56 protein-coding genes and 2 tRNA genes (1 of these 58 running past the window's edge) are annotated in these 56,632 nt (G+C 58.6%); 25 read left to right on the forward strand and 33 right to left on the reverse strand.

The window, feature by feature from the left end; all coding sequences use genetic code 11:
* Positions 1 to 2 precede the first annotated feature (2 nt).
* The 15 genes from BMZ32_RS17605 to BMZ32_RS17675 all read right to left on the reverse strand — a co-directional run bounded on the left by BMZ32_RS17605 (position 3) and on the right by BMZ32_RS17675 (position 16,250).
* A tRNA-Arg gene (locus BMZ32_RS17605) sits at positions 3 to 79 on the reverse strand.
* Positions 80 to 132: 53 nt separating this feature from the next.
* A tRNA-Ser gene (locus BMZ32_RS17610) sits at positions 133 to 223 on the reverse strand.
* A gap of 62 nt (positions 224 to 285) precedes the next feature.
* The gene (gene csrA, locus BMZ32_RS17615) at positions 286 to 471 is read right to left on the reverse strand and encodes a carbon storage regulator CsrA (RefSeq protein ID WP_025165378.1); all 186 of its coding nucleotides are present in this window, start codon (positions 469 to 471) and stop codon (positions 286 to 288) included.
* 186 nt (positions 472 to 657) lie between these two features.
* A complete protein-coding gene (locus BMZ32_RS17620) occupies positions 658 to 1,896 on the reverse strand; it encodes an aspartate kinase (protein ID WP_090244419.1) in 1,239 nt (412 codons plus the stop codon).
* A 112-nt stretch (positions 1,897 to 2,008) separates the two neighbouring features.
* Entirely contained in the window at positions 2,009 to 4,633 is a 2,625-nt protein-coding gene (gene alaS, locus BMZ32_RS17625; protein ID WP_090244421.1) for an alanine--tRNA ligase, read from the reverse strand.
* Positions 4,634 to 4,754: 121 nt separating this feature from the next.
* Positions 4,755 to 5,759, reverse strand: a complete 1,005-nt coding sequence (gene ltaE, locus BMZ32_RS17630) for a low-specificity L-threonine aldolase (RefSeq protein ID WP_090244424.1) — start codon at positions 5,757 to 5,759, stop codon at positions 4,755 to 4,757.
* Positions 5,760 to 5,941: 182 nt separating this feature from the next.
* Positions 5,942 to 6,952, reverse strand: coding sequence for a succinylglutamate desuccinylase (astE, locus tag BMZ32_RS17635; RefSeq protein WP_090244426.1), 1,011 nt, complete (start codon positions 6,950 to 6,952; stop codon positions 5,942 to 5,944).
* 10 nt (positions 6,953 to 6,962) lie between these two features.
* Positions 6,963 to 7,250, reverse strand: coding sequence for a topoisomerase II (locus tag BMZ32_RS17640; protein ID WP_090244428.1), 288 nt, complete (start codon positions 7,248 to 7,250; stop codon positions 6,963 to 6,965).
* Positions 7,251 to 7,327: 77 nt separating this feature from the next.
* Complete coding sequence (gene astB, locus BMZ32_RS17645) at positions 7,328 to 8,695, reverse strand: N-succinylarginine dihydrolase (protein WP_090244430.1); 1,368 nt, start codon at positions 8,693 to 8,695, stop codon at positions 7,328 to 7,330.
* The gene (gene astD, locus BMZ32_RS17650; RefSeq protein ID WP_090244432.1) at positions 8,692 to 10,155 is read right to left on the reverse strand and encodes a succinylglutamate-semialdehyde dehydrogenase; all 1,464 of its coding nucleotides are present in this window, start codon (positions 10,153 to 10,155) and stop codon (positions 8,692 to 8,694) included. Before astD ends, astB begins: the two co-directional genes overlap by 4 nt.
* A 130-nt stretch (positions 10,156 to 10,285) precedes the next feature.
* Positions 10,286 to 11,302 carry an arginine N-succinyltransferase gene (astA, locus tag BMZ32_RS17655; protein WP_090244434.1) on the reverse strand — a complete coding sequence of 339 codons (1,017 nt, stop codon included), beginning with the start codon at positions 11,300 to 11,302 and terminating at the stop codon, positions 10,286 to 10,288.
* Between the two features lie 11 nt (positions 11,303 to 11,313).
* On the reverse strand, positions 11,314 to 12,345 hold the full coding sequence (gene aruF / locus BMZ32_RS17660; RefSeq protein ID WP_090244436.1) for an arginine/ornithine succinyltransferase subunit alpha: 1,032 nt from the start codon (positions 12,343 to 12,345) through the stop codon (positions 11,314 to 11,316).
* Positions 12,346 to 12,518: 173 nt separating this feature from the next.
* On the reverse strand, positions 12,519 to 13,754 hold the full coding sequence (locus BMZ32_RS17665; protein WP_090244438.1) for an aspartate aminotransferase family protein: 1,236 nt from the start codon (positions 13,752 to 13,754) through the stop codon (positions 12,519 to 12,521).
* A 254-nt stretch (positions 13,755 to 14,008) separates the two neighbouring features.
* Positions 14,009 to 15,211, reverse strand: coding sequence for a patatin-like phospholipase family protein (locus BMZ32_RS17670; protein ID WP_090244440.1), 1,203 nt, complete (start codon positions 15,209 to 15,211; stop codon positions 14,009 to 14,011).
* 112 nt (positions 15,212 to 15,323) lie between these two features.
* Positions 15,324 to 16,250 carry a lipid A biosynthesis lauroyl acyltransferase gene (locus BMZ32_RS17675; protein WP_090244442.1) on the reverse strand — a complete coding sequence of 309 codons (927 nt, stop codon included), beginning with the start codon at positions 16,248 to 16,250 and terminating at the stop codon, positions 15,324 to 15,326.
* Between the two features lie 143 nt (positions 16,251 to 16,393).
* On the opposite strand from BMZ32_RS17675, the gene minC reads away from it, so the two are divergent.
* From minC to BMZ32_RS17695, 4 genes are all read left to right on the forward strand, one after another.
* Positions 16,394 to 17,119, forward strand: a complete 726-nt coding sequence (gene minC, locus BMZ32_RS17680; RefSeq protein ID WP_090244444.1) for a septum site-determining protein MinC — start codon at positions 16,394 to 16,396, stop codon at positions 17,117 to 17,119.
* A 91-nt stretch (positions 17,120 to 17,210) separates the two neighbouring features.
* Positions 17,211 to 18,026: a septum site-determining protein MinD gene (gene minD / locus BMZ32_RS17685; protein WP_090244446.1), complete on the forward strand. Its 816-nt coding sequence runs from the start codon at positions 17,211 to 17,213 to the stop codon at positions 18,024 to 18,026.
* Positions 18,023 to 18,277, forward strand: a complete 255-nt coding sequence (gene minE, locus BMZ32_RS17690; RefSeq protein ID WP_025165363.1) for a cell division topological specificity factor MinE — start codon at positions 18,023 to 18,025, stop codon at positions 18,275 to 18,277. Before minD ends, minE begins: the two co-directional genes overlap by 4 nt.
* Positions 18,278 to 18,333: 56 nt before the next feature.
* A complete protein-coding gene (locus tag BMZ32_RS17695) occupies positions 18,334 to 18,969 on the forward strand; it encodes an RluA family pseudouridine synthase (RefSeq protein ID WP_090244448.1) in 636 nt (211 codons plus the stop codon).
* A 137-nt stretch (positions 18,970 to 19,106) separates the two neighbouring features.
* On the opposite strand, the gene BMZ32_RS17700 is transcribed toward BMZ32_RS17695, so the two are convergent.
* Positions 19,107 to 20,708: an ATP-binding protein gene (locus BMZ32_RS17700; protein ID WP_090244450.1), complete on the reverse strand. Its 1,602-nt coding sequence runs from the start codon at positions 20,706 to 20,708 to the stop codon at positions 19,107 to 19,109.
* Positions 20,709 to 20,727: 19 nt separating this feature from the next.
* Complete coding sequence (locus BMZ32_RS17705; RefSeq protein WP_090244452.1) at positions 20,728 to 21,450, reverse strand: response regulator; 723 nt, start codon at positions 21,448 to 21,450, stop codon at positions 20,728 to 20,730.
* 717 nt (positions 21,451 to 22,167) lie between these two features.
* On the opposite strand from BMZ32_RS17705, the gene BMZ32_RS17710 reads away from it, so the two are divergent.
* The 4 genes from BMZ32_RS17710 (at position 22,168) to BMZ32_RS17725 (ending at position 29,276) form a co-directional block, all read left to right on the forward strand.
* Positions 22,168 to 25,077 (forward strand): ribonucleoside-diphosphate reductase subunit alpha, encoded by a 2,910-nt coding sequence (locus tag BMZ32_RS17710; RefSeq protein WP_090244454.1) that lies wholly within the window; start codon positions 22,168 to 22,170, stop codon positions 25,075 to 25,077.
* Positions 25,078 to 25,449: 372 nt separating this feature from the next.
* Positions 25,450 to 26,700, forward strand: a complete 1,251-nt coding sequence (locus BMZ32_RS17715) for a ribonucleotide-diphosphate reductase subunit beta (protein WP_090244456.1) — start codon at positions 25,450 to 25,452, stop codon at positions 26,698 to 26,700.
* A 115-nt stretch (positions 26,701 to 26,815) separates the two neighbouring features.
* Positions 26,816 to 28,441 carry a tetratricopeptide repeat protein gene (locus BMZ32_RS17720; protein WP_139213973.1) on the forward strand — a complete coding sequence of 542 codons (1,626 nt, stop codon included), beginning with the start codon at positions 26,816 to 26,818 and terminating at the stop codon, positions 28,439 to 28,441.
* 304 nt (positions 28,442 to 28,745) lie between these two features.
* Positions 28,746 to 29,276: an REP-associated tyrosine transposase gene (locus BMZ32_RS17725; protein ID WP_090244460.1), complete on the forward strand. Its 531-nt coding sequence runs from the start codon at positions 28,746 to 28,748 to the stop codon at positions 29,274 to 29,276.
* Between the two features lie 532 nt (positions 29,277 to 29,808).
* Here BMZ32_RS17725 and BMZ32_RS17730 read toward each other — a convergent pair.
* Positions 29,809 to 30,030, reverse strand: a complete 222-nt coding sequence (locus tag BMZ32_RS17730) for a glycine zipper 2TM domain-containing protein (RefSeq protein WP_090244462.1) — start codon at positions 30,028 to 30,030, stop codon at positions 29,809 to 29,811.
* 282 nt (positions 30,031 to 30,312) lie between these two features.
* Here BMZ32_RS17730 and BMZ32_RS17735 point away from each other — a divergent pair, with 282 nt between their 5' ends.
* From BMZ32_RS17735 to BMZ32_RS17745, 3 genes are all read left to right on the forward strand, one after another.
* On the forward strand, positions 30,313 to 31,170 hold the full coding sequence (locus BMZ32_RS17735; protein WP_090244464.1) for a hypothetical protein: 858 nt from the start codon (positions 30,313 to 30,315) through the stop codon (positions 31,168 to 31,170).
* 111 nt (positions 31,171 to 31,281) lie between these two features.
* A complete protein-coding gene (locus BMZ32_RS17740) occupies positions 31,282 to 31,977 on the forward strand; it encodes a GNAT family N-acetyltransferase (protein WP_090244467.1) in 696 nt (231 codons plus the stop codon).
* 28 nt (positions 31,978 to 32,005) lie between these two features.
* Positions 32,006 to 32,407, forward strand: a complete 402-nt coding sequence (locus tag BMZ32_RS17745; RefSeq protein WP_090244469.1) for an NUDIX hydrolase — start codon at positions 32,006 to 32,008, stop codon at positions 32,405 to 32,407.
* Positions 32,408 to 32,483: 76 nt separating this feature from the next.
* On the opposite strand, the gene BMZ32_RS17750 is transcribed toward BMZ32_RS17745, so the two are convergent.
* The gene (locus BMZ32_RS17750) at positions 32,484 to 33,392 is read right to left on the reverse strand and encodes a haloalkane dehalogenase (protein WP_090244471.1); all 909 of its coding nucleotides are present in this window, start codon (positions 33,390 to 33,392) and stop codon (positions 32,484 to 32,486) included.
* Between the two features lie 227 nt (positions 33,393 to 33,619).
* On the opposite strand from BMZ32_RS17750, the gene BMZ32_RS17755 reads away from it, so the two are divergent.
* Entirely contained in the window at positions 33,620 to 34,948 is a 1,329-nt protein-coding gene (locus BMZ32_RS17755; protein ID WP_090244473.1) for a diguanylate cyclase domain-containing protein, read from the forward strand.
* A gap of 36 nt (positions 34,949 to 34,984) precedes the next feature.
* On the opposite strand, the gene BMZ32_RS17760 is transcribed toward BMZ32_RS17755, so the two are convergent.
* The 4 genes from BMZ32_RS17760 to BMZ32_RS17775 form a co-directional block, all read right to left on the reverse strand.
* On the reverse strand, positions 34,985 to 35,836 hold the full coding sequence (locus tag BMZ32_RS17760) for a CAP domain-containing protein (RefSeq protein WP_090244475.1): 852 nt from the start codon (positions 35,834 to 35,836) through the stop codon (positions 34,985 to 34,987).
* 269 nt (positions 35,837 to 36,105) lie between these two features.
* A complete protein-coding gene (locus tag BMZ32_RS17765; protein WP_090244478.1) occupies positions 36,106 to 36,522 on the reverse strand; it encodes an HPF/RaiA family ribosome-associated protein in 417 nt (138 codons plus the stop codon).
* A 245-nt stretch (positions 36,523 to 36,767) separates the two neighbouring features.
* Positions 36,768 to 37,529 (reverse strand): ABC transporter permease, encoded by a 762-nt coding sequence (locus BMZ32_RS17770; RefSeq protein ID WP_090244480.1) that lies wholly within the window; start codon positions 37,527 to 37,529, stop codon positions 36,768 to 36,770.
* Positions 37,526 to 38,455 (reverse strand): ABC transporter ATP-binding protein, encoded by a 930-nt coding sequence (locus BMZ32_RS17775; RefSeq protein WP_090244482.1) that lies wholly within the window; start codon positions 38,453 to 38,455, stop codon positions 37,526 to 37,528. Before BMZ32_RS17775 ends, BMZ32_RS17770 begins: the two co-directional genes overlap by 4 nt.
* A 172-nt stretch (positions 38,456 to 38,627) precedes the next feature.
* On the opposite strand from BMZ32_RS17775, the gene BMZ32_RS17780 reads away from it, so the two are divergent.
* A complete protein-coding gene (locus BMZ32_RS17780) occupies positions 38,628 to 38,927 on the forward strand; it encodes an I78 family peptidase inhibitor (protein WP_167376778.1) in 300 nt (99 codons plus the stop codon).
* Between the two features lie 70 nt (positions 38,928 to 38,997).
* Positions 38,998 to 40,536 (forward strand): sigma-54-dependent transcriptional regulator, encoded by a 1,539-nt coding sequence (locus BMZ32_RS17785; protein WP_090244486.1) that lies wholly within the window; start codon positions 38,998 to 39,000, stop codon positions 40,534 to 40,536.
* A gap of 165 nt (positions 40,537 to 40,701) precedes the next feature.
* Here the strand turns inward: BMZ32_RS17785 and BMZ32_RS17790 are convergent, their stop codons facing one another.
* The 5 genes from BMZ32_RS17790 to BMZ32_RS17810 form a co-directional block, all read right to left on the reverse strand.
* Entirely contained in the window at positions 40,702 to 41,613 is a 912-nt protein-coding gene (locus BMZ32_RS17790) for an SDR family oxidoreductase (protein WP_090244488.1), read from the reverse strand.
* A 135-nt stretch (positions 41,614 to 41,748) separates the two neighbouring features.
* Positions 41,749 to 42,639, reverse strand: coding sequence for an alpha/beta fold hydrolase (locus BMZ32_RS17795; protein WP_090244490.1), 891 nt, complete (start codon positions 42,637 to 42,639; stop codon positions 41,749 to 41,751).
* A complete protein-coding gene (locus BMZ32_RS17800) occupies positions 42,636 to 43,418 on the reverse strand; it encodes a class II aldolase/adducin family protein (RefSeq protein WP_090244492.1) in 783 nt (260 codons plus the stop codon). Before BMZ32_RS17800 ends, BMZ32_RS17795 begins: the two co-directional genes overlap by 4 nt.
* A gap of 113 nt (positions 43,419 to 43,531) precedes the next feature.
* A complete protein-coding gene (locus tag BMZ32_RS17805; protein ID WP_090244494.1) occupies positions 43,532 to 43,999 on the reverse strand; it encodes a cupin domain-containing protein in 468 nt (155 codons plus the stop codon).
* Positions 43,999 to 44,451: a flavodoxin gene (locus BMZ32_RS17810; RefSeq protein WP_090244496.1), complete on the reverse strand. Its 453-nt coding sequence runs from the start codon at positions 44,449 to 44,451 to the stop codon at positions 43,999 to 44,001. Before BMZ32_RS17810 ends, BMZ32_RS17805 begins: the two co-directional genes overlap by 1 nt.
* A gap of 112 nt (positions 44,452 to 44,563) precedes the next feature.
* On the opposite strand from BMZ32_RS17810, the gene BMZ32_RS17815 reads away from it, so the two are divergent.
* Positions 44,564 to 45,025 carry a PAS domain-containing protein gene (locus BMZ32_RS17815; RefSeq protein ID WP_090244498.1) on the forward strand — a complete coding sequence of 154 codons (462 nt, stop codon included), beginning with the start codon at positions 44,564 to 44,566 and terminating at the stop codon, positions 45,023 to 45,025.
* A gap of 52 nt (positions 45,026 to 45,077) precedes the next feature.
* Complete coding sequence (locus tag BMZ32_RS17820; RefSeq protein WP_090244500.1) at positions 45,078 to 45,689, forward strand: hypothetical protein; 612 nt, start codon at positions 45,078 to 45,080, stop codon at positions 45,687 to 45,689.
* Positions 45,690 to 45,838: 149 nt separating this feature from the next.
* Here the strand turns inward: BMZ32_RS17820 and BMZ32_RS17825 are convergent, their stop codons facing one another.
* Entirely contained in the window at positions 45,839 to 47,617 is a 1,779-nt protein-coding gene (locus BMZ32_RS17825) for an acyl-CoA dehydrogenase C-terminal domain-containing protein (RefSeq protein WP_090244502.1), read from the reverse strand.
* A gap of 206 nt (positions 47,618 to 47,823) precedes the next feature.
* Positions 47,824 to 48,777 carry a MerR family transcriptional regulator gene (locus BMZ32_RS17830; RefSeq protein ID WP_090244504.1) on the reverse strand — a complete coding sequence of 318 codons (954 nt, stop codon included), beginning with the start codon at positions 48,775 to 48,777 and terminating at the stop codon, positions 47,824 to 47,826.
* A gap of 88 nt (positions 48,778 to 48,865) precedes the next feature.
* Between BMZ32_RS17830 and BMZ32_RS17835 the strand changes: the two genes are divergently transcribed.
* Complete coding sequence (locus BMZ32_RS17835; protein ID WP_090244505.1) at positions 48,866 to 49,288, forward strand: thiol-disulfide oxidoreductase DCC family protein; 423 nt, start codon at positions 48,866 to 48,868, stop codon at positions 49,286 to 49,288.
* Positions 49,289 to 49,293: 5 nt separating this feature from the next.
* Here BMZ32_RS17835 and BMZ32_RS17840 read toward each other — a convergent pair whose 3' ends face one another.
* Positions 49,294 to 49,590 (reverse strand): DUF6482 family protein, encoded by a 297-nt coding sequence (locus tag BMZ32_RS17840; protein WP_090244506.1) that lies wholly within the window; start codon positions 49,588 to 49,590, stop codon positions 49,294 to 49,296.
* A gap of 263 nt (positions 49,591 to 49,853) precedes the next feature.
* Between BMZ32_RS17840 and folM the strand changes: the two genes are divergently transcribed.
* The 6 genes from folM to BMZ32_RS17870 all read left to right on the forward strand — a co-directional run bounded on the left by folM (position 49,854) and on the right by BMZ32_RS17870 (position 53,112).
* Positions 49,854 to 50,564 (forward strand): dihydromonapterin reductase, encoded by a 711-nt coding sequence (gene folM, locus BMZ32_RS17845; protein ID WP_090244508.1) that lies wholly within the window; start codon positions 49,854 to 49,856, stop codon positions 50,562 to 50,564.
* Between the two features lie 23 nt (positions 50,565 to 50,587).
* Complete coding sequence (gene folE / locus BMZ32_RS17850; RefSeq protein WP_090244511.1) at positions 50,588 to 51,148, forward strand: GTP cyclohydrolase I FolE; 561 nt, start codon at positions 50,588 to 50,590, stop codon at positions 51,146 to 51,148.
* A complete protein-coding gene (gene folX, locus BMZ32_RS17855) occupies positions 51,148 to 51,519 on the forward strand; it encodes a dihydroneopterin triphosphate 2'-epimerase (RefSeq protein WP_090244513.1) in 372 nt (123 codons plus the stop codon). Before folE ends, folX begins: the two co-directional genes overlap by 1 nt.
* A gap of 125 nt (positions 51,520 to 51,644) precedes the next feature.
* A complete protein-coding gene (locus BMZ32_RS17860; RefSeq protein ID WP_090244515.1) occupies positions 51,645 to 51,938 on the forward strand; it encodes a DUF1244 domain-containing protein in 294 nt (97 codons plus the stop codon).
* Complete coding sequence (locus tag BMZ32_RS17865) at positions 51,935 to 52,279, forward strand: HopJ type III effector protein (protein ID WP_090244517.1); 345 nt, start codon at positions 51,935 to 51,937, stop codon at positions 52,277 to 52,279. The genes BMZ32_RS17860 and BMZ32_RS17865 overlap by 4 nt, the downstream gene beginning before the upstream one ends.
* A gap of 245 nt (positions 52,280 to 52,524) precedes the next feature.
* Entirely contained in the window at positions 52,525 to 53,112 is a 588-nt protein-coding gene (locus tag BMZ32_RS17870) for a putative glycolipid-binding domain-containing protein (RefSeq protein ID WP_090244519.1), read from the forward strand.
* Between the two features lie 57 nt (positions 53,113 to 53,169).
* Here the strand turns inward: BMZ32_RS17870 and trxB are convergent, their stop codons facing one another.
* On the reverse strand, positions 53,170 to 54,117 hold the full coding sequence (gene trxB, locus BMZ32_RS17875) for a thioredoxin-disulfide reductase (protein WP_090244521.1): 948 nt from the start codon (positions 54,115 to 54,117) through the stop codon (positions 53,170 to 53,172).
* A 266-nt stretch (positions 54,118 to 54,383) separates the two neighbouring features.
* Here trxB and cysZ point away from each other — a divergent pair, with 266 nt between their 5' ends.
* Entirely contained in the window at positions 54,384 to 55,136 is a 753-nt protein-coding gene (gene cysZ / locus BMZ32_RS17880) for a sulfate transporter CysZ (RefSeq protein WP_090244523.1), read from the forward strand.
* A 3-nt stretch (positions 55,137 to 55,139) separates the two neighbouring features.
* On the opposite strand, the gene BMZ32_RS17885 is transcribed toward cysZ, so the two are convergent.
* Positions 55,140 to 56,261: an SRPBCC family protein gene (locus BMZ32_RS17885; protein ID WP_090244525.1), complete on the reverse strand. Its 1,122-nt coding sequence runs from the start codon at positions 56,259 to 56,261 to the stop codon at positions 55,140 to 55,142.
* Positions 56,262 to 56,343: 82 nt separating this feature from the next.
* On the opposite strand from BMZ32_RS17885, the gene bsrA reads away from it, so the two are divergent.
* Positions 56,344 to 56,632: the 5' portion of a LysR family transcriptional regulator BsrA gene (bsrA, locus tag BMZ32_RS17890; protein ID WP_090244527.1), read on the forward strand. It continues 614 nt past the right edge of the window; only the first 289 of its 903 coding nucleotides appear in the window; its start codon is at positions 56,344 to 56,346; the stop codon falls past the right edge of the window.

Consider the following 56,632-nt stretch of genomic DNA (forward strand, 5'->3'; position numbering starts at 1 on the left):
TTTGGTGCACTCAGGAGGATTCGAACCTCCGACCGCTCGGTTCGTAGCCGAGTACTCTATCCAGCTGAGCTATGAGTGCATGTAACGCCGCACTGTAGACATCTAAACCGCAATACCTACAACACTAAATAATGGCGGAGAAGGGGGGATTCGAACCCCCGACACCCTTTTGAGATGTACTCCCTTAGCAGGGGAGCGCCTTCGGCCACTCGGCCACCTCTCCGCAACACGGGGCGCATGATAACCATGTTTTCCCCGTTTGCAAAGCCAAAATTTCGATAAAAATTAGTGGCTTGGTTCTTCGCCTTTCTCTTTCTGGATGCGCTGGTAGATTTCTTCGCGGTGCACAGCAACTTCTTTCGGCGCGTTAACGCCAATGCGCACCTGATTACCTTTAACACCCAGCACAGTGACAGTGACTTCGTCACCCACCATCAAGGTCTCTCCAACCCGACGAGTCAGAATCAGCATTCCTTTCTCCTTAGGGATATCAGTTCAGGACAACAGCAGTCTGCAAAATAAAATGGTGGCAGCCCCGAACATCTTAAGCAGAGCCTTCACCCAAGTATTGACCAGTGTGAGCAGAAAGAAAGCCCTGCTCATGCCAACCAAAAAAGGCGAAAGGCGCGGGATAAACCGCGCCTTTCGGATAATGCCCTACTCGCCCTTGCGGGCCGGGGCATCCAGTTCAAAAGCAGTGTGCAGGGCACGCACTGCCAACTCCAGATATTTCTCCTCGATTACCACGGAGACCTTGATTTCCGAAGTGGAGATCATCTGGATATTGATATTTTCTAGGGCCAACGACTCGAACATACGGCTGGCAACACCCGCATGGGAGCGCATACCGACACCCACGATGGAGACCTTGGCAATATCGGTATTGCCCACCACTTCACGCGCGCCTAGCTCTTGGGCGGTTTTCTCCAGCACCTGCATGGCGTTGCTGTAATCATTGCGATGCACGGTGAAGGTGAAGTCGGTGGTGTTATCGTGCGCAACGTTCTGCACGATCATGTCGACTTCTACATTGGCGGCACTGACCGGCCCGAGGATCTTGAACGCTACGCCCGGAATATCCGGTACGCCACGGATAGTCAGCTTGGCCTCATCGCGATTAAAGGCGATGCCAGAGATGATCGGCTGTTCCATGGATTCCTCTTCATCAATAGTAATGAGGGTGCCCGGACCCTCTTGAAAGCTGTGCAACACGCGCAGCGGGACGTTGTATTTGCCGGCGAACTCCACGGCGCGAATTTGCAACACCTTAGAGCCCAGGCTGGCCATCTCCAGCATTTCTTCAAAGGTAATCTTGCTCAAGCGCTGAGCCTTTGGCACAACCCGCGGGTCGGTGGTGTAAACACCATCGACATCGGTATAGATCTGGCATTCATCGGCCTTTAACGCCGCAGCCAGTGCCACACCGGTGGTGTCGGAGCCACCACGCCCAAGGGTGGTGATATTGCCGTGCTCGTCAACGCCTTGGAAACCGGCGACCACCACCACACGCCCGGCCTTGAGGTCGGTACGCAACTTCTGGTCATCGATCTGCAGGATGCGCGCTTTGTTGTGCGTACTGTCTGTCAGGATGCGCACCTGACTGCCGGTGTAGGACACAGCGGGTACGCCAATCTTGATCAGCGCCATGGCCAACAGGGCAATAGTCACCTGCTCGCCCGTCGAGACCATCACATCGAATTCACGCGGTACCGGCTGACCATCACTAACCTGTTTGGCTAGATCGACCAGGCGATTGGTTTCACCGCTCATGGCGGAAACCACAACCACAATGTCATCACCGTTTTCACGGAACTTCTTCACCTTCGCGGCTACCTGCTGAATACGCTCAACAGTGCCGACGGACGTGCCGCCAAATTTCTGTACGATCAAAGCCATTTCAAAGCCGCCTCAGCCCGTGAAGGGCGCCCATTAAACATTCAACTCAATAACCTGCCAAGGCCCGCCGGGCGTATACCGAGCCTTGGGCTGCGCGCCTAAAATCAGGCACTTATAAACCTTGTTCGACAAACGTAACAGCCAAGCCCAACGCGGCATCCAGCGCAGCCGCATCAACGCCGCCACCTTGCGCCATGTCCGGTCGACCACCACCCTTACCGCCTACTGCGGCAGCAGCTTGCTTCATCAGCTCGCCAGCTTTCAGCTTGGCGGTCAGGTCTTGCGTCACACCCGCCACAAGCACGACCTTCTCGTCCTGCACGCCGCCGAGCAGAATCACTGCGCTGCCGAGCTTATTCTTCAACTGATCGACCATGGCCAGCAGCGCTTTGCCATCCAAACCATCGAGACGCGCAGTCAGTACCTTGATGCCTTTAACCTCGATAGCCGAGCCCGCTAAGTCATTACCGGCAGCGCTCGCGGCCTTGGCCTTAAGCTGCTCTAACTCCTTCTCCAACTGACGGTTGCGCTCTAGCACACCGGCCAGCTTGTCCAACAGATTTTCGCGACTGCCTTTAACCAGCGCAGCGGCTTCTTTCAGCTGTTCTTCTGCACCATTGAGGTAGGCAAACGCCGCAGCGCCGGTGACCGCTTCGATACGCCGCACACCTGCGGCCACACCGCTTTCGCTGATGATTTTGAACAGGCCTATATCACCGGTGCGTTTCGCATGAATGCCGCCACACAGCTCAACGGAGAAGTCACCGCCCATACTCAGTACGCGCACCTGATCACCGTACTTCTCACCGAACAGCGCCATGGCACCTTTGGCCTTGGCGGTTTCGATGTCGGTTTCCAGGGTTTCAACGTCGCTATTGCCGCGTATTTCACGGTTGACGATGGTTTCCAGCTCTTTCAGTTGCGCTGGACTAATGGCCTCGAAGTGACTGAAGTCAAAACGCAGGCGCTGACTGTCGACCAACGAGCCCTTCTGGGTCACGTGATCACCGAGTACCTGACGCAGCGCGGCATGCAGCAAGTGGGTGGCCGAGTGATTGAGCGAGGTGGCCTGGCGCACGCTGGCATCCACCTCCGCCTTGACTGAAGTACCGACGCTTAAACCACCTTTAACCGCCACGCCATGGTGCAGATAGGCGCCGCCTGCTTTATTGGTGTCGCGCACATCGAAGCGCACGCCGGTGCCCTCGAGGAAGCCGCAATCACCAATCTGACCACCAGATTCGGCGTAGAACGGCGTTTGATCGAGGACTACCACGCCCTCTTCGCCTTCATTCAGACTGTCGACCGCCTGACCGGCCTTAAACAGTGCGATGATTTTACCGCTACCGCTGGTGCCCTGATAACCGAGGAATGTGGTGTCGCTGTCGACCTTGACCAGCGCGTTGTAATCCATGCCGAAGGAGCTGGCGGACCTGGCACGCTCACGCTGCGCCTGCATTTCGCGCTCGAAGCCTTCCTCATCCAAGGTCAGCTCGCGCTCACGGGCGATATCACCAGTGAGATCCATCGGGAAGCCGAAGGTGTCGTACAGCTTGAAGATCACATCGCCGGGGATCACGGTACCTTTCAGCTCAGACAGATCCTGCTCAAGAATCTTCAGACCCTGCTCAAGAGTCTTGGCGAACTGCTCTTCTTCGGTTTTCAGCACGCGCTCAATATGCGCTTGCTGCTGCTTAAGCTCCGGAAAGGCATCGCCCATCTCGGCCACCAGCGCAGCCACGATCTGGTAGAAGAAGCTGCCCTTGGCGCCCAGCTTGTTACCGTGACGGCAGGCGCGACGAATGATGCGGCGCAACACATAGCCACGGCCTTCATTGGACGGCGTCACGCCGTCAGCGATCAGGAAGCCGCACGAACGGATATGGTCAGCCACCACTTTCAGCGAAGCCTGAGCTTCGTTGGCACAGCCAATAGCCTTGGCCGCGGCATTCAGCAGGCTCTGGAACAGGTCGATCTCGTAGTTCGAGTTGACGTGTTGTAGCACCGCACTCACGCGCTCCAGGCCCATGCCGGTGTCCACACTCGGCGCCGGCAGCGGATGCATCACGCCATCAGCGGTGCGGTTGAACTGCATGAAGACGTTGTTCCAGATTTCGATGTAGCGATCACCGTCCTCTTCTGGCGAGCCGGGCGGACCGCCCCAGATGTGCTCGCCGTGGTCGAAGAAGATTTCGGTGCACGGGCCGCACGGGCCGGTATCGCCCATGGCCCAGAAGTTGTCCGAGGCGTACGGCGCGCCTTTGTTATCGCCGATGCGGATCATCCGCTCAGCCGGCACGCCGATTTCTTTGTTCCAAATGTCGTAGGCCTCATCGTCGCTGGCATAGACGGTGACCCAGAGTTTTTCTTTCGGCAGGTTCAGCCACTTGTCGCCAGTGAGAAACTCCCAGGCGTAGTGGATGGCATCGCGCTTGAAATAGTCGCCAAAGCTGAAATTACCCAGCATTTCGAAGAAGGTGTGGTGACGCGCGGTATAACCGACGTTCTCCAGGTCATTGTGCTTGCCGCCGGCGCGTACGCACTTCTGGCTGCTGGTAGCGCGAGTATAGGCGCGCTTTTCCAGGCCGAGGAAGCAATCCTTGAACTGGTTCATCCCCGCGTTGGTGAACAACAGGGTCGGGTCATTGCCCGGAATCAGGGAGCTGGAGGCGACACGGGTGTGTCCCTTCTGTTCGAAGAAGCTGAGGAAGGCTTCACGGATTTCTGCGCTTTTCATAGGAATCTTCCAAAAACCAGCGGCCACAACGAAGCCGGCAAAGGGCCGCATTATATCGGGCCTGCGCCATGGGGCTAGTGACTTTATTGATAGATAACGGCTATTAAAAGCCCTGGGCTATTCAGCCCGTGCGGAAACCGGCAAAGGCGGCAATAACCTTGTCGATATCCACCGAGGCGATATCCAGGTGCGTCACCATGCGCAATCGCGGCGCAGCTGAGAGCTTGATGCCACGCGCAGCGCAGAAAGCCTGCAGCGCTCCGGCCTGCTCACCCACCTCGACGTAGACCATATTGCTCTGCACCGGCTCTACCGCGTAACCCTGCTCACGCAAGCCAGCGGCCAAGCGCTCGGCATTGGCATGATCGTCAGCCAGCCGCTGCACCTGATGCTCAAGCGCATACAACCCCGCAGCTGCGAGCATACCGGCCTGACGCATGCCGCCGCCGACCATCTTGCGCAAACGCCGCGCCCTGCCAATCAGCTCGGCTGAGCCGCACAGTACCGAACCAACTGGCGCGCCGAGGCCCTTGGACAAGCACACCGACACCGAATCAAAGTACTGAGTAATCTCCCTTGCCGGCACGCCCAGCTTGACCGCGGCGTTGTACAGGCGCGCACCGTCTAGGTGCAGTGCCAGTCCACGGCGCGTGGTCAGTTCGCGCGCCGCTTGCAGGTAAGACTGCGGCAGCACTTTGCCCTGCATGGTGTTTTCCAGCGCCAACAGACGAGTACGGGCGAAGTGAAAGTCATCCTGTTTGATGGCCGCTTCAACCTTGGCCAGATCGAGCGAGCCATCAGCCTCGCCCTCGATGGGCTGCGGCTGAATCGAGCCAAGCACTGCCGCGCCGCCGCCTTCGTATTTATAGGTGTGCGCCTGCTGACCGACGATGTACTCATCGCCGCGCGCGCAGTGGGCCATCAGGCCGAGCAGGTTGCTCATGGTGCCGGTGGGCACAAACAGCGCAGCCTCAAAGCCCAACTCAGCGGCCAGATAGTGCTCCAGCCGGTTAACCGTGGGGTCCTCGCCATAGACGTCATCGCCAAGTTCAGCGGCCTGCATGGCTTCGCGCATGCCGCGTGTCGGCTGGGTGACGGTATCGCTGCGCAGGTCAATGATGGGCATAACGAAGAATCCTTAGCATGACGGAAACCCGATGCTAAGGCGCCTTAGGCGGGCGAACAAGGTACAGATAGGGGGAACAATGGCGGGACAGATAGATCCGTGTGGATAGGCTGATGCACATTCGGGCTAAAGACTAACCCCGCTAGTATCCCGGATGAAATCCGGAAACCACCACACGCCGCTTAGATCAGCTGCACGTCTTCAGCGGGAACAATCAGAATGCCGGCACGTAGGCCGTTTTTGACCTTGGGATTGGGAAAGATGATCCGCGTACCCGGCTCATCGATCACCCAGCGGGTATCACTGAGATCTTCTGCCAGCAGGTAGCCAACGGGCAATTCGCTGAAGTTCTCGACATCCGCTGGCAGGTGCAACTGAAACGCATCGCTGTGCTTGATCACTTCACGGGCTACGGCAAACAGTTTCAGCTCGCCTAGATCATCCGTGGCGCCTTCAAGCTCGCGCCCTTCAATCAGGGCCTGCAGGTGCAGCTCAAGACGATCAAGGTTGACCCGTTCGTTCTGCCCAAACGGCCGCGCCTTACCCAGCTCAAGCGTCAGGGCTTCAGCCCCTAACTGGCTATAGGTGAAAGCACTGAAGGTGACAGAGCTTTTGTTGTGCAGCAGGACTGCCTCAATTCCGGCAGCATTCAGGCGCGACAGCTCACGCTGGCTGCGCGGGCGACCGTCTTGAAAGGGGTAGAGGGCAAACTGCTCGATCTTCGACGCTCGAATAGCGGTGTGCAGGTCGTAATGCAGGCGCGTACGCTCGGGCTTACTGAAAAAGGCAGCCGCTAGATGCTCCAACTCACAGGCTCGCAGCGCCTCAGCGCCACTGTGCTGGTCGTGGCGACCGTTGAACAGGCGATTGATATCTTGCTCGATATAGCGCTCGCCGCGGCGCATGGCGGCAGTATTACCAAACAGAAAAAGAATCCGCGCCTGCGGCTGCAGTTGATTACGGGCAATGCCCTGCAGCAGGCGGTCAAGCAGTTCGATGGGCGCGGTTTCATTGCCATGGATGCCGGCTGAGAACAGCAGGTCCTGGCCGTTGTCGCGGGCCGCAGGCGGCGTCACTTCCAACGCCCCCTCGGCCAGCCAACGCAGGCGCGTGCCCTCCGGAGTCAGTTGAATCTTCGCTGCCGGCTCATGGCCGGCCAAGGTCAGTTCAAGCAGTTTGCCGAGGGCAAGCATGGGGGTTTCCTCAGTCGTGATTACAGTCAGGGCCGTGCACGTGATCGTCGTCATCGCCTACATCGGCGGCTTCCATTTCCACTTCCAAGCTAACCAGGTTAGTGGCCAGCGGGCGCAGCAGCAGGTTGGCGTATTCAGCTGCGCCTTCCTCGACCTCGACACCGATCATCAACTGGTTATTGCCCACTTGCTGGAACCAGATTTCCTGGCCCTGCCAGATCACGGCAAAGCGTGTGCAGGAGGTTTCCAGCTGGGTGCCGTCAGTGTCTTCGAGGATCAGTTGCAGGGCATCGCTCATAAAATCTCCACAGTATTGGACGTAGGGTGGATGTCGCTTTTTACATACACCGGTGGATCGATAAAACGTGATCCACCCTACTCAGCTAATTGAAAGGGATAAACCGCGCCCAGTTTAAGGATCTGCGTCAGTTCATCCAAGGCCGTACGGCACTCGTTCAGCAATTGTGGATCAGCCAGATCGTTTTCGCTCAGGCGATCGCGGTAGTGTTTGTCGACCCAGACGTTGAGTGTGTCGTAAAGCGACGGCGTCATGATCACGCCCTGATTGACCGCCGCCAACTCGTCTTCCTTAAGTGCCACGCGCAGGCGCAGGCACGCGGGGCCGCCGCCGTTTTGCATGCTCTGCTTGAGATCAAACACCTGCACCTCGCGGATCGGCCCGTTACCACTAGTCAGTTGCTGCAAGTAGTTCCAAACATTGCTGTTGTTGCGGCACTCTTCCGGCACGATCAACAGCATGCCGCCATCGGCGCGACTCAGCAGTTGGCTATTGAACAGGTAAGACTTGACCGCATCCGCCACCGGCACCGCGTCACGTGGCACACACACCGGCTGGAAGTTGCCGCCACGGCGAGCGAGCTTTTCACTTAACGCTGCCAGCACCTTATCGCTGTCGAGGAAGGCGTCTTGGTGATAGAACAGCACCTCGCCGTTACCCACGGCGATTACATCATTGTGGAACACGCCTTGATCGATCACCGCCGGCGTTTGCTGGGCGTAAACCACACCGTCATCGCTCAAGCCATGCAGGCGCGCCACGGCCTGCGAAGCCTCCAGGGTTTGCCGCGCTGGGTAGCGCTGCGGCGCCGGGAACCGACTATCAAAAGCACTGCGGCCGAATACAAAGAACTCCACACCGGCATCGCCGTAGCCTTTGCAGAAGCGCGTGTGATTCGCCGCACCTTCATCGCCGAACTGAGCAACTGCAGGCAGCGCGGCGTGGTGGGCGAAGTGCTGCTCGTTGGCGAACATCGCGCCGAGCACACGGCTGGTGGTCGGGTGTTCAATGGAGCGGTGGAATTTGCAGTTGAGGTTGGCGGCGGTGAAATGCACGCGACCATCGGCCGTATCGGCACTGGGGCTGACGGTGCAGGCGTTGGCCGTCCACATGCTGGAGGCCGAGCAGCTTGCAACCAGCAACGGCATGGCGTCTTTCGCGGCCTTCTGGATTACTTGTGCATCGGTGCCGGTAAACCCCAAGCTGCGCAGCACAGCCACATTCGGGCGCTCTTGCGGGGCCAGCACGCCCTGCTTGAAGCCCATCTCCATCAAGGCCTTCATCTTAGCCAGGCCCTGCTTGGCGGCCTCTTTCGGGTTCGACCCTACCTGGCTGTTGCTCTGTGAGGCCACGTTGCCGTAGGACAAGCCGCCATAGTTATGGGTCGGCCCGACCAAACCGTCAAAATTGACTTCATATGCGCTCGTGCTGGCTACTGGGCTCATAGGCTGACTCCCGGCGTTAGGGTGGCAGGCAGGCTCAGGCTATCAGCCTCCAGCGAAGCCACTGGGTAGGCGCAATAATCAGCCGCGTAATAGGCACTGGCGCGGTGGTTACCGGACGCCCCAACACCGCCAAACGGCGCGGTGCTAGCGGCACCGGTCAGCTGCTTGTTCCAGTTAACGATACCCGCGCGACTGTGCAGCCAGAACTGCTCATAGCGCGCCTTGGAGTCGGACAGCAGCCCAGCAGCCAGGCCATATTGCGTGTTGTTGGCCTCAGCAATCGCGGCATCAAAATCGGTGTAGCGAATCACCTGCAGCAGCGGGCCGAAGAGCTCCTCATCCGCCCGTTCGGCCAGGTCCGTAACATCAATAATGCCAGGCGTGAGCAAAGCCGCGCCTTGCAACGGCTGGGACATTTTCAGCAGCGGCTTGGCGCCCTGGGTCAGCAGGTGCTGCTGCGCCTTGAGCAAGTGCTGAGCAGCATCCAGGGAAATCACCGAGCCCATAAACGGCGCGGGCTGAGCATCGAAACTACCCACTTTGATACTCGCCGCCACTTCCACCAGGCGCTCCAGCAAGCTGTCACCCCACGCGCCTTGCGGCACCAGCAGGCGCCGCGCACAAGTGCAGCGCTGGCCGGCGGAAATAAACGCCGACTGGATGATGGTGTACACGGCGGCATTGATGTCGCTGACCTGATCAACCACCAGCGGGTTGTTGCCACCCATTTCCAGCGCAAGAATTTTGTTCGGACGACCGGAAAACTGCTTATGCAGCAGGTTGCCCGTGCGGCTGGAACCGGTGAAGAACAGCCCGTCGATGCCCGCATGGGCCGCCAGCGCCATGCCGGTATCACGGGCGCCCTGCACCAGGTTAAGTACGCCCGTCGGCAGGCCGGCTTCAATCCAGCACTTGACCGTTAACTCGGCGACTTTCGGCGTCAGTTCGCTGGGCTTGAACACCACGCAGTTGCCTGCCAGCAGCGCCGGCACAATGTGGCCGTTGGGCAAGTGGCCAGGGAAGTTATAAGGCCCGAACACTGCGACTACGCCATGCGGTTTGTGCCGTAATACCGCGGTGGCATCGGCCAGCGGACCGCTCTTCTCGCCGGTGCGCTCGCGATAACTTTGTACCGAAATGGCGACTTTGTTGGCCATGCTGGTGACTTCGGTGGCGGTTTCCCACAACGGCTTGCCAGTTTCCTCGCCAATGCAGTGGCCCAGCGCGTCAGCCTGCTGCTTGAGGGTGGCGGCAAACTGCTCGAGCACGGCAATGCGCTGATCCAGCGAGCGCGAGGCCCAGGCTGGGAATGCGGCGCGGGCCGCCTGCACCGCCGCATCAACCTGGGCAGCGCTGGCTGCCTGACCGTGCCAGATGGCTTCCTGGCTAACCGGATTGAGCGATTCCAGGGCTTCACCCTGACCTGCGTGCCAGGCACCGGCGATGTAATGAGTGCTCATCTTGTTTTATCACTCCCAGCAAGGTGGAGACCCGGCTAGCCGCCGAATCAGCAATTTGAGATAGCCGCGCCATAATCGACGCGAAGGCGCAACGTTTAGCCGCGCCATAATCGACGCGAAGGCGCAACGTTTAGCCGCGCGCGGAAACCGCGACCGCGCGAACCTGATCACCCGCTGACAGCTGCAGACGTTTGGCGGTTTGCGCATCAACCACCAACGTACCGGCCGCCAGACGCGCCGCCGCAACCGTAATGCGGCAGTCTTCACGCTTACGGTTATGAATCAGGTAGTGCGTGGCGTCATCGCCTGGCGTGCCGATGGCCAGCACCAGCACCTGACTGTCGTGTATCGCACGGATTTTCGCGGTTTGCGCCTCGATGGCCGGGCCGGCGTCGAAGATGTCGACATAGCCCTGATAACTGAAACCTTCGCCCTTAAGCATGGCCAGCGCCGGCTCGGTGTCCGGATGGACGCGACCGATGGTGTTGCGCGCATCCTCGGAAAGGAAGCAGGTGTAGAGCGGAAACTTAGGCATCAGCTCGGCGATAAAGGCCTTGTTGCCGACGCCCGTGAGGTAGTCGGCCTGACTGAATTCCATTCTAAAAAAGTGCCGACCCAGGCATTCCCAGAACGGCGAGCGGCCCTGCTCATCGGACATACCGCGCATCTCGGCGATAACCTTGTCACCGAATAGCTCACGGAATTCGGCGATAAACAGAAAGCGCGCCTTCGACAACAAACGACCGTTGAGCCCGCTGCGTTGGTCGCTGCGCAAGAACAGCGAGCACAGCTCGGAGTTACCGGTCAGGTCGTTGGCCAAGAACAGGGTGGGAATCTGCCGATGGATATTCAGTTCCTGCGAGGCGCTGACGGTCAAACCAACCCGGTAGTTGTACCAAGGCTCGCGCAGGCCAACAGCACCGGCGACAGCCGAAATACCGACCACCTCGCCATTGTCGTCTTCAAGCACGAACAGGTAGTCGGCATCGCCGCGGGCGGCCTCACCGCGAAAGGTTTTTTCAGCCCAGCCGACGCGGTGCGCCAAGCGCTCCTCATTGGCGGGCAACGTGGTCAGACCAGCGCCGGTACTGCGTGCCAGTTGAAACAGAGCTGGCAGATCGGTGCTGCGAACGGGACGAACGATCATGCGCTAACTCCTTAAACCGCAACCAGGCGTACGCTGACGCCCTCGCCGACGCCTAGGGCTTCGGCGGCCGCAACACTTAGGGTGACCGGCTTACCCGGTGCCCAATCCAGCTCCGCGACAATCGCGCGAAAATCCTGTAGCTGACCATTGCTGATCAAGTACGGCCGCCCGCCTTTGATCGGCTCGCGCGGCTCAGCAGAAGAGACATGCACTGGCACCACGCGGCTCTGGGCAATCGAGCGAATGCCCGAGGTGCGCGCATGTAGAGTCGGGCCGCCATCGAAGATGTCGATGTAATGGTCGGTCTCAAAGCCTTCACGCATGAGAATGTCAAAGCTGATCTGCGCCCGTGGATGCACCTGCCTCATGGCTTCCTGGGCTTCATCCGGCAGCAACGGCACATAAATCGGGTAGTGCGGCATCAACTCAGCGAGGAAGGTGCGGCTCTTAAGACCACACAGGCGCTCGGCTTCGGTGTAGTTCATATCGAAGAAGTTACGCCCCACGGCATCCCAGAACGGCGAATCGCCAGCGTCATCGCTGTAACCAACGATCTCCACCACAACAGCATCAGCAAAGCGCTCCGGGTGGCTGGCCAAAAACAGCAGACGCGCCCGCGAGTTGAGGTCGGACCAGGCGGTATTCACCAGCGGTTGCTCGACGTAGAAGCTTGTCAGCAAGCTGTTACCGGTGAGGTCGTGGCACAGCGAAAGTACGTGGATCTTGTTATGGATCTTCAGCTCGCGCGAGTTATGCACGAAGGTTTCGTTGCGGAAGCTGTAAAACGGCTCCGAGTAACCGGCCGAGGCGACGATGCCGGAGCAACCAACCAAACGGCCGCTGGCGCTGTCTTCGAGGACGAAAAAGTAGCTCTCTTCACCGTTAAAGCTGACTTCGGCGGAGAACGAGGCTTCCGAGGCAGCAATCTTTTCGCGCAGACGGCCACTGTCGTCCGGCAGTGAAGTCACACCAACCGGGCTGTCCACGGCGAGACGCTGCACTTCAGTGAGGTCGGCCATTTGCGCGGGGCGCATCACCAGCATGGTGTCACTCCTTTGAATAAAAGTTCCAAGAAGCCCTCGCGAGCCACTCAGAGAAAACCGCAGGCCAAGGCCGCGGCACACACAGAGACGGGCTTCCTTGCTGTTAGCTCAACCCGTCCTGGGTCGAGCGGGCACAGCCTGAACCGCCGCAATAACGACGGATCAGACCGCAATCAGGCTTGGCTGAGCTTGGCCACGGCACGCTCTAAGCACGCTAGGCCTTCATCGATATCAGCGTCTTCAACCACGAGGCTCGGGGCAAAGCGCACCACGTCCGGGCTGGCTTGCAGGACCATCACGCCCTCCACCGCCGCCGCATCAAGAATCGCCTTGGCCTTGCCTTTCCACGCATCGGAGAGCACTGCACCGATCAACAAGCCCAGGCCGCGCACTTCGCTGAACACGCCGTATTGCTGACCGATCTGCTCCAGCTTGGTTTTAAAACGCTGATGCTTGGCCTTTACCCCAGCCAGCACTTCAGGGGTGTTGATGGTGTCGATTACCGCCTCGCCCACCGCGCAGGCCAGCGGGTTACCGCCGTAGGTGGTGCCATGAGTGCCGACCGCCAGGTGCTTGGCCAGCTCAGTGGTGGTGAGCATTGCGCCAATAGGGAAGCCACCGCCCAGGCTCTTGGCGCTGGAGAGAATGTCCGGGATCACGCCGTAGTGCATGTAGGCGAACAACTCGCCGCTGCGGCCCATGCCGCTCTGCACTTCGTCGAACACCAACAGGGCATTGTGCTTGTCGCACAGCTCGCGGGCCGCTTGCAGGTAAGCCAGATCGCCCGGCAGTACGCCGCCTTCACCCTGAATCGGCTCCAGCACCACGGCGCAGGTTTTGTCCGATACCGCCGCCTTCAGCGCCTCGATATCGTTATAGGGAATATGGCTAATGCCCTGAATCTTCGGACCAAAACCGTCGGAATACTTTGGCTGCCCACCGACGCTGACAGTAAACAGGGTGCGGCCGTGGAAGCTGTTGGTCGCGGCGATGATTTCGTGCTTGTCTTCGCCAAACTTATCGAAGGCCACGCGACGGGCCAGCTTGAACGCGGCCTCGTTGGCTTCAGCGCCGGAGTTACAGAAGAACACACGATCGGCGAAGGTGGCGTCAATCAGCTTCTTGGCCAGGCGCAGCGCCGGCTCATTGGTGAACACGTTGGACACATGCCACAGCTTGCCGGCCTGCTCGGTCAGCGCGTTAACCAGTGCCGGATGGGCATGACCCAGCACGTTGACGGCGATACCACCGGCAAAGTCGATCAGCTCGCGACCGCTTTGATCCCATACACGCGAGCCAGCGCCGCGTACGGGGATAAAGGCAGCGGGTGCGTAGTTAGGCACCATCACTTGGTCGAAATCGGCGCGCTGCACCGGGTGACGCTTCACCGGGTCGTGCTGAACAGACATCTGAGCTCTCCTAACGAGGAACACCTGCATTGACTAGCAGGCGACGTAACGGATTGTAGGGACTGATCCAGAGCCGGCATTGCCGCCATGCGACAACTTCTTATAGCGCCGACCCGTGGTAAACCGCTGCTTTCGCAAATGCGACAGAAAGCATCGTGAAGGCGCAGTTTAAATGCAGCTCGCCGGCCGTGGCGCGGTTTTATCCGCCAGGCGCAAAGGTTTTTAGGGCCCGCCATCCATGCCGGCGAACCGGTTCAGGCCGGCACGGGGACCCCGACCGGCACTGGCGGACGATCCAGGCTGAGAAATTCGATTAAGCGCGCCTTTTGCGCCATCGCATCCTGGTAACCCAACTCAATCAACTCATTGCAGTAACCTGGCTCGAACAGCAGGTAACTCAACACCCCCGCACCACTGGCCTTGGTTGCACCCGGCCCACGTAGAAACAGGCGCAGCGCCCTGGGCATCTCGCGTCGATGACGGGCGGCGATCAGGTCCAGCGGCTGGCTAGGTGAAATCACTAACACATCCACCGGCTTGAGCCCTAGGCCGCGCGGGTGGCGCTCGGCGGGAATCAAGCTACTCATCTGATTGAGCCGCTCAAGCATCTCAATGTCGCTTTCCAGATTATCGACAAAGGTGCTGTTGAGCATATGCCCACTGATTTGCGCCAGGCTTGGCGGGTGACTGGCCTTGGGGCGTACTACCGGCACCTGGGCTTCCGCGCCTATAGGATTATCACTGACCCCGACCACCAACACGCGGTTTGCCCCCAAGTGCAAGGCGGGACTGATCGGGGCTGACTGGCGCACTGCACCGTCGCCAAAGTATTCGCGGTTGATCTTTACCGGCGGGAAAATCAGCGGTATTGCCGCGCTGGCCAGCAGATGCTCAAGCGCTAACCGGGTAGGTACACCGACCCGTCGATGACGAAACCAGGGGTCGATGTTGCCGCGCCCCTGGTAAAAGGTCACCGCCTGACCGCTCTCGTAACCAAAGGCGGTGACGGCCACCGCCCGCAACTGGCGATGCCGCACGGCGGCGGATATACCGGTGAAATCCAGTTCGCGCGCCAGCAGCTTGGCCAGCGGTGCGCTGTCGAGCAGCGCCACTGGCACCGAGCCGCCTAAGCCCAGCAGGCTGTGACCGATAAAGCGGCTGGCCTGACGCAATACGCCCGGCCAATCACTGCGGTACACATGACGGGTATGAAAACCCTGCCACACACTGGTCAGCCGGTGCACCGCTTCGGTGAAGTGCAATGCACCGCAGGCCAGACCAACCGCATTGATCGCCCCAGCAGAGGTGCCGACTATTACAGGGAAAGGGTTGTGCGCCGCATTGGGCAGCAGGTCAGCGATGGCGGCCAGCACACCCACTTGATAGGCCGCCCGGGCGCCACCGCCGGAGAGAATCAGCCCGGTGACCGGCTGATTGGTTGAAGCAGTGTGCGGCATTGGCGAGTTCCCACTGTTTTTTCGCCAGTATAGGAGCCCGCCAGGCGCACACGAAACCATCAAGCGCCAACAAAACCGACTTAGCTGCTGAGCCCGCTAGAGGGATATCGGCTTAGCGCTTCTTTTTATACAGCTTCGGCTCGCCGTCGGGCCGGGTCTTGAAACGTCGATGTGCCCACAGATACTGCTCGGGACACGCGCGGACAGCCTGCTCGACCCACTGATTAACCCGCAGGCAATCAACCTCCTCGCTCTGCGTAGGGAAATCCGCTAGCGGCGGATGAATCACTAGGCGATAGCCCTGACCATCGGGCAAGCGCTGCTGGGTAAACGGGATCACCTGAGCACGCCCCATACGGGCGAACTTGCCGGTGGCGGTCACAGTGGCCGCCGGCACGCCGAACAGCGGCACGAATAGGCTGCGCTGCGCACCGTAGTCCTGGTCCGGCGCGTACCACACCACCCCGCCGGCGCGCAGCAGCTTGAGCATGCCGCGCACATCATCACGGCCGATCACCCCCAGCAGGCGCTGCTCGCGGCCACGGCGCTGCACATAATCAAACAGCGGGTTTTTATGTGGGCGATACATGCCATACATGTTCTGCGCCATGCCGAGCAGGCCACCGCCCATTTCCAGGGTGGTGAAATGCAGCGCCATCAGGATCACGCCCTGACCGTCAGCCTCGGCCTGACGCAAATGCTCCAGCCCTTCGATTGTGCCCAGGCGACGCAGGCGCTCGGCCGGCCACCACCAAGCCATGGCCATCTCAAAGAAGGTGATCCCGGTCGAGGCGAAGTTTTCCTTTAGTAACGCTTCGCGCTCGGCCGCCGCCATCTGCGGGAAACACAGCTCTAGGTTGCGCGCGGCAATCTTGCGCCGCGCACTGGCCAGCCGGTACATCAGCGCACCAAGACCACGACCCAGCCACAGCAGCACTTTATAAGGCAGCTGGGCAATCAGCCACAGCAACCCCAAACCCAGCCACAACAGCCAGAAACGCGGATGCAGGAAATAAGCACGGAAAACAGGACGATCCATAAAGCAGGTCCGAGGCACGCAAGAAAGCGCGGCATTCTATCAGGACTTTCCCTGAGCCTTGGTTTCGCCGCATGCAACTTGCGAGCGCGCGGCGTTCTCGCTATAAGACCGACTTACTTTTATCAGGCCGTACCAGGCAGACCATGAGCCCAGCTGATCTTCTCGAGCAAAACCCCGTATTCCAGCTAAAAGGCAGCATGCTGGCCATCACCGTCATGGAGTTAGCGTACAACGACCTCGCCCGCCTCGACCTGCAACTCAGCGAAAAAGTCGCCCAGGCTCCGGCCTTTTTCAGCAACACCCCGCTGATCCTGGCTCTCGATAAGCTGCCGGAAAGCGAAGGCACACTCGACCTGGCCGAACTAATGGCCGTCTGCCGCAAGCACGGCCTGCGCACCCTGGCCATTCGCGCCAGCCGCGCAGCCGATATTAGCGCCGCCGAAGCGCTGGACCTGCCCGTACTGCCGCCGTCGGGTGCGCGTGAGCGCCCGATTGAGCTGGCCCCGGCAAAACCGGAAAAACCAGCTGAGCCGGAGTGCAAACCGAGCAAGATCATCACCAGCCCAGTGCGTGGCGGCCAACAAATTTATGCCCAGGGCGGCGACCTGATTGTTCTGGCGCCGGTCAGCGCCGGTGCGGAACTTCTCGCCGATGGCAACATCCATGTTTACGCACCGATGCGCGGCCGTGCGTTAGCCGGCATCAAGGGCAACCTCAAGGCGCGGATTTTCTGCCAGCAAATGGGCGCAGAGCTGCTCTCCATCGCCGGTCACTACAAGGTCGCCGAAGACTTGCGCCGCGACCCTCTTTGGGGCGAAGCGGTGCATGTCTGCCTGTCGGGTGACGTGTTGAACATCACCCGCCTTTAACGGATACTGCCGCCACTTTCAAACAGGGCAGCCGGAAGCCTGAAATAGGCCATGGAACCTGCGTTATCTCTACATTTTAGGGTGAATCACCTTGGCCAAGATCCTCGTTGTTACGTCCGGCAAAGGTGGCGTTGGTAAAACCACCACCAGCGCTGCCATCGGTACCGGCCTTGCCCTGCGCGGGCACAAGACTGTCATCGTCGACTTCGACGTCGGCCTGCGTAACCTTGACCTGATCATGGGCTGCGAGCGCCGCGTGGTCTACGACTTCGTCAATGTGGTCAACGGCGAAGCCACCCTGTCGCAGGCGCTGATCAAAGATAAGCGCTTGGAAAATCTTTTTGTGCTGGCCGCCAGCCAGACGCGCGACAAAGACGCGCTGACCGAAGAAGGCGTTGAAAAAGTCCTCAATGAACTGCGCGAGAACTTCGAATACGTGGTTTGCGACTCGCCAGCCGGTATCGAAAAAGGCGCGCACCTGGCCATGTACTTCGCCGATGAGGCGATTGTCGTGACCAACCCAGAAGTGTCCTCGGTACGTGACTCCGACCGCATGCTCGGCCTGCTGGCAAGTAAATCGCGCCGCGCCGAGAAGGGCGAAGAACCAATCAAGGAACACCTCCTGTTGACCCGCTATAACCCTGAGCGCGTGATCAAAGGCGAAATGCTCGGCGTTGAAGACGTTGAGGAAATCCTCGCCATCCGCCTACTCGGCGTGATCCCTGAGTCGCAGGCCGTACTCAAGGCCTCGAACCAGGGCGTACCGGTGATCCTCGACGACCAGAGCGATGCAGGCCAGGCTTACAGCGACGCGGTTGACCGCCTGCTGGGCAAGGAAGTGGCGCATCGGTTCCTCGATGTGCAGAAGAAGGGATTCATGCAGCGCTTGTTTGGAGGTCGTGAATGAACATTTTTGACTTCTTTCGTGAACGCAAGAAAGAAACTACAGCGTCCATCGCGAAAGAGCGCTTACAAATCATCGTCGCTCACGAGCGCGGCCAGCGCAGCCAGCCGGACTACCTACCGGCCCTGCAGCAAGAACTGGTCGAGGTGATCCGCAAGTACGTCAATATCGATTCGGATCAAGTTCAGGTCGCACTGGAAAACCAGGGCAGCTGTTCCATTCTGGAACTCAACATCACCCTGCCTGATCGTTGATTGTCTAATACCCCGAAACGGCGGCCATGGCCGCCGTTTCTATTTGTGGAAAGCCCATGCCGCTGTCGAATGTCGTAATTCTCCACCAGGACGCCGCCCTGCTGGTGATCAACAAACCCACTCTGCTGCTCTCGGTGCCCGGCCGCGCCGAAGATAACCGTGATTGCCTGGTCACCCGCCTGCAGGAAAACGGCTACCCGGAAGCGCGCATCGTCCATCGCCTCGACTGGGAAACCTCAGGGATCATCGTCCTGGCGCGTGACGCCGACAGCCACCGCGAGCTGTCGCGCCAGTTCCACGACCGCGAAACCGAGAAGGCCTACACCGCGCTGTGCTGGGGCCAACCCGAGCTGGACAGCGGCAGCATCGACCTGCCCCTGCGCTACGACCCACCGACCAAACCACGGCATGTGGTCGACTTTGATCAAGGCAAACATGCGCTGACCTACTGGAAAGTGCTGGAGCGTCACGCCGAGCATTGCCGCGTCGAGCTCACGCCCATCACCGGCCGCTCGCACCAGCTGCGCGTGCACATGCTCTCGATCGGCCATCCGCTGCTCGGTGACGGCCTGTACGCCCACGCACAAGCCCTGGCCGCCTACCCGCGCCTGTGTCTGCACGCCAGCATGCTCAGCCTGACTCACCCGCAAACGGGCGAACGCATGCGCTTCGAGTGCCCAGCACCGTTTTAAGGACAGATCGCGTTGATAAGCACTGTAGGGTGGATGACGCTATTTTCATCCACCATTGCCGTTGGTGGATGGGTAAAGCGCCATCCACCCTACGAGGCTGAAAGCACTCCGTAGCCCTGATTGCATCCAGGCTGCTTTCACCCCTGCTTACGCGGCCAGATCAGGGTAAAGCACGCGCCACCCAGGCTCTCGCTGCGGCTGATTTGCGCACGACCGCTGTGCCAGTAGGTGATGCGGCGCACGATGGACAGGCCCAGACCATGCCCGCCAGAGGCGCGAGTGCGGCTGTCGTCTAAGCGTAGGAAGGGGGTAAAGATGTGCTCCCAGGCCTCTTCCGGCACGCCGGGGCCGTCATCCTCGACATCCACCCGGCAACGCTGCGAGCCTATCTGGTAACTCACCCGCACCCGCGACTCAGCATGGCGCATGGCGTTGCTCACCAAGTTCTGCAGAGCACGGTGCAAGTAGCGCAGCTCAGCCTCAACACAGGCGCCGCCGCCATCCAAGGCATCGCGTGAAGGGCCGTGCTCAACCCGCACACTGGCGCGCAGCGGCGCCAGCTCGGTAACCACTTGATCAATCAGTTCGTTGAGGTCGACCTGCTGGAAATTCAGCGCTGGTGCACCCTGCTCTAGGCGCGCGTAAGTGAGCATTTCGTCGACCAGCTTGTCGAGGTCCTGAATATCGTTGTCCATGCCCTCCATGTATTTACGCCGCGCCGCATCGGTTTGCGCATCACCGATCATCTCTAGGCCGAAACGCAGGCGCGCCACCGGCGTGCGCAGTTCATGCGACACCGCCCGCACCATCTCGCGCTGAATGCCCAAGGACCGCTGCAGGTGCTCAGCCATAGCGTTGAAGGCCGCCGCCAGCCGCGCCACCGAGTCAGTACCGCGGGTTGGCACACGGGCATCCAGGCGACCACTGGCAATCAGCGTGGCGGCAGCCTCCACATCCCTCAAGCGCTGCTCCAGCGGCCGCACCAACAGGTAAACCATCATGCCGATCAGGCTCAGGCTTAGCGCGCCGATCAGCACCAGCCACTGTGCCGGATAAGGGTCCATCTGGTATAGCGGGCCGATTTCCAGCACCCAAGGCGTGTCGACGATGCCGGAGAACACATAAATACTGTCACCGCCACGGCCCAAGGCCATCACCGTATCACCTTCATCCACGCGGCGACGTTGGTCGGGGTCGAGGTCGGCCTGATCGAGACGCACCAGGCGCAGGTCGAAACCGAAGCGCTTATCGCGCTTAAGCGCAGCCAGCCGTTGCGGCTGCTCGTCCCAGGGGTAGCGCACCAGCTCATCAATCAACAAAAAGCTGGTGGCCCGCGCCAGCTGCTCACTGACCTGCTGCACATCGGCGACCAACAACAGCGGCTGTTCCCCCAGCTGGCTGTAAATACGCGCCTCGTGCGGGCCGGTCTGCTGCACCAGTACCTGACCGCGACGCAGGTTGTTGCGCGCGCTGCTGTCGAGGCCAGCCTCAGGCAGCGACGAGACCTGCATCGGAATACCGAGCAAACGCCCCCACACCGCGACGGCGCGGCGCCGCTCAATATCCACCATCGGCGTGAGGTTATCGGCCATCAGACGGAAGGTGCCCTGGGCCAGGCGCTCGCGGTATTGATCCACGCGCATGTCGTTAAGTAGCTGCAGCGCGCCGACGCCGAGCAATGCCACCAACACCAGCACGGCCAGCATGCCGGCATAGATGCGCAGGAAGATCGAATTCATGGGCGGCTCACGGCGCGGTTCATGCCATGGCCTCGGCCGCCTCGGCAACAAACAGGTAGCCCTTGCTGCGCACCGTCTTGATCAAGCGCGGGTGCATCGGGTCATCGCCGATTTTTGGCCGAATACGCGAAATACGCACGTCGATAGAGCGGTCTTGGCCGTCGTACTCAATACCGCGCAGGGCGTTGAAGATTTCCTCGCGGGAGAGAATCCGTCCTGCGTTGGAGGTCAGCAGCCACAACAAATCGAATTCGGCACTGGTCAGCTCAATGCCCTGCTCACCCAGCCAGGCCTCGCGCATGGCACTGTCGATCACCAGCGGGCCGAACTGCAAACGCCGGCGCTCACTCGGCTCTGGCGCCTCACTGCTTTCATGACGGCGCAGCAGCGCGCGGATACGCGCCAGCAGCACGCGCGGACGCACTGGCTTGTAGACATAGTCGTCCGCGCCCATCTCCAGACCGAGCACCTGGTCCATATCATCGGTACGCGCGGTGAGCATCAGGATCGGTCCCTCGTATTGCCCACGCACCTTGCGGCAGATCGACAAGCCGTCTTCGCCCGGCAGCATCAGGTCGAGGATCACCAAGTCAGGTTGCTCCTGTAAAATTCGCGCGGCCGCCTTGGCGCCGTCCATTTCGATGGACACATTAAGGCCATTGCCCTGCAAGTACTCACGGGTCAACTCGGCCAAGCGCTGGTCGTCTTCGACAATAAGAATGTGCCACGACTGCTGTTCCACAACGGACTCCCTGACAAGACGAAAACGGTCGGCATTGTATCAATGGGCCGAGCGCTGCATAGCGCATGCCATATTTCTGTAAAAAACACTAGATGTAGTATTTACCTAAGAGATCAGTCACATCGGCGCAACCCGCACGAAAAGCCCGGCGAGCACCGACGAACGGTACACCCCAGTAGGCACGCGGGCTTGCCGCCAATCGCGCGGTTTAACCCACAATTCACCCACAACTTATCCACAGGTTGTTCTTGCTCGATCGCCTTGCAATACCCCAGATAGCGCATTATCTTGTATGCCAATCGCGCGACACCCACCATATGTTGGGTTTAGCCTAGCAACCGGACACAAATAGAATAACGCTCACACGGCCTGAACTTAGCCCGTCACCGGTTGCCTGAAACACCTTTGCAACACGTCTGCTCTAGCGCAGCAGGCCCCCCTTCAGCGTAGCGCTCAGCGCGCCTGACAACGAATAAAGCAACAGCCGCACACGCGGTTGCACCACTAGATGTAGTAGTCAAGGCGCAAAAACGCCTTGACGTGTGACTCTTGAGCCAGGAAGGCGCTTTAGTCGTACCTTCCCTGCCCAATTTGCAAGCCCCTATGTGCTCAGCCCCTGGCTGTGCCCATGGCATTGTTGAAATGGAATGAATAGCAGTAGCCGCAGTGATCGACGACAAAGCGTCTGACCTATAAATACAGAACATGGAGACTTTCATGCACACCGACACCTCCCGCGAGAACTCGCAGGCTAACGCGCCGCAGGCCACCGATGACAGCCAGAGCCTGAGCGCAACCGCGCCGGGTCAACTGCGCGTGATCAAGCGTAACGGCACCGTAGTGCCTTACACCGATGACAAAATCACCGTCGCCATCACCAAGGCCTTTCTCGCTGTTGAAGGCGGCACTGCTGCTGCCTCGTCGCGTATTCATGAAACCGTTGAGCGCCTGACCGAACAGGTTAGCGCCACCTTCAAGCGCCGCATGCCCTCCGGTGGCACCATCCACATCGAAGAAATTCAGGACCAGGTCGAGCTGGCCCTGATGCGCTCCGGCGAGCAGAAAGTCGCGCGTGACTACGTGATTTACCGCGAACTGCGCAGCCAAGAGCGTAAGCGCGAAAGCATCGACACCCCTGCTCAGCCGCACCCAAGCATCCGCGTTACCCACCTCGACGGCAGCGTTGCACCGTTGGACATGGGCCGCCTGGACACCATCATCCGCGAGGCCTGCGAAGGCCTGGCCGAAGTCGATGGCGCACTGATCCAGAAAGAAACCCTGAAGAACCTCTACGACGGCGTCGCCCAGAGCGACGTCAGCACCGCGCTGGTGATGACCGCGCGCACCCTGGTTGAGCGTGAGCCGAACTACAGCTACGTCACCGCCCGCCTGCTGATGGACAACATCCGCGCCGAAGCGCTGAACTACCTCGGTGTCGCGGTCAGCGCCACCCACCATGAAATGGTCGACTTCTACGCCCAAGCGCTGCCGGCCTACATCGCCAAAGGCATTGAGCTGGAATTGCTCAACCCCGTGCTGGCCACCTTTGACCTGGAAAAACTCGGCAAGGCGATCAACCACGAGCGCGATCAGCAGTTCACCTACCTGGGCCTGCAGACCCTCTACGACCGCTACTTCATCCACAAGGATGGCGTACGCATCGAGCTGCCACAGGTGTTCTTCATGCGCGTGGCCATGGGCCTGGCCATCGAAGAAGAGCAGAAAGAAGACCGCGCCATAGAGTTCTACAACCTGCTGTCGTCGTTCGACTACATGAGCTCGACACCGACTCTGTTCAACGCCGGCACCCTGCGCCCGCAGCTGAGCTCGTGCTACCTGACTACCGTACCGGACGACCTGTCGGGCATTTATCACGCCATCCACGACAACGCCATGCTCTCCAAGTTTGCCGGCGGTCTGGGTAACGATTGGACCCCAGTACGTTCGCTGGGCGCTTACATCAAGGGCACCAACGGCAAGTCTCAGGGCGTTGTACCGTTCCTCAAAGTGGTCAACGACACCGCAGTAGCCGTTAACCAGGGTGGCAAGCGCAAAGGCGCTGTCTGCGCCTACCTGGAAACCTGGCACATGGACATCGAAGAGTTCATCGAGCTGCGCAAGAACACCGGTGACGACCGTCGCCGCACCCACGACATGAACACCGCCAACTGGATCCCGGACCTGTTCATGAAGCGCGTGTTCGACGACGGCCAGTGGACCCTGTTTTCGCCGTCCGAAGTGCCCGACCTGCACGACCTCACCGGTAAAGCCTTCGAAGAGCGCTACGAGTACTACGAAGCCCTCACCCAGTACGGCGGCAAGATCAAGCTGTTCAAGACCATCCAGGCCAAAGATCTGTGGCGCAAGATGCTCTCCATGCTGTTCGAAACCGGCCACCCATGGCTGACCTTCAAAGACCCGTGCAACCTGCGCAGCCCGCAGCAGCATGTGGGCGTGGTCCACAGCTCGAACCTGTGCACCGAGATCACCTTGAACACCAACAAGGATGAGATCGCCGTGTGCAACCTCGGCTCGATCAACCTGCCGAACCACATTAAAGACGGCAAGCTCGATACCGCCAAGCTGGAAAAAACCGTCAACACCGCTGTACGCATGCTCGATAACGTAATCGACATCAACTACTACAGCGTGCCGCAGGCGCGTAACTCCAACTTCAAGCACCGCCCGGTGGGTCTGGGCATCATGGGCTTCCAGGATGCGCTGTACCTGCAGCACATCCCGTACGGTTCCGACGCGGCTGTTGAGTTCGCCGACAAGTCGATGGAAGCGGTTAGCTACTACGCCATCCAGGCTTCCTGTGACCTGGCCGACGAGCGCGGCAGCTACGAGACCTTCCAGGGTTCGCTGTGGAGCAAAGGCATTCTGCCGCTCGACTCGCAGCAGATCCTCATCGAGCAGCGCGGCCAGAAGTACATCGATGTTGACCTCAACGAGTCCCTGGACTGGGCGCCAGTACGTGCCCGTGTGCAGAAAGGTATTCGTAACTCCAACATCATGGCCATCGCCCCGACCGCCACCATCGCCAACATCACCGGCGTGTCGCAGTCGATCGAACCGACCTACCAGAACCTCTATGTGAAATCGAACCTCTCCGGCGAATTCACCGTGATCAACCCCTACTTGGTTCGCGACCTTAAAGCCCGCGGCCTGTGGGACTCGGTCATGATCAACGACCTCAAGTACTACGACGGTTCCGTGCAGCAGATCGAGCGCATCCCGCAAGAGCTGAAAGACCTCTACGCCACCGCGTTTGAAGTCGACACCAAGTGGATCGTTGATGCCGCCAGCCGTCGCCAGAAGTGGATCGACCAGGCGCAGTCGCTGAACCTGTACATCGCCGGCGCCTCGGGCAAGAAGCTCGACGTAACCTACCGCATGGCTTGGTACCGTGGCCTGAAAACCACCTACTACCTCCGTGCCCTGGCCGCGACCAGCACCGAGAAGTCCACCATCAGCACCAGCAAACTGAATGCGGTGTCCAATGGCGGCAATGATGGCCTAAGCGCAGCACCGGCCCAGGCCCCGGAAGTGGAAATGAGCGCCGGTCCAGCGCCAGTGCCAAAGGCCTGCGCCATCGATGAACCAGACTGCGAAGCCTGCCAGTAAGGTGTTCGGCAACGCGCGGAGCTGAGCGGCATTCGCCGCGTTACCTGCCGGAGCGGCCCCCATCACGTACATGCGTACGCTCAGGGGTTCCACTCCAGCAGGTGCCTTGCGACTACTCGCTCAGCTACACGCTCGGACGTCGAGCAAGATCAAAAGCAATACCTCGGGAGAGGGCTAAGCAACACTGCCCTCCCCACTCATTACTAGCCCCCGCCCTCACCGGCGTGGGCCTCGGGGCAACGGCCAGTCATTAGAGCCACCCCGACCAGCGGCACCCGCTTTACCCTTGCGCGCTGTACGCAACGGAACACACTTAATTTGTATATCCACACAGGCCGGTTATTTCACCGGCCCGTAAGCAGGAGCCAAGCCATGCTGAGCTGGGATGAATTTGACAAGGAAGACGGCGCCGACGCCGTTGTAGCCAACAACGCCTCTGCCCAACAGGCAGACATGGGCTTCGACAAGCTTGACCAAGTCGGCGGTGCTGCCGCTGTTGAAGCCCGCGCCGTAGCCAGCGACGACAGCGCTGCTGTCGCCCGCGCCAAAGCCTCGCTTGACCAACTCGACATCGCCGAAGGCCTGGCCGAGCTGGAAGGCACTGCCGCGCGCGTTGCCGTTGACGAAAAACGCATGATCAACTGCCGCGCCGACCTCAACCAGCTCGTACCCTTCAAGTACGACTGGGCCTGGCAGAAGTACCTGGATGGTTGCGCCAACCACTGGATGCCGCAAGAAGTGAACATGAACGCGGACATCGCGTTGTGGAAAACCCCAGACGGCCTGACCGACGACGAGCGCCGCATCGTTATGCGCAACCTCGGCTTCTTCTCCACTGCCGACAGCCTGGTTGCCAACAACCTCGCCCTGGCCGTGTACCGCCTGATCACCAACCCGGAGTGCCGCCAGTACATCCTGCGCCAAACCTTCGAAGAGGCGATCCACACCCACGCCTACCAGTACTGCATCGAATCGCTGGGCATGGATGAAGGCGCGATCTTCAACATGTACCACGAGATCCCATCGGTCGCGAAGAAAGCCAGCTGGGGCCTCAAGTACACCCGCTCGATCTCCGATCCGACCTTCAACACCGGCACGGTTGAGACCGACAAAGAACTGCTGCGCAACCTGATCGCCTACTACTGCGTACTGGAAGGCATCTTCTTCTACTGCGGCTTCACCCAGATCCTCTCCATGGGTCGCCGCAACAAGATGACCGGCGTGGCTGAGCAGTTCCAGTACATCCTGCGTGACGAGTCCATGCACTTGAACTTCGGCATCGACGTGATCAACCAGATCAAGATCGAAAACCCACACCTGTGGGATGCCCAGCTCAAAGACGAAGCCACCCAGATGATCCTGCAGGGCACTCAACTGGAAATCGAATACGCACGCGACACCATGCCGCGCGGCGTACTGGGCATGAACGCGGCAATGATGGAGGACTACCTCAAGTTCATCGCCAACCGTCGCCTAACCCAGATCGGTTTGAAGGAAGAGTACCCAGGTACCACCAACCCATTCCCATGGATGAGCGAAATCATGGACTTGAAGAAAGAGAAGAACTTCTTCGAGACGCGGGTTATTGAGTATCAGACCGGTGGGGCGTTGAGCTGGGATTGATTCCAGTTACTCACTGAAGAGTTAAGAGCGCTTTACCTGAAATGGATGTTTGGGGTGGCGATTAGCAAGATCAAAAGCCTCGCCTAGTGCGGGGCTTTTTTTATTAGAGGCCAACATGACAACACCAATGGAAATATTTAAATATGGCCTGGATTTTTTGGACAAAAATATTTGGCCAATAATACTTCTAGCATTTATATGCATAACAAGAAGAAGCATCGCAAACCTAGTCGATCGCCTCACAAAAATAAACTTCTCGTACGGCAGCGCAGCCGGAGGTATGGAAGCAGCGCCACCGATTTTAATAGCGGAAGTCACACCCACACCTCAAGGCTCGAAAGAACCACCAACCGAAATAGATCCCGCACAAAATGAGATCGATGAGCAACGAGGCTGGCTATCCAGAGCAATTGAAGCTCTAGAGGAAAAAGATTTCATTCTAGCCAATAAAATCTTCGACGAGACACAAAAAAATGAAGATAAAAAAGAAGAAAGATATGAAAACGAACTAGCATTCCTCTACTTCTCCTTCATATCAGGCGATGAGCAAGCAGCGCTAACAAAACTTGAGAAATTGCACGAACTCAGCACTAACGAAGAACAACTTTCCTCGGCAACTACCTGGCTAAATTTTGCATATAACGAAATTAAAGATTTCGAAAAATCAAAACAACTATTACAAGACTCAACAAATAGACTTACTAGTGAATCGCTAAAACTCCTGCACACCATAGAGCTAGCTAGAACATTAAACAACCTAGACAAACATAACGATGCAATAAACTTGCTTGAACAGCAACTGACAAAGGAAGTCAGTAATGACGAACGCTCAAATATTTATGAAGAACTTGGTAGATGTTTTAAATTTATAGATGACGAGTACTCCAGCTCAATTGCTCTAGAAAAATCGGCAGAATTTTCCAATGGAAATAGGGATAAAATATTCAATGCAGCCTACGCACAAAGCAACTCAAACCTAAATTTTCTTGCCATCGAAAACTACTCAACACTAATAAATCTAGATCCAAAACACGCACTAGCTCTAAACAACCTAGGCGTATGCGCAGCAGAACTAAAAATCCCAGAAAAACAAGTAGAACTATACGAGCGCTCAGCTGCGCAGAACTCTTCACTCGCAATGGCTAATCTCGCCACCCTTTATATACAAAACGGCTTTCTTAATGACGCAGAAAAAATACTAGAACACGCAATAAAGACAGAAGACCCGCACAAAAACGTTGGAAATACTCTGTTCTCCTTGAAAAATAGCAGAGCAGAAAATGAACAAAAGTGGAAAAACACACTTAAACACTCTAGAAACCTGCAACGAAAAATAAGATTATATGGAGAAGCATACTTTACCAAAATTAAAGTCACGGACCCATGGCTAGATGCTTGGGAAACCCAAGAAGGCCAAATAATCCAATTCACAATACACAACCAAAAAATAACAAGCACGTGGACTAGTAACGAGCTAGCGTTTGGTGAGAACAAAAATTTTGAACACACTCTAACTGGCACTACACACAACAAAACAGCCACACTGAAATACACAAAGAAGACTTTAACAGCGCGCCCCAAATCACTCCTTAATTTAACTCCTAACGTAGACTCAGACTTACTTGCATACATAAGCATTGACAACCAAAAAATCCATCTATTCCCGCGCAACGGAAAAAACGACCCAGAGTTCTTATTAGTAAATCCACAAGACAGAGAAATAAAAGCTGACGATCTTTAGTAAAAGGGGAAAGATTTATTTCCTCCGTCGCTTGCTTCTACTGGTTTCGCCCTTACGGCGAGTTACTTGATTCGCTGCGCTCACCCTTCGGGCCAGCCTGCGGCTGTTACTACGCTTCGCTCCGTATCTCTTTACTCGCGCAGAGAGTAACCAAAGAGCAAGCGAGTAGCCCGGACAACCACCGCAACGGTGGATGAAAAGAGCGTCATCCACCCTACAGACCACCGATATTCCGGCGTAGGGTGGACAACGCGAAGCTTGTCCACCATGGTTCAACGACCCAACCGCTCAAGGATGAGCCGCCATGCCCAACTACCGCCGCGCCCGTGTTGCCGGTGCCACTTACTTCTTTACTGTCAACCTGCGTGACCGCAGCAGCGATCTGCTGGTCCGTGAAATCGAGCTATTGCGCGAAACGGTACGCGCAACACGGTTGCGGCATCCCTTCCATATCGATGCCTGGGTGGTACTGCCCGAACACATGCACTGCATGTGGACGCTGCCACCCAGCGATGCCGACTTTGCGCTGCGCTGGAAGGTCATCAAATTCGCCTTCGCCAAACGTGTGCCACTCACCGAAGCACGCACCCTCAATCAACAACGCAGGCGCGAGCGTGGCATCTGGCAACGGCGCTACTGGGAACACCTGATCCGTGATGAACGGGATTACCAACGCCACTTCGACTACATCCATTACAACCCCCTCAAGCACGGGCATGTCGAACGGCTGGCGGACTGGCCCTATTCAAGCTTTCACCGCGCCGTGGCACAGGGGGTGTATTCAGAAGACTGGTGCATTGCGCCGGAGCCGGCCGCGAGCGGTTTGGGGGAGTGAGCCTGTAACGCGTCAACCACCGCAACGGTGGATGGATAAAGCGTCATCCACCCTACTCGTTCAGCAGGCCGAGCGGAGTCGTTGCGTAGAGGGTTGAGCGGCATGGATGCCGCGAGAGCCGTGATGGGCAAGGGAGGGCCCTTCATCGGTGGGCCGCATCCGGCCGGGCCCTCGGAGCAATTATGGAGCGAGGAAACGGAGCGCAGCGGAGTAACAGCCGCAGGCTGGTCCGAAGGGTGAGCCTAGCGAAACCCGAATGTCGGGCCGTTTTTCTTTTGCTTACTTTTCTTTGCACGAGCAAAGAAAAGTAAGGTGCCCGAGGGGCGCAACCCGCTCACCAGGCATCACCGATGCGGCGGACAACCACCATCCCAACACTCACTCGCCCACCAGCCAGCCCTATTGCCTCGTGGCTAAAGCCCCTCCCACAGAGAGTCCGCTGCTCAGCCTCGCTCAAGGTGGCAAGGGCTTTAGCCCGCAACGCTTGCGGCGTGAGCGCTAATGTCTGCATGACCTCACGCCATTCAGCCCATTACTTCTTATCTTTGTCTTTACCCACTTCGTGACCAATCACCCCGCCAACAGCAGCGCCAACGCCGGTGCACAGCACGCCGCCGCACAGCAAATTACCGGCCACACCGCCGACCACGGCGCCGCCTGCGGTGGTCTTGTCTTGGTGAGACATATTCGAGCAACCACTCAGGCCCAGGGTGGAAAGCAGAATGCCGGTGAACAGCAGTTTTGAAATGCTCATGTGATTGACTCCAGTGCGACGACTTATGCAATGCGCTGGCGAGTTGCCCGACTGCATAGAAGGCGCAGCATCATTGTGTACTCATTACGGGTTGCCGTCTGTGCGTCAGCGAGCTTAAGCCACAAAGCGGCTAACGCCCCGCCCGCGGACGGTGTAGCGCATGGCAACAGCCAACCAGCGGCAACCCGCGCAGAGGGTCAACTGAAGCCTGCGGCTGTCACCAGCCTGTCATACCCGAACTCGACACTGAGCATTCTGGATTAACCAATGAATGGAGCCCTCATGCCTAACCTCACCCTGCCCCGCACGCTGCTTGCTTCAATGTTGCTCAGTGCATTGAGTATCAGCAGCCTGTCTGCAGCTGAAATCGACAACAGCTCACTGGAGTCTGCTGATTTCAGGCCGCATGTTGCCACCTACGGCCTGGTTTACCGTTTGCCGGAAGCGGCTAATGCAACCCTCAGCAACAAGGTCACGCCGCGGGTAGAGCAAACATTGCGCGAGCTGAAGCTCAGCCGCGAGTTAGACACGATCAATATCCCTCACATCACGGTTGTGCATATTCACAGCGCCGACCCCACCACCCCGGAAAAAATGCTCGCTGCCCTGCCGAAGCCACCGGCGCCGCTGATGATCACGCTGAAAACCTTCTCGAAAACCGAAGCCGCCAAAGATGCCGGCCGGCCCTGGTGGCTTGATTTGGGCGTGGTCAAACAAGGCCAAGGCTTTGAACAGATGATGAGCTACAACACCGCCGCCACCGCCGCTCTGGCACCGCTGCGCGATGGCCCACTGCCGAGGGTGACGGGCCCGGTTTACGCGAAGATGAGCGACGCCGGTAAAGCACTGGTTAAGCAGGTGGGCGTTAGCGGGGTTAACGTCATCAAAGACGGCCAACCGCTGCTGGCGCATAACCCGCATAACACCTTGGTGTACAGCATGACCCCGCTCACCGCCGAGCTGAACGCTGGGCTCGACACATTGGTTGCCAAGCTGAATCAGGCGCAACCTGTGGGCATTGAGACGACCCTCAACGATGTGTCCATCGTGCAATTAGAGTTCGCCGGTAACGTCATCCGCGAGCTTTACCGCATCAGTTTGATTGACGGCAAGGTCAGCGACCTGCGCAACAAGCAATAGCGTTAGCCAGATCGTTCCCACGCACCGCGTAGGAACGATCAAACCCGAGGGCGTTACAATGCTGCCAGCGCTGATGTCCCCAATCGCGCATGCCCTGGAGCCAGACTGACGATGTTCACCCTTGTCCACCTGAATACCCCGCCACCCGAGTCGCTGAAAAGCCAGGTTCTGCAAATGGTGGTGGACTACCTCAGCGACATCAGCCCGGTATCGCTGACGCCCAGCAATCCGCTGTATCAGCTGTACCAGTACGTAATTGGCTACGAAATGCATCTGTATTTACAGGCCATGAACACTGATTTAGACAGCCGCGCGCAGTTGGTTCTGGCGCTGGATGATCTCGACCCGTCGCAGGTGCTGGGCTTTGCCCTTTACCTGCCAGCCCAGGATGACCCCGAGGCTTGCACCCTGGCCTATATGGCCGTGCAGGCCAGCCAGCGTAGACACGGGATTGCTCGGGCCATGGTGCAGCACATGGTCACGCGCCACCCGCATGCCGAATTGGCCTGTGTGGCCAGCCAAGTAGCGACCTTCGAGGCCATGGGTTTTCGCGTACTGGCGGCGCAGGGGCCACAGGTGCTGATGAATACCCGTGATCACAGCTCGGATGGGCTGTTTGCCATGCAGGACCTGGGGCCCATCTTCCAATCCAAGGAAGTCCAGCAGATCCACACTTACCTGCTCAAGCAGCACGGTAAAAAAGCCATGAGCGACGCGGAAAAACAGCGCGACCGCCTGCTCGACCAGATGACCCAGCGCGCACTGGCGCTGGTACACGAACGCCGCGCCTCAGGCTCTGTGCACTGAAACACCAGCCATAACTAAAGCGAACACCATGACCACGCTGATTATTGCCGCCGCCTGCCTGTTCGACGAGACGGACCGCCTGCTGCTGGTACGCAAACGCAACACCCAGGCCTTTATGCTGCCCGGCGGTAAAGCCGAGCCCGGCGAGGATGCGATCACCGCCCTAACCCGCGAGCTGCAAGAAGAACTCAATCTCAGCCTGGCAGCCCACGCGCTGCAGCCACTCGGTCAGTTCCGCGCCGCAGCAGCCAACGAGGCCGATACCTGGATCGACGCCAGCGTCTTCCAGGCCCGCCTAGCGCATGACGTTAGCGCCGCCGCCGAACTGGAAGAACTGCGCTGGCTCGCCCCCGGCGACGTGCCGCCAGACACCCTAGCACCGCTGCTGCGCGAGCATGTGCTGCCACTGCTCTGGCCGGCCGATCACTAGCCTCAAGCCGGGTTGAAACGGCGCAGCATTAGATACGCCGTACACCAAAGCCCAGGCGGCGCTGGCGATCTGCGGCTTATGGATTCGCCGCGATAAAGCTCACCACTACCTCAGCCAGCGCTTCGCCTTGGTCTTCTTGCAAGAAGTGGCCGCCATTGACAATGGTGGTGTGAGCCTGGCCTTGGGTACCGGGGATCAACTTCTGCATCACTTTGTCGCCCCCAGCGGTGATCGGGTCAGCGTCACTGAAGGCGGTGAGAAATGGCTTATCCCACTTCATCAACACTGCCCAGGCAGCGCGGTTTTTATCCGAGGCAGGATCAGTCGGGGTGATTGGCACCAGCAGGGGGAATTGCCGGGCGCCTTCCTTGTAAGATTCATCCGGGTACGGCGCGTCGTAAGCATCGATCACCGCTTGCGGCAGTTCGGTAGTGGTCGCACGGTTGATGATGGCGCCTGCCGGGAACTCGGGGACCTTCTGTGAGTAATCCTGCCAGCTTTTGAAAGCATCACCGGGGTTGTGATCGCCGGTGGGCAACATGGTGTTGGCGGCCACTACGCGGGCAAAGCGCTGCGGGTTTTCCGCGACCAGGCGCAGGCCAATCAAACCACCCCAATCCTGACAAACCAGGGTGATGTGCTGCAAGTTGAGCTGCTCAAGCACGGCCTGCATCCAGTCAACATGGCGTTGATAGGTGTAGTCGCTGCGCTTGCTCGGCTTGTCGGAGCGGCCAAAGCCAACCAGATCAGGGGCAATGACCCGGTGACCGGCGGCGACCAGAATAGGGATCATCTTGCGGTACAGGTAACTCCACGACGGCTCGCCATGCAGGAGTAACACCGGCGGCGCATCGGCAGGGCCTTCATCCAGGTAATGCACGCGCAACTGACCGCCTTCGCTGTCATCGACCGTGAGGTAATGGGCCTCGAATACGTAGCCTGGAAGGTTGGCGAAGCGATTGTCTGGGGTGCGAAGGACGTCCATGAATGAGCCTCTAGCATTGGGTTAAGACCCAGCATGGACGCGCGCGCAGTCGCGTTCAAGCCAGCGCGCAACGTGAATACCACCCTATTGAAATGCACAATCCCGCATCACAAAGGCGCGCTAATCAGTGCGCTAGGGTTCAAAATGCGCTGGCATAGAGCCACATAGCAGCCCATTCAACGTGCATACTGCACCGCACCAGCCGCTTTCAACGATGTAAATTATACGTGCTTGCTCACACGCCACTGCTCGTCACCGGCCTCGCCTTACTGCTGATGGCCACATCGACGTTGCTGCTGTTACAACGCCAACGCCGGCTCAAACAACAGCTGCACAATCACCGCGCGCTGCTGGACGCCAGCGCGAATGGTTTGTTGCTGCTCGACGATAAAGGCCTTATCCACCTGCACAACGCGGCTGCAGCCAACCTACTGAGTGCCAATACGTCGCTGCAGGGTACGGCGCTGCAGCAATGGTTACCGCAACTGGCGGCGCACGACACCCTGCCGGCGCACCAACGCCTGTCATTACCCAGCAGCGGCATCCCGCAGGCAGTCGACATCCACCGCATCCGCCGCGCCGGGCGGGGTGATGCACTTGTGCTGACACTCGCCACGCCGTTGCCAGAGGCCCCTGCTGAAGATGTCGAACGCTTCAAGCGCAGTCAGTATTTCGCCTGCATCGGGACCTGGGACTGGTCGATTGATACCGATACGCTCTATTGGTCAGAAGCCATTTACGCCATGTTCGGTTTCAAGCAAGGCGAGGTCACCCCGAGCTACAGCTTATTCTGCAGCTGTGTTCACCCGGATGACCGTGAGCAGGTACGCGCCGGCGAGCTGCAATGCATTGAAAGCGGCCACAACCATGACGAGGAATATCGCGTGGTCTGGCCCGATGGCAGCATCCATTGGCTGCGTGAAACCGGCAATGTGGTCAAGGATGCCAACGGCCAAGCGATCAAGATGATGGGCGTGGTACGCGACATCAGCGCCGAGAAAGCCTCGGTCAGCCAACTGGAGAAACTCGCCCATCACGACCCGCTGACCGGGTTACCTAACCGCCTGCAACTTGAAGAACATATGGCACGCTCGCTGAGCCGCGCGCACAGCGATAACACGCGCATGGCGTTGGTATTTATCGACCTCAACGGCTTCAAACAAATCAATGACGAGCATGGCCATGCTGTGGGCGACCAGCTACTAGTGGGCATCGCGCAACGTCTGTTAAAGGCACTGCGTGAATCGGATTTTGTCGCGCGCCTGGGCGGCGATGAGTTTGTGGTGATTATTGAAGGGCTGAGTCGCAGCAACAGCCTGGAAAAAGAAGCCCAGCAGATCAGCGAAAAAATTCTCCAGCGCCTGGCTCAGCCAATGCTGTTGGGTCATACCCAGCATACGATCGGCGCTAGTCTGGGTGTGGCCATGTACCCAGACCACGGCCCCAGCATCGACAGCCTGATCCATATTGCCGACCAGGCGATGTACCGAGCCAAGAGCAATGGCAACAACCAGTATTACCTGGGTTTACCCGCGAGCCGCGAAGACGAAGGCTAGCGCCACACTTACAGCACAACGCTTACCCGCGGCGGGTTACGGCGCGCCAAACATGGCCGTCCAGTAAATCCCGGCATCGCTTCGCGGGTCGTTGGCGTAGGCCGCGCCCAGCTCGCTGAACTGCGGGTTCATTAGGTTGGCGCAGTGACCAGGGCTGGCCAGCCAGCCGTCGACCACCTTACTTGCAGTGTCTAGCCCGGCGGCAATGTTCTCGCCGATGCGTTGGCCGCTGTAGCCGGCCAGTTCCGCGCGATCGCCCGGTGTACGGCCGTCCGGGTCCTGATGGTCGAAGAAGTTAACGTTGGCCATGGCGCGGCTATGGGCTTCGGCGGTGCTGCCCAGCGTGGTATTCCACGTCAGTGGCGTAGTGGCGGAAAAAAATTGGCTGCCACACTGGCGCGCTGTACTACGCGCGACGTTGAGTTGGCTGAGCAGCTTCTGCCCTTCTGCTTGCCAGTCACCTAACCGCGCGGTCATTAACGGTCTAGCCAGCAGGATGCGCCAGTCGCGGCCCTGTTGATAAATACCGATATCGACAAACTGCGGGTCCAGGACGATTTTGCAGAAACTCTCCTGCAGTACCTCTAGCGCCGCTGCTGCATCCCGCGGACCGGACAGGCTGATGGCCTGCACATTAACCATCGGGTAGCCCGCCGCGCTCATGGCCTGCTGTAAATCCCTGGCACGGCCGATGGACTGCACCAAGCGCGTGTCGGCCGTCAGGGGTGGCAACTCGGCAGAGGCCTGAGCGCCACAGCGTTGCACTTCACCGCGATAGCTGTTGATCAATTCGAACAACTGCGCCTCTTCCGCGGCCTGCGCGCCAGTGACCAGCGACACCCCGAGCAACAGGGCGGCACACGCCCGACTCAATAACCTGCGATTCATAAATTCCCTCGACCTGACGATGACGATACGGCGTATAGATGACGGTGACGTGTGACAGTGGCGTGATGATCTTGGCGCACCTCTTACGCTGAAACCAGCATCGCATGCAGACGTATGACAGCAAACCATGCGAGCCGTCTGGGCTGACGATATAGGCAGTGGCGGTTGCCAATACCCCCCCCTGAAACGACAGCGCCCCCGCAGAAAACTGCGGGGGCGCGTGGATAAGGGTTTAAGGCAGCCAGCTGTGCGGCCGGCTGTGGTGCTTACTATGGCAAGGCGCGCAATTGCTCCTCGGCGAGGAAGTCTTCACGTAACAACGCATCCTGACCTGGGATATCAACGGCTTCATCGGCTTGCAGCGGGGTGGCGCGCTTGCTGCGTAACTTGCCGAACTGGTGCTCAAGGGCGTGATGCAGCTTCTCGATGGCACCATCGATGGACTGTTCCAGTGACTCAGACTTGTGGGTAACAGAGAGTGGTTGCAGGCCCTTTGGCCGTGCTTCGATCTGGCAGCGCTTGTCATGCGCACCGGCTTTGGCACCGTTGTCGTCATGCAGGTGGACAACAATACGCGTCAACTCGTCATCGAAGCGTTCCAGCTTGCTGGCAACGCTGGCACTTACCCATTCAACCAAACGGGCACTGCCTTCGATGTGTTTATCGCTGTGAACTTGGATTTGCATAAAGCTTTCCTTCTTCAACTGTTCGCGAATGCGTTGCCTACCAAGGCAACAACTCCAGCCTACGCCATTGAGCCCCCCTTTAGGCAAGCCCTAAGTCGTTGGTCTTAACCACAAATTTGCGCAGCAACCGCCCCTCAATTGGCTGTAAGCCTTGTGTCCTGTGCTTTTCAGTCATGGCGCTGCAAATCAAACAAAGTTTGTCCGCTGCTCGATTTGCAACATTCCTGGGTTAGCTGCCTAAGGATCTAGCTCTTGAGCCGATAACCGGTTTTGAAAATTACGCCCACCGCCAAGATACACAGCAGCAGAAAGCCGAGAATCATCACCAGGCTCAAACCCACGTTGACATCGGACACACCGTAGAAGCTCCAGCGAAACGCACTGATCAGGTACACCACCGGGTTGAATAGGGTCACGGTCTGCCAGGCCGGCGGCAGCATGCTGATCGAGTAGAACGCCCCGCCGAGGAAGGTTAGCGGCGTGACGATCAACGCCGGCACGATCTGCAGCTTCTCCCAGCCATCAGCCCAGACGCCGATGATGAAACCAAACAGGCTGAAGGTCAGCGCCGTTAGCACCAGAAACGCCAGCATCCAGAACGGGTGGAGAATCTCGAAGTCGACAAACAGCCGGGCGGTAAACAAGATCACCAAGCCGAGAATGATCGACTTGGTGGCCGCAGCGCCGACATAACCCGTGAGGATTTCCAAGTAAGACACCGGTGCCGACAGCAGCTCGTAAATACTCCCCGAGTACTTGGGCATGTAGATGCCGAACGAGGCGTTGGAAATGCTCTCGGTGAGCAGCGCTAGCATGATCAACCCCGGCACGATAAACGCGCCGTAGCTGACGCCTTGCACCTGGGTCATGCTCGAACCGATGGCCGAGCCGAACACCACGAAATACAGCGACGTACTGATCACCGGGGTGGCAATACTTTGCAGCAGAGTGCGCCAGGTGCGCGCCAGTTCGAACAAGTAAATGGCGCGGATTGCATAGAAATTCATCGACGCGACTCCTGTACGAGGTTGACGAAAATATCTTCCAGCGAACTCTGGCTGGACTGCAGGTCTTTGAAATCGATGCCGTGCTGAGCCAGGTCTTTGAGCAATTCGGCAATGCCGGTGTGCTCACTCTGTGCATCAAAGGTGAAGACCAGAGCGTGGCCGTCATCAGTCAGTTCCAGCGCGTAGCGCGCCAGTTCGGCGGGGATGCTCGCCAACGGCTGCTGCAGGTGCAGGGTCAGCTGCTTCTTGCCGAGCTTGTGCATCAACGCCTGTTTATCTTCCACCAGAATGATCTGGCCTTTGCTGATGACGCCGATGCGGTCGGCCATTTCTTCGGCTTCTTCGATGTAGTGAGTGGTGAGGATGATGGTCACCCCACGCTCACGCAGGCCGCGCACCATGTTCCACATATCGCGGCGCAGCTCGACATCGACGCCGGCAGTGGGCTCATCAAGAAACAAAATCTGCGGCTCATGCGACAACGCCTTGGCAATCATCACCCGGCGCTTCATGCCGCCCGACAGCTCGAAAATCTTCGCGTCGCGCTTGTCCCACAGCGACAGGTCCTTGAGTAGCTGCTCCAGGTAGGCGGGGTTAGGCTTTTTGCCGAACAGGCCGCGACTGAATTTCACTGTGGCCCAGACAGTTTCAAACACATCGCTGACCAACTCCTGCGGCACCAGGCCGATCTGCGCACGAGCGGCGCGGTAGTCTTTGATGATGTCTTGGCCACCCACCAGTACCCGCCCGCTGCCCGGGTTAACGATGCCGCAGATGATACTGATCAGGGTGGTCTTGCCCGCGCCGTTGGGCCCGAGCAGGGCAAAGATCTCGCCGGGGCGAATATCCAGATTGATGTCCTGCAGCGCCGGATGCCCGCTGGCGTAGGTCTTGCTCAGTTGTTGAATCGAGATCACCGCTTGCACAGGACCACCTTCTCTGGGGAAAAGGCTAATTGTAAGGAAGTTGCCCAGGCTTGCGCAGTTGCTGATGGCTTAATCTGCGTGATCCGGCGCGGATAACTCACTCAGCAGCGTTGAGCTGCAGCCGATGCGGCTGCTAGGCTGGCGGAAGTTTTACTCAAACAAGGAATGCACCATGGCTCTTCGTCACCACCTCGCCAGCCTTAGCCTGCTTGCCCTGCTGGCCGGCTGCAGCTCGCCGCAGCCGGCGCACTCCGTGGCAGAAATCAGCGGCGACTGCACTGTCGAGAAGCTGCAAGGCACGCTTGGCCAACAGGCCAGCGCCAAACAGATTGAGCAACTGCAGCTCAAAGCCAACGCCACCTTTGTCCGCGTACTCGCCCCCGGCGACGCCGCCACCCTGGACTACAACCTGCAGCGGTTGAATATTCATATCGATGAAAGCGAAACCATCACCCGCCTGACCTGCGGCTAAGCGCTGTTAACTAAGCCAAACAGACCGGGCATACTGGCGCACCTGTCACCCAGTCTGGCCGCCCATTTCCATGCGTATTCACGTTACCTTTATCGACCGCGTTGGCATCACCCAGGAAGTGCTGGCCCTGCTCGGCGGGCGCAATCTCAACCTGGATGCGGTGGAAATGGTGCCGCCCAACGTCTACATCGACGCGCCGACCTTGCGCCCCGAGGTGCTCGACGAACTGCGTGAAGCGTTGTTCAAGGTGCATGGCGTAAAAGCCGTGACCATTGTCGACATCCTTCCCGGCCAGCGCCGCCACCTGCAGCTCGACGCCCTGCTCGCCGCCATGACCGATCCAGTACTTGCGGTCGACAGCCAGGGTCGCGTGCTGCTGGCCAACCCGGCGCTGCTCGAACTCTGCGGCCAGCCGCCAGAAGGGCTGGGGATCGGCGAGTTGTTTGCAGACCCGCAGCTGCAGACCGAGATGTTAGAGCAGGGCTTTCGCCTGCCCATGCGTGAGATCACCCTAAAGGGCCAAGCCCTGCTGCTGGATGCGCAACCGATTAGCGAAAGCGTGGACGGCGGTGCGCGGCGCCTGGCCGGCGGCCTGCTCAGCTTGTATGCACCAAGCCGTATCGGCGAACGTCTGGCGGCCCTGCACCATGACCACGCCGAGGGTTTTGACTCGCTGCTCGGCGACTCCGCACCGATTCGCAACCTAAAAACTCGCGCCCAACGTGTCGCCACCCTGGATGCACCATTGCTGATACAAGGCGAAACCGGCACCGGTAAAGAACTGGTGGCGCGTGGCTGTCATGCCATCAGTACGCGGCGTACAGCACCGTTTCTCGCGCTTAACTGCGCGGCATTGCCAGAGAACCTCGCCGAAAGTGAACTATTCGGCTATGCCCCAGGGGCCTTCACCGGCGCCCAGCGTGGCGGCAAACCGGGGCTGTTGGAGCTGGCTAACCAGGGCACGGTGTTTCTCGATGAGATCGGCGAGATGTCGCCTTACCTGCAGGCCAAGCTGCTGCGTTTTTTGAGCGACGGCACCTTCCGCCGGGTCGGCGGCGAGCATGAGGTGAAGGTTAATGTGCGAATTCTCAGCGCCACCCATCGCGACCTGGAAAAAATGGTCAACGAAGGCGCCTTCCGCGAAGACTTGTTCTATCGCTTGAATGTACTGAACCTAGAAGTGCCACCGCTGCGCGAACGCGGCCAAGACATTCTGCTGCTAGCACGGCATTTTATGCAGCAGGCGTGCGCGCAGATCCAACGCCTACCCTGCCGGCTCACACCAGATACCTACCCGGCATTGCTGAGTAACCGCTGGCCGGGCAATGTGCGCCAGTTGCAGAACGTGATTTTCCGCGCAGCGGCTATTTGCGAGAGTAATCTGGTGCAGATCGATGACTTGGACATCGCCAGCACTGCCGTTGCCGCACAACAAAACCACGGCGACGTGAACAGCCTGGAAGCGGCCGTGGCTGAGTTCGAGAAGGCCTTGCTGGTAAAGCTCTACCCCAGCCATCCGTCGACCCGGCAACTGGCCGCGCGCCTGCACACCTCGCACAGCGCCATCGCCATGCGTTTGCGCAAATACGGGATTCCGGGTAAGGGCTAAAGCCTCAGGTTTAAGCCGCAGGATGCATGTGTACTCACCTAACGCAGCGAGGCGCGACGGGTCATCGAGCCGTTTTCTCAGGGTTCACGCGCATAACCAAGGCCTGAAAAAGCAAAAGGCCGGCATTTAGCCGGCCTTCACCTTAAAGCCTTGCTCAGTGCGTAATCAGAGGGCGAACTTCTGCAAGTTGGCCATCATCTCTTTCATCGCTTCGATATTGTCCTTCGGGTGGGCGGCGCCCTCGAAGTCGCAGATCTGCGCAAAGTTGGCCGCGACATCTTCCGGGCTGTAGCCTTCACGCGGGTCGAAACCCGCACCCAGGCTGCGCTCCCAACGCACTTTACCCATCCAGCCGCCGCCGACTTCGAACAGGCCAGAGGTTTCTTCGCAGGCATTGCTGGCCAGGTACACCACTAGCGGGCTGACCAACTCAGGCTTGAGCTGCTCGAACACCTGTGGCGGAATCAGCCCTTCGGTCATGCGCGTGCCGCCGGTCGGGGCAATGGCGTTGACCAGAATGTTGTTCTTGCGCCCTTCGAGGGCCAGGGTGCGGGTCAAACCGTACAGACCAAGTTTGGCCATGCCGTAGTTGGACTGACCGAAGTTACCGTAGATGCCCGAGGTGGACGCAGTGAAGATGATGCGACCGTAGCCCTGCTCGCGCATATGCGGCCAGGCCGCACGGGTGACCTTGTATGCACCTTCAACGTGGACTTTGTAGACCAGGTCCCAGTCGGCGTCTTCCATCTTATGGAAGGTTTTATCGCGCAGGATGCCGGCGTTGTTCACCACCACATCAATGCGGCCGAAGGTGTCCAGCGCGCACTGTACGATTTTCTCGCCGTCTGTTACCGAGTCATGGTTAGCCACCGCTGTCCCGCCAGCAGCGCGGATCTCCTCAACCACTTTGTCGGCTGCCGAAGCGTTAGCCCCTTCGCCGTGGGTGCTGCCGCCGAGATCGTTAACCACTACTTTAGCGCCGTGCTTGGCGAACAACAGCGCATGGGCGCGACCTAGGCCACCACCTGCACCGGTGACGATTACAACCTGGTCTTGAAAACGGATGGCGTCGCTCATGCAGCATTCCTCAGCAGATTAACAATGCCCCGAGTGTCTAGCAGGCGCGCCTTGGTCACAATAGACACGAGTAGCGCTGAATGGTGCGCGATAAAGCAGCGGGATAATCAGGCGCGAGTAACCAGCCGCCGTTGATCACGCCGGCGTCAAGGCCTGACGAAACGCCAGATAGTGCTGCAGAACCTGCTCAGCGGCTTCGACCTGGGGGTAATGGCCAATGCCGGCGAGCAGCACGGTGTCGGCATCGGCAATCAATTCCCGGTAGCGCGCGACCATATGCGCACCGGAAATCGGGTCGGCGGCGCCATCAATCACCCGTAGCGGCACCCCGCCTTTTTGCATCGCCGCGACCCAGCGCTCACGCTGCACACGGCGCTCAGGCATATAGCGAATCAGCCGATGCATCACGCCAGGGCCATTGTTTTCGGCGACCAGGCTCCAGAAACCATCCAACTCACCCGAACTCGGCTGGGTCTGTGGGCCGAATACCTTGGCAAAACTGGCCGCCAGTTTTTTGCGACTGAACAACCTGCCAATCAGTGGGCCGATGGGGCTGAGCAGCAGCTTCTGCACCAGCACTGGGCGATGGGTTTCAGGGAACAAGCCGCCATTAAGAAACACGCAGCTGGCCAGCTTGAAGCGCCGCTCGTGATGCCGCGCCAGTAATTCCTGAGCCACGCTGTCACCATAGTCATGGGCCAGTACATGCACAGGCCCCTTGGTATGCAAATGCGCGAGTAAGGCCTGCTGCAGATCAGCCTGCTCAAGCAGGCTGTAGGCATGCCCGTGCGGCTTGGCCGAGTCGCCAAAGCCGAGCATGTCGCAGGCAATCACCCGATAACGTGCGGCCAGCGGTGCCCACAGGTAATGCCAATCCCAACTGGCGGTGGGGAAACCATGAATCAACAGCAGTGGCTCGGCATGTTCATCGCCCGCCACCCAGTAGCGCATGGCATGCCCCTGAAAACTAAAACTCAGGCCCTGAGCGCGCCAGGCCGCCAAGGTAATACCGGGTAAGGTACTCACGCGTCGTAACCCGGCATCTGCTGATCGAGCTTACGCAGCAGCGCCGGCCAGGCCAGTGAACCACCCATGCCCTGCGCACTTTTCATCACGCCTGCGACCATGGCCTTGGCACCGTCGAGAATTTGCTGCGGGATATGGATCAGCTCAGCGCCCCCACTTTGCGCCATGACTTGAATCTCGCAGGCGCGCTGCAGGGTGAACATCATCAGGAAGGTATCGGCAATGCTATTAGAGGCCGTGAGCAGCCCGTGGTTGGGCAGGATCATAAAATTCTTATCGCCCAAGTCGGCCTGCAGCCGCGCCTTCTCGTCATGATTCAGCGCTACGCCTTCATAGCCGTGATAGGCCAGACTGGACAATACAAACAGGGATTGCTGCGACAACGGCAGTAAGCCCTGCTTTTGCGCCGAAACGGCAATCCCTGCAGCCGTGTGGATATGCACCACACAGGCGACATCGTGGCGCACTTCATGCACCGCGCTGTGGATGGTGTAACCGGCTGGGTTGATGCTAAAGGGGCTGTCCATCAGCTTGTTGCCGGCGAGATCAATCTTCACCAGGCTGGAGGCGCTGATTTCATGGAACATCAGGCCGAAGGGGTTAATCAGGAACTCTTCGCTGCCGGGAATCTTCGCCGAAATATGAGTGAAGATCAGGTCATCCCAGCCATGCAGGGCAATCAACCGGTAACACGCGGCCAGATCGACGCGGGTCTGCCACTCGGCGGCAGAGACTTGATCTTTGAGGCTTACAACAGGCAGGGCATGGGCGACGGTCATGGCAGATTCCTCGGCAGTTCTTGTTAGACGTGCCAAGCAGTCTAGCGAGCGCAGCGAGAAAAATAAGTCGCTCTAGCGGCCAGCATGCTGACCTTAGAGGTCAGCTGTGGGTTTCAAACGCATTCGGGATGCAGCTGACGCAGCAGCGGCCAGTCGTGTTGCGCGTGCTCGTCGTCGCTAAGCAAGCGAAAACCGGCGAAGTCAAAGCCAGGCGCCACCGTACAGCCGACCAAGGTGAAGTCGCCTAGGCTGCGCGCAGTTTGCCAGGCGTGAGCACGCACCGCGCGTTGCGGCAATTGCTCAGCGTTCACCGGGCCCAGGCGTTCACGGCGAATGGCATCAGGCTGCTCGGCAATCAGCAGCTCAAGCGGCGCGCCCTCATAAAAATGCCAGAGCTCATCGGCATCCACCCGATGCCAACGACTAACCACGCCTGCTGGCAGCAGAAAAACAATCGCACTGCTGCACAAACGACCATCAGCGGATTGCTGAGACGACTCGAACAACCGCCGGTAGTAGCCGCCTTCGGGGTGAGCCTGCAGCTGCAGCGCAGCGATCAGCTCTTGCGCGCGCGGGTGCATTAAGCTTGCAGCTTCGCGATAAAGTCCGCCAGCCAAGGCTCGGCGTCGGTTTCTGGCGTCACACTTTCGCTGCTGTCCAGACGCAGCATTGGCAGCACTTCAACAATGCCCAGCTCGGCAAACAACTCGCTCACCAATTCACCACCGCCACAGAAGGTATCGCCATAGCTGGAATCACCGAGGGCAATCACCGCACCCGGCAGGCCATTCCAGGCTGGCAAATGATCGCGGATGGCGTAGTACAGCGGCTGTAGATTATCCGGCAACTCGCCCATACCAGTGGTTGAGGTCACCGCGAGAAAAGCCTCGGGCGCAAAAGCCTGAATCTCGGCCAGACTGGCTCGTGGGTTGTGCCAGGCTTCAAGGCCTGCGGCATTCAGCAGGCGCTCGGCGTGGCGAGCAACTTCTTCGGCGGTGCCGTATACCGAACCGGAAAAGATGGCGATTTTCATGCAAAACTCCGAAACATACAGAACCAAGACGATAAGCTCGGCATTATGCCGCAAGTAGACAGCCCGCCCGGATGTTTTAGAATGCAGCGGACATAGACTGGGAAATCGCCTCATGATCAACGCCAAACTCCTACAACTGGTGGTCAACGCCTCCAACGACGGCATCGTGGTTGCCGAACAGGAAGGTGACGACAACATCCTGATCTATGCCAACCCCGCTTTTGAAAAGCTCACCGGCTACGCCAGTGACGACATCCTCTACCAGGATTGCCGCTTCCTACAGGCCGGCGACCGCGACCAGGTCGGTCTGGACGCCATCCGTGAAGCGGTTAAGGCGCACCGTCCGAGCCGGCAGATCATCCGCAATTACCGCAAAGACGGCAGCGTGTTCTGGAACGAGCTGTCGATCACGCCTGTGGTCAACGATGCAGACCAGCTGACTTACTACATCGGTATCCAGAAAAACGTTACCGAGCAGGTTGAGGCGCAGGAGCGGGTCAAGGAGCTGGAAGCCGAGCTGGCCATACTCAAGGCCGAGCTAGCCAAACTACAGGCGACGACCGGCAGTAACTAACCCGACCTGGCGCGGTCACAACAGCTACTGAAGCTTGATATAGGCTGCGACCATGCAAGAACAGGCACTGCTGACCCAAGCTGAACTGGCGTTTATCCGCCAGCTGAATCAGCCCGCGACTTCTGAGCAACGTCGGCAACCGCACGTGCAGGCGGATATTGGCCAACAGCTCAGCGAGTTGCTCGCGCACTGCGACAGCAATGAACCATTGAGTCTGCATGCACACATCGCCAATCAACGCCTGACCTTTGACCTGCACCTCAGCCAGAACGGCAGACGCGCCCCTCAACTACAACTCAGCGCTCCGCATATTTTCGATGAAGGTGAAATCAACCGCGCCTGGCGCTCGCCCCTGCCCGAACCCTTGTTGCTGTATACCCGCAGCGCGCAACCCAGTGACTTGTGGATTCATCAGCTGTCGATGAATGGCGCGCTCATTGAACATCGCGCACAGCGCAAAGCGCCTAAACGCTTCCAGTTGGTATTACCGGTGGACGAACATACCTCAATTGCCGTTACCGGGACGTTCGTCCGCACAACCGATGACGGTCTACTGGCCTACCACCTGCATGCGCTGGACTCGCAAGGTGACGAGCAACTGCGGGAGTTCATTTACCAGCAACACCTTCAGCAAGAACAACGGCTAAGCGCGGGTTCCGACTGAGCAACCGACCGCTCAGCATGCAGTAGCTAGCAGGCAAAAAAAGACCCGCAATAAGCGCGGGTCTAAAGTGCAGGAAATCCTGCAGCAGGGATAAAAAAACCGATAGCCGAAAGGGCGATACACGCTGGCTATCGGATTGCGCAGTCGTTTTAGGCAGCAAATTCCTCTTCGCTAAACACCATCAGCGTGGCTTTGCCGGCCTTAACCTCAGCCAGCAGGCTGTCGGTTTCCGTCAGGATGCGTGCCATAAAGAAGCCAGCTGACTTCAACTTGGCACCATAGAACAATGTTTCCGTGCTGCCTTCAGCCAGCTTGGCCTTGGCTACTGCCGCCATGCGCGCCCACATCCAGGCGAGACTGGTCAGCGCAAACAGGCGTAAGTAGGGCGTAGCCGCCGCACCCGCTTGCTCAGGGTCTTTCATGCCTTCGCTGGCAACCCACAAAGTGGCTTGCTGCAGTTGCTTGAGTGCATTACCTAATGCAAGCGCATGCTCGCTATCGGCATTGCCCTTAAGCCACCCTTCGACCAAGGCAAAGTAATTGCGTACGGCACGGCCGCCACCCAAGCCCAGCTTACGGCCAACCAAATCCAGCGCTTGAATGCCGTTAGTGCCTTCATAAATAAGAGTGATACGTGCGTCACGTACTAACTGCTCGATGCCCCAGTCTTCGGTATAACCCGAGCCCCCCAGCACTTGCAGGCCGGCATTGGCACAGTTGAAGCCTTCATCCGTGAGGAAAGCCTTGACCACCGGAGTCAGCAGCTGCACCAGATCATCAGCTTGCTCGCGTACAGCAGCGTCTTCGTGGTCGTGGGCTACGTCCTCATGCAGGCCGGTGAAGTAAGCCAGCGCGCGGCAACCTTCGATCATCACCTTCTGGCGCAGCAGATTACGGCGTACGTCGGGGTGCACGATGATCGGATCAGCAGGCTTGTCAGCTGCCTTAGGGCCAGATAGCGAACGACTTTGCAAGCGCTCTTTGGCAAAGCCCAGGCTCACCTGATAAGCGCTTTCAGCAATACCAAGCCCCTGCATGCCCACCATCAGGCGCGCAGAGTTCATCATGGTAAACATGCACTTAAGGCCCTTGTTGGCTTCGCCAATCAGCCAGCCTTGCGCACCTTCAAAGTTCATCACGCAGGTCGCAGACCCTTTGATGCCCATCTTGTGTTCGAGACCGCCACAGAACGCCGGGTTACGGCTGCCGTCTTCAAGGAACTTGGGTACCAGGAACAACGAAATCCCTTTGACGCTATCCGGCGCATCCGGCAGCTTGGCCAATACCAAGTGCAGAATGTTATCGACCAGATCGTGCTCGCCGCCGGTAATCCAGATCTTGGTCCCTGTGATGGCGTAGCTACCATCGGCCTGAGGTACTGCGCGAGTACGAATCAGGCTGAGATCGGTGCCGCACTGCGGCTCGGTCAGGCACATGGTGCCCGTCCATTCGCCACTGATCAGTTTCGGCAGATAACGTTCTTGTAGCTCGCGAGCGCCGTGGGCGGTCAGTGCATTAATGGCGCCGTGAGTCAGCCCCGGATACATGCCGAGTGACAGATTGGCCGAGCAGACCATCTCCTCAACCATCATGTTCAATACGCTTGGCAAGCCTTGGCCGCCAAACTCGGGGGTACAGGCCAAAGCGGTCCAGCCACCTTCGGCAAACTGCTTGTACGCCTGACGGAAACCGTCGGGAGCTTTCACCGACTTAGTTTCCGGGTCGTAATGGCAACCCTGTTTGTCGCCTGGCCCGTTGAGCGGTGCCAGTACGTTCTCCGCCAGCTTGGCGGCTTCTTCTAAAATGGCGCCACCGAGGTCGTTTCCGAACTCGCGCTGACTAGGCAGCGACTGCAAGGTGGCATAAGCGTCGAGCACCTCGTCAAAAACGAAACGCATATCTCGAAGGGGTGCGCGGTATTGGGTCATGTTGCTGAGTCCTCAAGCGGTACAAGTGGATACAAGCTATACACAAACTAACAATGTATAGCTTTTGTACAGCCTAAATCTGTAAGCGGCAAGCTATTTCTTGTACAGCCTGTACAAGCAATCAAAATCTAGCAAGAACCGAAGGCACACGAAAACCCCGCTACGCGAACGCAGCGGGGTCATTCAGAGGACATTAAGCAGCGGAACTAGGTATCCAGATGCCCGGCTAGAAACTGCTGCAGGCGGCGCTGCATCAAGCGCCCTTCGTTGCCCAGACACGCAATCGGCGAGCCACTGAGGCTCTCTTCTGCCAAATCAGCACCATCGCCAGCCATCACCAGCGGGCAATTTAATGCCAGCGCCAAGCGCGTAAGCACCTTCGGCAGGTCGTCACTGGGCGGCTGATTGGAGAACAGCACAAGCGCCTGGGGCTGCATCTTTTCGCAGATCAGGGTTAGCTCTTCGAGTGGCTGGCCGAGCCCGAGCACACTGACGGCGGTGTCTGCACTGCTGAGCAGCAGCCCAGCGACCAGCAGTTCAAGCTCACGGCAATGGCCCGGCAAAGCCGCAAGCAGCACTCGCTCCTCAACCTGGGTGCGCAACACTTGCAAGCGCTGCAGGGTGCGGGCGCGCAGAAAGGTGTCGAGAAACAGCCACTCGCTGGTCTGGCCATAGTCGTCCTGGCGCAGTAACAGCTCCTGCCACAGCGGCATCAGGATGTCCTGAAACACCACTGGTAACGGATAGCTGGAGAATACCTGACCATACAATTGATCCAGGCGCACCTCATCGAAGGCGCTGATAGCCCGGCGCATCTGAGCCTGCCACTCGCCCCACTCACTGGCGCTGACCTCTTCATAGATCGGCGAACTAGCAGACTTGATCGAGCTGCTTTTGGCGAGAATCTTACCGACCTTACTCACCGCTACGCCGCGCTCGATCCAGGCCAAGATGCTGCGCACCGACTCGATATCCACCTGCGAATAAAGACGATGGCCACTCTCGGTACGGGTTGGCTGGATTAGCCCATAACGGCGCTCCCACGCCCGCAGGGTTACCGGGTTGACGCCAGTCAGGCGCGCGACCTCACGAATAGGAAATAACTCTTCCTGCTTGAGGGCACTCGAAACCAGGGACGAAGCACCAACGAGATCGGACATGGGCAGATATCACAGAAAAATGTTGCGCGCATTGTAACTCAGCTACTTAGCGCATACTTTGTACAAAACCTATACAAAGGCTGAGCGCATGAATAAGCAACCTCACTGGCCACTCACTCTGTATTACGACGGTGATTGCCCGCTCTGCGCGCGCGAGATCCGACTGCTGCGCAAGCGCGCCAGCACCGAGCGCCTAAGCCTGATCGATATCAGCCAGAGTGACTTCCAGGCCGAAGCCACCGGTCACTCCAAAGAAACACTGCAGAACCGCCTGCATGCTCACTTCGCCGACGGCCAGTGGGTCACCGGCCTGGATGCAACATTGTGGAGCTGGCGCGCCGCGGGCCTTGATCGCTGGGCTGCACCGTTGACCTGGCCAGCACTGCGGCCCTTGCTGGAGTTCGGTTATAGACTGTTCTGCCGATTACGCCCTCACCTGACATGGCTGCCTCACCCGGATGCCAGCCAACGCTGCACAAACAATCAGTGCAATAGCAAAGACCCGCGCTGAGCCTGTCACCCCAGCGCAAGCCACAACCCTGGGTCAGGTTCAAGCAGCTCAGGCCTGCCGATGATTTCATCGTGGCTTTCCGGTTGCAGCAAAAGCATCTGGCGCATGCCACAGCGGCGCAGGCGCTCCTTAAGCAGCGCCAGTCCAGGCCAGAGCGGAAGCCCTGCTGCATACTCAAGGGTATGCACGGTGCCCGCGCGGAAAACCACCCGTACGCTATAACCACAACAGCGCAACGCCAGCACCTCGACACGGCTTACCCGCCCACACAGCACTGCAATGCTCAACTGCCAAGGCTTCATGTCGCCACACCTGTACAAGAAAACCTATCTTGTACACGATAAGGACAATTTATTTCAGCCTGCTTTTGTTCAGAATATCGATGCAGCTCAATGAAATAGGCGAAAAACCCAAAATAAGCCGAGTACACGCACAGCACGCATGGTTGTACAAAGAGCCATGCTGGTATAACTTTGATCTCGGTTCAGTCGAGGCCGCGTCTTACTGGTCAGGTATCCCGGCGCAGCGTCGCTGAACCCACCTTAACTACATCTGCGAGTCGACCATGAGCGTCAGCGCCGCCCCCATTTTGATCACCGGAGCCAGCCAGCGCATCGGCTTGTATTGCGCCGAACGCTTACTCGATGACGGTCACTCAATAATCGTCACCTACCGCAGCGAGCGCGAAGGCATCGAGCGCCTCAAGCAACGTGGTGCTTTGGCGCTACCGGCGGATTTTTCCAGCGAAGCCGGCATCTTGGCGTTTATCGATCAACTCAAGCAGCACACCGACAGCTTGCGCGCCATCGTGCACAACGCCTCCGACTGGCTGGCCGAAGTGCCTGGTGAAGAAGCTGAAGCCTTTATTCAGCTGTTCAACGTACACATGCTCGCGCCTTATCTGATTAACCTGCATTGCCAAACACTGCTTGAGCGCTCAACACCAGCCGACATCGTTCATATCAGTGACGATGTGGCCCGCAAAGGCAGCGCCAACCGCCCGGCCTATTGCGCCAGCAAAGCCGGACTCGACAGTTTGACCTTGTCATTTGCCGCCCGCTTCGCCCCACAGATTAAAGTCAACGGCATTGCTCCCGCGTTGATCATGTTCAACACGGACGATGACGCCGAATACCGCAACAAATCCCTAAAAAAATCAGCTCTGGGCATCGAGCCCGGCCCGCTGGTGATCTACCAAAGCTTGCGCTACCTGCTGGATAACCCTTACGTGACCGGCACTACACTGACTGTCAACGGCGGCCGCCATCTCAAATGAGCCTGGTCGCGAGGACCTTTGCAATGAACCCAGAAATGAACAATCACTACCGCGAAATCATCCTCGGTGTAGGTGAAAACCCAGAACGCGAAGGCCTCCTGGATACGCCTAAGCGCGCCGCCAAAGCTATGCAGTACCTGTGCAACGGCTACCACAAGAGCCTGGAAGAAGTGGTCAACGGCGCCCTGTTCGAGTCGGACAACGACGAAATGGTGATCGTCCGCGATATCGAGCTGTACTCGCTGTGCGAGCACCACATGCTGCCGTTCATTGGTAAAGCCCACGTGGCCTACATCCCGACCGGCAAAGTACTCGGCTTGTCCAAGGTCGCACGCATCGTCGACATGTTCGCTCGCCGCTTACAAATTCAGGAAAACCTGACCAAGCAGATTGCCGACGCTATCCAGCAGGTCACTAATGCCGCCGGCGTGGCTGTGGTGATCGAAGCCAAACACATGTGCATGATGATGCGCGGCGTGGAGAAGCAGAACTCGGTGATGACCTCCTCGGTGATGCTTGGTGCCTTCCGCGAATCCTGCAACACTCGTCACGAATTCCTGCAACTGATCGGACGGGGCAAATAATGCCTAGACTGGAACCTGGTATGGCGCGCATACGCGTCAAAGACCTGCGCCTGCGCACCTACATCGGCATCAAGGAAGAGGAGATCAACAACAAGCAGGACGTGTTGATCAACCTGACCATCCTCTACCCTGTCGCCGATGCCGTACGTGACAACGATATCGACCACGCACTGAATTACCGCACTATCACTAAAGCGGTAATTCGCCACGTCGAAGAAAATCGCTTTGCCCTGCTGGAGCGCATGACCCAAGAGATTCTTGACCTGGTCATGGTTAACGCCGCAGTGCGTTACGCAGAAGTAGAAGTGGATAAGTTACACGCACTGCGCTTCGCCGAGTCGGTGTCCATCACCCTCGCGGGTCATCGTTAAGTCAGCTGCACATTGCTATTCGCATGATTCCCGGCGCGCCCTGCGCCGGGGGCCGTTGCCGCACGTCAGGCATCCTTCTATCATCCCCGCCACGCCTCCCCTGCCTGTCTACAGAGAGCATCGCCATGACCGATCAACAACGTCTCGAACTTGAAGCCGCCGCTTTTCGCAGCTTGGTGCAACACCTGCGCTCACGCCCTGATGTGCAGAACATCGACATGATGAACCTCAGCGGCTTCTGCCGTAATTGTCTGTCCAAGTGGTTCAAGGCTGCAGCCGATGACACGGGCGTCGACCTCACCATGGATCAAGCACGCGAAGAGATTTACGGCATGCCGTATGCCGAGTGGAAGAGCCAATACCAGAAAGAAGCCAGCGCCGAACAGCAAGCGGCTTTTAATAAAGGAAAAGAGGCATGAGCGCCCTGAACGACTTTCGCGCCAGACTGCGCGGCGAGCACTTCACCTTCGCTGAGACGCTTGCGTTTATTGCCGAGCACTACCAGTACCAGCCCTGCACTTTCCACAACGGCGCCGTCGAAAACGCCGCCGGGCAGAACGAAGGCTCCTGCAAGACGCTTGGCCTGGCGCTGCTCGAAAGCCTGAGCCTAGAAGAAACCCTGCAGTGCTTTGGCGAGCACTATCGCAGCGTACTGGCTACGCCTAGCGACAATGATCACGGCAATATCCGCGCCCTGATGGACACCGGCCTGGCCGGCATACGTTTCGAGCAGCCATCGTTGCAACGCAAAATCTTGTAGTCACTCGCGCAAAAAATGGCCAGGAGCCATTTTTAACGTCGCGCAGCGACGGCCCGCAGGGTGCACGCCAGGGATGGCAGGCCATAGAAACTTGCACAACTGTCGGCAAAAGCTGACAGACATCACATTTGAATCGCTCTAAGCTGCGCGCCGTTAATCGCACAAGACCACTAGAAAACCTGCGTCGTGCAACGTCGCCAGTGCTCTTTTCGGTCTCCCGAACCTCCCTGGCTTGGAGTCGCTAGATGCAACAGTCCTTGGTATGGAAACCATGGCATAACCCTGGCGTGGAAAATCTGCGCCTGAACATCGATGAACACGGCATCGATGCCACCAGCCATTTGATGCAGAGCCTGCGCGGCAACAGCATTGCCGCCACTTACATGCTCAACTGTGATCCGCGCTGGCGCTTTCGCCGCTTGTGGCTAAAGGTCGATAACCATGGACAGCGCCACCTCAACCTCAAACGTGACATCCGTGGCAACTGGTTCCATAACGGTGAACAGCGCCCAGACCTCAGCGAATGCCAGCAGGTGATGCTCTCCGACTCGCCCTTCACCCACACCCCCGCATTGCAACGCTGCGCCCTGGAAATCGGAGAGAGCGCAGACATGCAGGTGGCCTACGTTGACCTGCTGACATTCAAGGTCGAGGCGCGCAGCCAGCGTTACCAACGCCTGCGCGAAGAACGCGGGCAAACCCTCTACCGCAGCGAATCACAGGGCCGGAAAAGCCGCGAACTGACCGTCGACGAACACGCGCTGCTGATCAAGGCCAGCGACCAGTTCCTGCGTTTGAGTTCAAGGGACCTCAAGCTGAATACCTGGGTCTGAGCAGCATGCAGACGGCAATACGCCTCGACTTAATCGAGGCGTATTGCGTTTACGGGCTTACTGGTCGTCGAGATAACGCTCCACATCCAATGCCGCCATGCAGCCAGCACCGGCGGAAGTAATGGCCTGACGGTAGACATGATCCGCTACATCGCCCGCAGCAAATACGCCCGGGATACTGGTGGCGGTGGCATTGCCCTCGCGCCCGCCGCTGACTACCAGATAGCCATCCTTGAGCGCCAACTGCCCCTCAAACAACGAGGTGTTCGGCGTATGGCCGATGGCGACGAACAGGCCATCGACAGTCAATTCAGTATGACTGCCATCGTTATTCTTCAGCCGCACGCCAGTCACGCCCATGTCGTCACCGAGCACTTCGTCCACTTCGGCATTGAGCTTGAGCACAATCTTGCCTTCGGCTATTCGCGCCTGCAGCTTGTCCTGCAGGATTTTTTCGGCGCGGAAGCTTTCGCGGCGGTGCACCAAGGTCACCTTGCTGGCGATATTAGCCAGGTACAGCGCCTCTTCTACTGCAGTGTTACCACCGCCGACCACCGCCACTTCGCGGTTACGGTAGAAAAACCCATCACAGGTGGCACAGGCCGAGACACCCTTACCCATAAAACGCTCTTCGCTGGGCAGCCCCAAGTAACGCGCGCTGGCACCGGTAGCAATGATCAACGCATCGCAGCTGTAGGTGCCGCTGTCGCCAAGCAAGGTAAACATCTTACCGGCCAGGTCCACGGCATTGATGTGGTCGTAGACAATCTCAGTTTCGAAGCGCTCGGCATGCTCCTGCATACGCTGCATCAGCGCAGGCCCGGTCAGGCCATGGACATCACCGGGCCAGTTATCCACCTCAGTGGTCGTGGTCAGTTGGCCGCCGGCTTGCAGGCCAGTGATCAGCAGCGGCTTGAGATTGGCCCGTGCGGCATACACCGCGGCGCTATAGCCGGCAGGGCCGGAACCCAGAATGATCACGCGGGCATGACGGTTGGTAGACATCAGCAATTCCTTCCGGCAATGCCGGCGACAATTTAAAGAGGGGCTCCAACAAACACCAGAGGCGGGTAATACAGTTGGAAACCCTACAAAGGGATGTTGCGCAGCCTATGCCCGACCACAGCAGGGCGGAAATATGCTTTACCAATGCAAGGCATAGACAAGCCCTATGGCCGGCCAGGCAATCGTTAGCGCACGTTGCATGCGCTTTCCCCTGACCCGCAAAGCCGGTAAGGTCGGCGCGACTTCACTCCCATGGAAACACTCCCATGTCTGCCCCCGTGCTAACTGGCCCGCAATACTTAAGCGAAGGCCTAAAACTGGTCTTGAGCCCTGGCTTGCGACTGTTCGTGCTGCTGCCCCTGAGCATCAACCTGCTGCTGTTTACCGCGCTGATTGGCGTGGCGGTGCAGCAGTTTGGCGGCTGGGTCGACACCTTTATGCCGAGCCTGCCGAGCTGGCTGAGCTTTCTTGAATATGTGTTGTGGCCGCTGTTTGTGGTGCTGGTGCTGCTGATGGTGTTTTTTACCTTCACTTTGCTGGCCAACATCATCGCCGCACCCTTTAACGGCTTTCTCGCGGAGAAGGTCGAAATAGTGGTGCGCGGCCAGGATGAATTTCCGCCGTTTAGCTGGGCTGAACTAATGGCCATGGTGCCGCGCACCCTGAGCCGCGAGATGCGCAAACTGGGCTACTTTCTGCCACGTGCCATCGCCCTGCTGATCCTGACCTTTATTCCGGTGCTCAACATCATCGCCGCACCGCTGTGGCTGCTGTTCGGCGTGTGGATGATGGCGATCCAATACATCGATTACCCCGCCGATAACAACAAGATGAGCTGGCAAGACATGCTCGCCTGGCTGCGCGAGAAGCGCTGGCAGAGCCTGGGCTTTGGCGGCATCACCTACGCGGCACTGCTGGTGCCAGGGCTGAATATCCTGATGATGCCGGCTGCAGTGGCCGGCGCCACGGTGTTCTGGGTGCATGAACGCCAGGAGCAGGCGCTAACGCCCGCTCCCTGAGTTCTACTGTGCAGGCTGACTGCGCTCAAGTACCGCGCGCAGCGCCTGCATGGATGCCTGGGATTCGCGCTCAATGCGCCGGCTTAGCAGCAGACGATTGGCTAGGCGCATCAGCCCGCCGTCGAAGCCGTACTCCAAAGTGCGCACGAACTCGCAACCACCCTCCACCGCTATGCACTCGTAGGTCAGCAACAGCCCTAGGCCGTGATCGCCACGCGCGCTGGCCTGCCAGCAGCGGGCAGGCTGATAGTCGAGCACGTCCCAGCGTAGATGACCGGTGCGTCCGCCGGCGTGGATGTCCTCCTCAAATACTTCGTCGGCGAGCAACGCGCCCTCGCGACCGTAGATGCGCAAGGATGATGGATGCCACTCAGGCCAATGCGCCGGAGCAGCGGCATAGCTCAGCACTGCGTCCGCCGGACGGGTAAGTCGAATGCGGTGCTGCTGACGGTTCTGCTGATAAGTGGGCTCCGGTTCCCAGTGCAGGGTGCCGTAGAGCCAGTCCATCAGTGGATGGACAATGCCGAAATTGCGCGAATGCATCAGCTCACGCCGATGGTGCAGCGCATGCAGGCGGCGCATCTGACGAATCCCCGGCAGCCGCGCAACGGGATGCTCAGCCGGCAGATGCTCGCAGGCGTGCACCACCTCATAGCTTATATATCCCAACAGCATGCTGCCGGCGAACAGCGCGGCGAGGTTGCCGTCGATATGGCTCAGCAACCACCAGACGCCCAGCAATGGCAGGCTATAGAGCACGATCAACCAGGCAGGAAAGAGGATCACCCGCCAATCGCGCAGCGTCTCGTAGCGCATTTGGCCTTCAACAAAGAAGCTGTGATGATCACCGGTATGGCGCTTGTAGAACAGCTGGCCGAAGCGCGTCTTGTTGTGCCCCAGGCGCTTATGCACCTGATACTCGCCCCAGCTAAAAAACACCAAGCTCAGCGGCACCAGCAGCCACTCCCAGAGCGCTACCGCATCCAGGGTGTGCCACAGCAGGCCCACGCAGGTAAGACCGTAGGCCAGCACAAAGGCGGCATGCAGCCAGGGGTTGTACAGCGGATGAATGGCATCCCGATAACGTGCGCGGAAAGCCTGGGCATTGTCGTTGTTATAAGCCACGGTGGTACTCCTGTGCGGATTGACAGCAGTCTAGGCGCGGCTAGATCATTCGGATAATGGATATTTTAAAAGAGCATTATTCTTGATAGCGAATTTACGTCAGCTCGATCTCAACCTGTTGCTGGTCTTCGATGCGCTGATGCAGGAAGGCAACTTGACCCGCGCCGCCGAGCGCCTGCACCTGAGCCAGTCGACGGTAAGCAATGCCCTCGCCCGCCTGCGCCAACAACTGGGTGAAGAACTGTTCCTGCGCACCGCCCGCGGCATGACGCCCACCGCTCGCGCTCATTCCTTGTATGTACCCGTGCGCCAGGCCCTGCGCTTGCTGCAGACCGGACTGGGCCCTGCTGAGCCGTTTGATCCGCAAACGG

The sequence above is a fragment of the Pseudomonas guineae genome (assembly GCF_900113745.1).
Classification (GTDB): domain Bacteria; phylum Pseudomonadota; class Gammaproteobacteria; order Pseudomonadales; family Pseudomonadaceae; genus Aquipseudomonas; species Aquipseudomonas guineae.

Coding starts and splice junctions, on each gene's coding strand:
- BMZ32_RS17760 (WP_090244475.1), bottom strand. CDS start 35,836: ATGAATCGCAGGTTATTGAGTCGGGCGTGTGCCGCCCTGTTGCTCGGG.
- astD (WP_090244432.1), bottom strand. CDS start 10,155: ATGAGCACTCATTACATCGCCGGTGCCTGGCACGCAGGTCAGGGTGAA.
- BMZ32_RS17735 (WP_090244464.1), top strand. CDS start 30,313: ATGCCTAACCTCACCCTGCCCCGCACGCTGCTTGCTTCAATGTTGCTC.
- BMZ32_RS17675 (WP_090244442.1), bottom strand. CDS start 16,250: ATGGATCGTCCTGTTTTCCGTGCTTATTTCCTGCATCCGCGTTTCTGG.
- BMZ32_RS17815 (WP_090244498.1), top strand. CDS start 44,564: ATGATCAACGCCAAACTCCTACAACTGGTGGTCAACGCCTCCAACGAC.
- BMZ32_RS17805 (WP_090244494.1), bottom strand. CDS start 43,999: ATGCACCCGCGCGCGCAAGAGCTGATCGCTGCGCTGCAGCTGCAGGCT.
- BMZ32_RS17640 (WP_090244428.1), bottom strand. CDS start 7,250: ATGAGCGATGCCCTGCAACTGATCCTCGAAGACACTGACGGCACCCAG.
- BMZ32_RS17740 (WP_090244467.1), top strand. CDS start 31,282: ATGTTCACCCTTGTCCACCTGAATACCCCGCCACCCGAGTCGCTGAAA.
- BMZ32_RS17810 (WP_090244496.1), bottom strand. CDS start 44,451: ATGAAAATCGCCATCTTTTCCGGTTCGGTATACGGCACCGCCGAAGAA.
- BMZ32_RS17865 (WP_090244517.1), top strand. CDS start 51,935: ATGAGCGCCCTGAACGACTTTCGCGCCAGACTGCGCGGCGAGCACTTC.
- folE (WP_090244511.1), top strand. CDS start 50,588: ATGAACCCAGAAATGAACAATCACTACCGCGAAATCATCCTCGGTGTA.
- BMZ32_RS17770 (WP_090244480.1), bottom strand. CDS start 37,529: ATGAATTTCTATGCAATCCGCGCCATTTACTTGTTCGAACTGGCGCGC.
- BMZ32_RS17665 (WP_090244438.1), bottom strand. CDS start 13,754: ATGTCTGTTCAGCACGACCCGGTGAAGCGTCACCCGGTGCAGCGCGCC.
- csrA (WP_025165378.1), bottom strand. CDS start 471: ATGCTGATTCTGACTCGTCGGGTTGGAGAGACCTTGATGGTGGGTGAC.
- BMZ32_RS17835 (WP_090244505.1), top strand. CDS start 48,866: ATGAATAAGCAACCTCACTGGCCACTCACTCTGTATTACGACGGTGAT.
- BMZ32_RS17750 (WP_090244471.1), bottom strand. CDS start 33,392: ATGGACGTCCTTCGCACCCCAGACAATCGCTTCGCCAACCTTCCAGGC.
- BMZ32_RS17715 (WP_090244456.1), top strand. CDS start 25,450: ATGCTGAGCTGGGATGAATTTGACAAGGAAGACGGCGCCGACGCCGTT.
- BMZ32_RS17830 (WP_090244504.1), bottom strand. CDS start 48,777: ATGTCCGATCTCGTTGGTGCTTCGTCCCTGGTTTCGAGTGCCCTCAAG.
- BMZ32_RS17710 (WP_090244454.1), top strand. CDS start 22,168: ATGCACACCGACACCTCCCGCGAGAACTCGCAGGCTAACGCGCCGCAG.
- BMZ32_RS17700 (WP_090244450.1), bottom strand. CDS start 20,708: ATGAATTCGATCTTCCTGCGCATCTATGCCGGCATGCTGGCCGTGCTG.
- cysZ (WP_090244523.1), top strand. CDS start 54,384: ATGTCTGCCCCCGTGCTAACTGGCCCGCAATACTTAAGCGAAGGCCTA.
- BMZ32_RS17860 (WP_090244515.1), top strand. CDS start 51,645: ATGACCGATCAACAACGTCTCGAACTTGAAGCCGCCGCTTTTCGCAGC.
- ltaE (WP_090244424.1), bottom strand. CDS start 5,759: ATGCCCATCATTGACCTGCGCAGCGATACCGTCACCCAGCCGACACGC.
- BMZ32_RS17765 (WP_090244478.1), bottom strand. CDS start 36,522: ATGCAAATCCAAGTTCACAGCGATAAACACATCGAAGGCAGTGCCCGT.
- BMZ32_RS17695 (WP_090244448.1), top strand. CDS start 18,334: ATGCCGCTGTCGAATGTCGTAATTCTCCACCAGGACGCCGCCCTGCTG.
- BMZ32_RS17820 (WP_090244500.1), top strand. CDS start 45,078: ATGCAAGAACAGGCACTGCTGACCCAAGCTGAACTGGCGTTTATCCGC.
- BMZ32_RS17790 (WP_090244488.1), bottom strand. CDS start 41,613: ATGAGCGACGCCATCCGTTTTCAAGACCAGGTTGTAATCGTCACCGGT.
- BMZ32_RS17730 (WP_090244462.1), bottom strand. CDS start 30,030: ATGAGCATTTCAAAACTGCTGTTCACCGGCATTCTGCTTTCCACCCTG.
- trxB (WP_090244521.1), bottom strand. CDS start 54,117: ATGTCTACCAACCGTCATGCCCGCGTGATCATTCTGGGTTCCGGCCCT.
- BMZ32_RS17720 (WP_139213973.1), top strand. CDS start 26,816: ATGACAACACCAATGGAAATATTTAAATATGGCCTGGATTTTTTGGAC.
- astE (WP_090244426.1), bottom strand. CDS start 6,952: ATGCTTGCCCTCGGCAAACTGCTTGAACTGACCTTGGCCGGCCATGAG.
- minC (WP_090244444.1), top strand. CDS start 16,394: ATGAGCCCAGCTGATCTTCTCGAGCAAAACCCCGTATTCCAGCTAAAA.
- BMZ32_RS17725 (WP_090244460.1), top strand. CDS start 28,746: ATGCCCAACTACCGCCGCGCCCGTGTTGCCGGTGCCACTTACTTCTTT.
- aruF (WP_090244436.1), bottom strand. CDS start 12,345: ATGCTGGTGATGCGCCCCGCGCAAATGGCCGACCTCACTGAAGTGCAG.
- BMZ32_RS17785 (WP_090244486.1), top strand. CDS start 38,998: ATGCGTATTCACGTTACCTTTATCGACCGCGTTGGCATCACCCAGGAA.
- astA (WP_090244434.1), bottom strand. CDS start 11,302: ATGATCGTTCGTCCCGTTCGCAGCACCGATCTGCCAGCTCTGTTTCAA.
- astB (WP_090244430.1), bottom strand. CDS start 8,695: ATGAGCCCAGTAGCCAGCACGAGCGCATATGAAGTCAATTTTGACGGT.
- minE (WP_025165363.1), top strand. CDS start 18,023: ATGAACATTTTTGACTTCTTTCGTGAACGCAAGAAAGAAACTACAGCG.
- BMZ32_RS17780 (WP_167376778.1), top strand. CDS start 38,628: ATGGCTCTTCGTCACCACCTCGCCAGCCTTAGCCTGCTTGCCCTGCTG.
- BMZ32_RS17745 (WP_090244469.1), top strand. CDS start 32,006: ATGACCACGCTGATTATTGCCGCCGCCTGCCTGTTCGACGAGACGGAC.
- BMZ32_RS17670 (WP_090244440.1), bottom strand. CDS start 15,211: ATGCCGCACACTGCTTCAACCAATCAGCCGGTCACCGGGCTGATTCTC.
- folM (WP_090244508.1), top strand. CDS start 49,854: ATGAGCGTCAGCGCCGCCCCCATTTTGATCACCGGAGCCAGCCAGCGC.
- alaS (WP_090244421.1), bottom strand. CDS start 4,633: ATGAAAAGCGCAGAAATCCGTGAAGCCTTCCTCAGCTTCTTCGAACAG.
- BMZ32_RS17620 (WP_090244419.1), bottom strand. CDS start 1,896: ATGGCTTTGATCGTACAGAAATTTGGCGGCACGTCCGTCGGCACTGTT.
- BMZ32_RS17825 (WP_090244502.1), bottom strand. CDS start 47,617: ATGACCCAATACCGCGCACCCCTTCGAGATATGCGTTTCGTTTTTGAC.
- BMZ32_RS17870 (WP_090244519.1), top strand. CDS start 52,525: ATGCAACAGTCCTTGGTATGGAAACCATGGCATAACCCTGGCGTGGAA.
- folX (WP_090244513.1), top strand. CDS start 51,148: ATGCCTAGACTGGAACCTGGTATGGCGCGCATACGCGTCAAAGACCTG.
- BMZ32_RS17800 (WP_090244492.1), bottom strand. CDS start 43,418: ATGACCGTCGCCCATGCCCTGCCTGTTGTAAGCCTCAAAGATCAAGTC.
- BMZ32_RS17840 (WP_090244506.1), bottom strand. CDS start 49,590: ATGAAGCCTTGGCAGTTGAGCATTGCAGTGCTGTGTGGGCGGGTAAGC.